Raw genomic sequence first — 57,228 nt, 5'->3', positions numbered from 1 at the left:
TCATCATGGGCCTGATCACGATGGTGGTCGCCTACGTCGTGCAGCTTCGCGGCATGCGCAAGGGAGCGTGACCCGATGACCACCCCTGTCACCACCCCCGCCCCCACCGCCGCGGCCCCCGCCGGCGTGAGCAGCCCCCCGCGTCTGCGGCGCGTCGAGGAGCACCGCCCGGGCCGGCCCCGTCGCAGCAAGCTGCTGACCGTGCTCACCTCGCTGGTCGTCCTGTACACCGTGGTCCCGCTGATCTGGCTGGTGATCAACGCGACGAAGACGCAGGCTGGGCTGGGCAGCTCCAACGGCCTGTGGTTCGCGGACGACTTCGCGCTCTGGGAGAACATCCGGGACACGTTCACCTACGGCGACGGCATCTTCACCCGCTGGCTGCTCAACACCCTGCTGTACGTGGTGCTGGGCGCGGGCGGCGCCACCCTGCTGGCGGTGCTCGGCGGGTACGCGCTGGCGAAGTTCGACTTCCCCGGCAAGCGCGGCGTGTTCGCCACGGTGATCGGCGCGGTGGCGGTGCCGGGCACCGCGCTCGCCGTCCCCACCTTCCTGATGTTCAGCAAGATGGGGCTCACGGACACCCCGTGGGCGGTGATCCTGCCGTCGCTGGTGTCGCCGTTCGGCCTCTATCTGATGTGGGTCTTCGCCAGTGAGGCGATCCCCACGGAGCTGCTGGAGGCCGCCCGGATGGACGGCGCGGGCGAGGCGCGGACGTTCTTCACCGTCGCGCTCCCGCTGCTCGCCCCCGGCATCGTGACCGTGCTGCTGTTCACCACCGTTGCCACCTGGAACAACTACTTCCTGCCGCTGATCATGCTCAAGGACCCCGACTGGTACCCCCTGACCCTGGGCCTGAGCGCGTGGAACTCCCAGGCGGAGACCGTCGGCGGCGAGGTCATCTTCAACCTGGTGATCACCGGTTCCCTCCTCACGATCCTGCCGCTCGTCGTCGCGTTCCTGTTCCTGCAGAAGTACTGGCAGTCGGGTCTCGCCGCCGGAAGCGTCAAGGAGTGATCCGGCGGCCCCGGCCGCCCTCACGACCCCGCACCTTCTCTCCCCACGTTCTGTATCCCCCACCCCTGCCCTGTCCCACCACGAAGAAGTGGATCCACACTCATGCGCAGAAGGACCAGCCGCCTGCTGGGCGGCATCGCCCTCGTGACCTCCCTCGCTCTGGGCGCCACCGCCTGCGGCGGCTCGGACGACGGCGCCGGCACCGAGTCGGTCTCCGCCGAGGACATCCAGGCGGCCCTGGACAAGGGCGGCACGGTCACCGTCTGGTCGTGGGAGCCCACGCTGAAGACGGTCGCCGCCGACTTCCAGAAGAAGTACCCCAAGGTCAAGATCAACCTGGTGAGCGAGCGCTCCGGCGACAAGCACTACACGGCGCTGTCGAACGCCATATCGGCGGGCAAGGGCGTCCCGGACGTCGCGCAGCTCGAGTACTTCTCGGTCGGCCAGTACTCCCTCACCAAGGGCCTCACCGACCTGTCCGGCTTCGGCGCGGGCAAGCTGGCCTCCAAGTACACGGCGGGCCCGTGGAACGCCGTCACCGAGGGCGACCAGGTGTACGGCCTGCCGATGGACTCCGGTCCGATGGCGCTGTTCTACAACAAGAAGGTCTTCGACAAGTACAAGATCGCCGTCCCGACCACGTGGGACGAGTACCTGGACGCGGCCCGCAAGCTGCACAAGGCCGACCCCAAGGCGTACATCGCCAACGACACCGGTGACGCCGGCTTCACCACCAGCCTGCTGTGGCAGGCCGGTTCGCGGCCCTACAAGGTCGACGGCACCAGCGTGAAGATCGACTTCAGTGACGCCAGCGCCAAGAAGTTCACGACCGTCTGGCAGAAGCTGATCGACGAGAAGCTGCTCGCGCCCGTCACCAGCTGGACCGACGACTGGTACAAGGGCCTCGGCGACGGCTCCATCGCCACCCTGTCCACCGGCGCCTGGATGCCCGCCAACTTCGAGTCCGGCGTGCCGAACGCCTCCGGCCAGTGGCGCGTGGCCCCGCTGCCCGCGTGGACCAAGGGCGACAAGGCGAGCGCGGAGAACGGCGGCAGCGCGCTGACCGTCCCGGCGCTCGCCAGGAACAAGGAACTGGCCTACGCCTTCGTGGAGTACGCCAACTCCGGTGAGGGCGTCGCCTCCCGTGTCTCCGAGGGCGCCTTCCCCGCCACGCAGGCGGAGCTGAAGTCCGCCGAGTTCCTCGGCAAGGAGTTCCCGTACTTCGGCGGCCAGAAGGCCAACGAGATCTTCGCCGACTCCGCCGCGAACGTCGCCGACGACTGGTCGTACCTGCCCTTCCAGGCGTACGCCAACTCGATCTTCAACGACACCGTCGGCAAGGCCTACATCTCCGGCACGCGCCTCGAGGACGGTCTGAAGGCCTGGCAGGACGCCTCGGTGAAGTACGGCGAGGAGCAGGGCTTCACCGTCGAGAAGTAGCCAACACGCACGACCCGCGGGGCGGCGCGCACCATGCCGCGCGCCGCCCCCGACGCGCCCACCGGAAGGACCACCATGATCTCCAACCTCCTGTCCCGCAGCGGCGGGCCGGACGGTGACACCGCCCCCCGTCTCCTCTTCGGCGCCGACTACAACCCGGAGCAGTGGCCCCGCTCCGTGTGGGAGGAGGACGTCCGGCTGATGCGGGAGGCCGGCGTCAACGTCGTGTCCGTCGGGATCTTCTCCTGGGCCCGGCTCCAGCCCACGGCGGACACCTGGGACTTCGGCTGGCTGGACGACGTGCTCGACCTGCTGCACGAGGGCGGCGTCGGCGTCGACCTGGCCACCGCGACCGCCTCCCCGCCGCCGTGGCTGACCACCGCCCACCCGGAGGTCCTCCCGGTCACCGCGACCGGCGAGACCCTGTGGCCGGGCGCCCGCCAGCACTGGCGGCCCACCTCCCCCGTCTTCCGTGAGCACGCGCTGCGCCTGGTGCGGAAGCTCGCCGAGCGCTACCGCGACCACCCCGCGCTCGTCGCCTGGCACGTCAGCAACGAGCTGGGCTGCCACAACGTGTACGACTACTCCGACGACGCGGCCCGCGCCTTCCGGGAGTGGCTGCGCGCCCGGTACCGCACGCTGGACGCGCTCAACGACGCCTGGGGCACGGCGTTCTGGTCGCAGCGCTACTCGGCGTGGGAGCAGGTCCTGCCGCCGCGTCTGGCCGCCTCGCACCCCAACCCGACGCAGCAGCTGGACTTCAAGCGGTTCTCGTCGGACGCGCTGAAGGACCATCTGCGCGCCGAGCGGGACCTGCTGCGCGAGATCACCCCGGACGTTCCGGTCACCACCAACTTCATGGTGATGGGCAACACCAAGGGCATGGACTACGCGGACTGGGCGGAGGAGGTCGACTTCGTCTCCAACGACCACTACGTGCACCCCGGCCCGCAGGACCGCGACGAGCTGTCCTTCTCCGCCAACCTCACCAGCGGCATCTCCGGCGGCCGGCCGTGGTTCCTGATGGAGCACTCCACCAGCGCCGTCAACTGGCAGGCGGTGAACGTGGCCAAGCGCCCGGGCGAGCTGGCCCGTGACTCCCTGCTGCACGTGGCGCACGGAGCGGACGCGGTGTGCTTCTTCCAGTGGCGGCAGTCGGCGGCGGGCGCCGAGAAGTACCACTCGGCGATGGTGCCGCACGCCGGCGCGGACAGCGACCTGTTCCGCGCGGTCGCCGAGCTCGGCGCCACGCTGAAGAAGCTGGCCCCGGTGGCCGGCAGCGAGCGGGAGCCCGCCAAGGTCGGCATCGTGTACGACTGGGACTCCTGGTGGGCGAGCGAGCAGGACTCGCACCCCACGGCCCTGCTCCAGTACCGGCAGGAGGCCCTCGACTGGTACTCGGCATTGCTGCGTCTCGGCATCCGCGCCGACCTCGTCACCACCGGCTCGGACCTCCAGCGCCACCAGGTGCTGATCGCGCCCGTGCTGCACGTGGTGCCCGCCGACCTGGCCAAGACGCTCACCCGCTACACCGAGCAGGGCGGCCATCTGATCACGACGTACTTCTCCGGGGTCGTCGACGAGCACGACCATGTGTGGCTCGGCGGCTACCCGGGCGCCCTGCGGGACCTGCTGGGCATCCGGGTCGAGGAGTTCGCGCCGCTGCTCGCGGGCGACAGCGTGGAGCTGGACGACGCCACGACCGGCACGCTGTGGACCGACCGGATCACGGTGACCGCCGACGACACGGACGTCCTGGTCCGCTACCGCACCGGCGAGCAGGCAGGACGGCCCGCCGTCACCCGGCGCCCGTCGGGCCGCGGCACCGCCGCCTACGTCTCCACACGGCTCGGCGTCGACGGGCTGGCGTCGCTGCTGCCGCGTCTGCTGGAACCGGCCGGCGTGGAGAGCGAACTGCCCGCCGAGGCACGGGGATCGGTCGAGCTCGTGGTCCGCCGGGGTCCTGAGGGTCGGTTCGTGTTCCTGGTGAACCGCACCGACGAGACCGTCCCGGTGCCGGGGCTCGACGGCGAGGTGCTGCTCGGCGGGACAGGCGCCGACGGCTCCCTCACCCTCGGACCGCGTGCCGTCGCCGTCCTGCGGCAGCCCGCCTCCTGACGGGCGGCCGCCGCACCTCCCCCGGAACGGCCTGTGCCGTTCCGGGGGCGTTCCCTCCCGGCCGTGCCCGCGGCCGGGCGTACCACCAGAGCGCGACCCACACACCCCACTGTTGGGAGCACACCGATGGCACGCACCCGCACCAGACGGATTCTCACGGCCACCGGACTGACCGCGGTCCTGGTCACCGGGGCCGCCCTGGTCCCCGGACCGACGTCCGCCGCCCAGGCCGCCGGCCTGCCGTCCGTCACCGTACGGCCCGACCCCTCCTACCGGCAGCAGCCCTTCGAGGGCTGGGGCACCAGCCTCGTCTGGTTCGCCAATGCCACCGGCGACTACCCGCCGCAGGTCCGCGAGAAGCTGGCCCGGCTCGTCTTCGGTGACGACGGACTGGCCCTGAACATCGCCCGCTACAACATCGGCGGCGGCAACGCCCCCGACGTGAAGGACTACCTGCGGCCCGGCGGGGCCGTCGAGGGCTGGTGGAAGGCGCCCGCCGGCACCACCCGCGAGGACACCGGCTGGTGGGACGCGGACGATCCCGCCGACTGGAACGACCGCGCCGACGCCACCCAGCGCTGGTGGGTCGACCGGATCAAGAAGGACATCACCCACTGGGAGACCTTCAGCAACTCCCCGCCCTGGTTCATGACGGTCAGCGGCTACGTCTCCGGCGGCTTCGACGCGACCCGGGACCAGCTGAAGAACGAGTCGGTCGACGACTTCGCCGCGTACGTGGCGGGCGTGACCCGGCGCCTCGAGAAGGCGCACGGCATCAAGGTCGCCACCGTCGATCCCTTCAACGAGCCGAACACCGACTACTGGAGCACCCGTCTCGGCCCCGACGGCGAACCGGCCGGCGGCCGTCAGGAGGGCGCCCACATCGGCCCCGAGCTCCAGGAGAAGGTGATCCACGCGCTCGCCCCGGCGTTGCGCGAGGCGGGCGCCAAGGCGCGGATCGCGGCGATGGACGAGACCAACCCGTCGACCTTCGCCCGCAACTGGTCCGTCTACGGTCCCGAAGCACGGTCCCTGGTCGGTCAGTTGAACGTCCACACCTACGGCACCGGACAGCGCACCACCGTCCGCGACATCGCCAAGGCCGAGAACAAACGGCTGTGGATGAGCGAGGTCGAGGGCGACTGGGGCGACGGGCAGAGCTTCACCGACATGCGCCCCGGCCTCGGCCTCGCCACGCGCATCGTCGACGACCTGCGCGAACTTGAGCCCCGCGCCTGGGTGTTCTGGCAGCCCGTCGAGGACTACGACAACATGAAGCCGGGCGGCGAGTCCGCCAAGGGCGGCAACTGGGGCGAGATCCAGATCCCGTTCAGCTGCACCGCCGAGGACACCCTGGAGACGTGCCCCATCTACACGAACACGAAGTTCGACACCGCCCGGAACTTCACCCACTTCATCCGGCCGGGCGACCGGCTGATCAGGGTGGACGACACCTCCAGCGTGGCGGCGGTGACCCGGGACGGCAAGGGCGCGTCGGTCGTGCACGTCAACGACAGCGCGACGGCGCGCGAGGTCACGGTGGACCTCTCCACCTTCCGCCGCATCAGCCCCAAGGCGACCGTCACTCCCGTGGTGACCAGTTCCGACGGCAAGCTGGTGCGGCACCGGGCGGTGCCGGTGACCGGCGGGTCGGCCACGTTCACCGTGCCGGCGCGGTCGGTCACGTCGTTCGCGGTCGACGGCGTCTCCGGGGTCGCCGAGGACGCCCCGCTGCTGCGCAAGGGCCGCACGTACACGCTGACCGGCGTGCAGAGCGGCAAGGCGGTCACCGTGGCGGGCAACGGGACCGGTCTCGTCATCTCCGGTGGCGACGGGTCGGCCGCCCAGCAGTGGCGGCTGAGCGCCGTACACCCGGACGACGGGACGCGCCGGCGCTACGAGTTCACCAGCGGCGACCGGCGCCTGACCGTACGGGACGACGTGCCGGTGGCCGAGCCTCGCGACAGCCGGCCGGACCCTGCCGCGCAGTGGATCGCGTCGACGACCGGTGACGGCACCTGGACGCTGGTCAACGCGGCCACCGGGCGGCTGCTGGAGGTCGGCGGTCAGGCCACGCACGAGGGCGCGGCGGTGACCACGTGGCCGCCCGACTCGGGCGCGAACCAGCGGTGGAGGATCACGGACGTGACGGGCTGATCCCCGCCCCCCTGTGATGAGCGGCCCGGCGGGTTGACCCGCCGGGACGCCGTCCGCGCGCGTCGCCGATGGGGACCACGCGTGCCCACTCGGGCGGGGTGTCCGGCACGTACTCGGGGTTCTCCTCGTCGGTCCTGCGGGGCGGGCGCGGGAACAGGCCGACCGCCGTGCGGCACGGGGCAGTGACGAGGGGCAGCGGGTCCGGCCGTCGGTGAGGACGACGAGCACGTCGGGCCGTAGCAGGCCGTCAGAGCGGGCCTCGGCTTGCCAGCGCAACAGATCTGGCGCCAAGTACCGAAATTCCGCACGTACTTGGGTCGCGAGACCGGCGCCGTGGGTGCGGGTGGCATCCCGCAACCGCACATCGGCGTCGACGCGCGCGGCCGCGCACGCCCCCACCCGGTCGCCACGGCTGCGGCGGGCGGTCGCGGTCTCGATCATGGCGGGCGGCACGGCGTACTCGCGTACGCGCCGCCAGAGGGAAAGACGGGAGTCCTCGTCCATGGGAAGTGGGTGCATCAGCACTCACCTTGCGTGGACGGGACCTCCCCTCTGTGAAGGAAGGAGGTCGTCATCGCGGTCAGGTTGGTCCGGCGTGGATCATCCTGTCAGGTGGTTTTTCCGGAACCGGGCCACCATGTCGCCCAGTATCTGCGGTAGTTGCGGTGTAAACCGACCGCCCGTACGGGCATCAATTGTCATGAACCTGCGGTCCGGTGGTCGGGCCGCAGTCTCATGGAGGTGTGGGATGCACCGAAGACTCGCCGCCGCACTCGCCACCCCGGCCCTCGCCCTCGTCGGCGTCCTCGGCACGGCCACCGCCGCCGACGCGGCACCCGCCGACAAGCCGCAGGTCCTGGCCAGTTGGACCCAGACCAGCGCATCGAGCCACAACCAGTGGGCCGCCGCCCGCGCCAACCAGGGCGCCTGGGCCGCCTACGGGTTCGACTGGTCCACCGACTACTGCTCCTCCTCCCCCGACAACCCCTTCGGCTTCCCGTTCCAGAACGCCTGCGCGCGCCACGACTTCGGCTACCGCAACTACAAGGCCGCCGGCTCCTTCAGCGCCAACAAGTCCCGGCTCGACAGCGCCTTCTACGAGGACCTCAAGCGCGTGTGCAACGGGTACGGCGGCGCCACCAAGACCGCCTGCGACAGCACCGCGTGGACGTACTACCAGGCCGTCAAGGCCTTCGGCTGACCGTCACCCACCGAGCCGCCGCCGAACAAAGGAAAGACCGCGGGCCTCGCGGCTGGTCAACTGCCGGCCGCGAAGCCCCCGGTGACGTCCCGCGCCCGTCAACGCCGCGCGCGCACCAGTACGTGGAGGAAGTACGGCGTGCCGATCACCGCCGTCATCAGGCCGGCGCCCAGCTGCGCCGGGGCGATGACCGTGCGGCCCAGCAGGTCCGCCGTGCACACCAGGACCGCGCCCAGCAGCACCGCGACCGGCAGCACCCGGGTGTGCCGGCGGCCGACCAGGGCGCGCGCCGCGTGCGGGGCCACCAGGCCGACGAAACCGATGGTGCCCGCGGCGGCCACCGCGGTCGCGGTGAGCAGCACGCTCAGTACGAGGAAGCCGAGCCGGCCCCGCGCGAGGTCCAGGCCGAGGAGCCTCGGCGTGTCCTCGTCCAGGGAGACCAGGTCGAGTTCCCGGCGCCGTACACCCGCCACTGCGACGCCGACGGCCAGCACCACCGCGAGGGGCAGCACGTCGGGCAGGTCGCGGCCGTAGGTGGAGCCGGACAGCCAGGTGAGCGCCTTGGTGGCGTTGAACGGGTCGGTGAGCACGATCAGCAGGCTGATCACGGCGGTCGTCCCGGACGCCACGCCGATCCCGACGAGCACCAGCCGGTTCTGCTGGAAGCCTCCGCGTGCCGCGAGCCCGAAGACGAGGACCGCGGCGAGCGCGGACCCCACGAAAGCGGCGGCGGAGACGCCCCATCCCGCGGCCATCGGGACGGTGGTCACCAGCACCACCGCGCCGAGCGCGCCGCCGCCGGAGACGCCGAGGACGGAGGGTTCCGCGAGGGGGTTGCGGGTGACGGCCTGGACGAGCGTTCCGGCCAGCGCGAGGGCCGCGCCCGCGAGGAGCGCGGCGAGCACCCGGGGGGTGCGGGTGTCCAGGACGAAGGAGACGGTCCGGCCCGCGTTGCCCTGCGCCCAGTTGGCCACGTCGCCCAGCAGCAGTTTGTGGTCGCCGAGGAGCAGGCCCGCGACGGTGACGCCGGCCAGGGCGAGGACCAGCACGACGAGCGTGGCGAGGAACCTCGTGCGGCTGCGGATGCTCAGCTTGTCGGGTGCGGCGGCGCCTCCGGTGTCACGGAGACGGGCCGCCATGACCACCAGGAACGCCGCGCCCACGAAGCTGGTGACCACGCCGGTGGGCACGGCGACGGCGGTGTCGGCGTCGATCAGGGCGCGCAGCAGCACGTCCGCGCCGAGCACCAGCGCGGCGCCGACGAGACCGGTGACCGACGCGCCGACGCGCAGCCGCCGTACGCCGCGGACCCAGCGGCCGAGCGGGCGGGCGAGCGCCGGGGCGCACAGGCCGACGAAGCCGATCGGTCCCGCGAGGGTCACAGCCGCGGCGGACAGGAGCGTCGCCAGCACGACGGCCGTGACGCGGGTGGCCCCCACCGGCACGCCGAGGCCCCGCGCGGTGTCGTCGCCGAGCGCCAGGGCGTCCACCCGGCGCGCGACGAGGAGCAGTCCGGCGAGGCCGATGACGACGACGGGGAGCATCTGCAGCACACCGTCGAAGCCGTTCTGGCCGATGCTGCCCTGATTCCACTGGTAGAGGCCCTCGGTCTCCTCCGGGAACAGCAGGAGCAGCCCCTCGGTGACGGCGGTCAGGCCGAGCGCGAGCGCGGTGCCGGCCAGCACGAGCCGTACGGTGCCGGCGCCGAGCCCGGACAGGCCGAGGACGACGGCCGCCGCGCCCAGACCGCCCGCGAAGGCGATGGCCGAGGAGGCGATCAGCGGCAGGGACAGGCCGGTGACGGCGACGACGCCGAGGGCGAAGTAGGAGCCCGCGTTGACGGCGAGAGTGTCCGGGGACGCCAGGACGTTGCGGCTGACGGCCTGGAGGGCGAGGCCCGCGACGCCCAGGGCGGCGCCCACGAGGAGCCCCGCCGCCATCCGGGGCAGCCGCGAGGCGATGACGACGGACGCGTCGCCCGGGTCGGCCCGGCCGGTGAGGGCCTTGAGGACCTCGGCCGGGCCGACCGCGGCCGTGCCCTGGGTGACGTCGACGACGGCGAGGGCGGCGACCAGGAGCACGAGCGCGGTCGTCACCGCGGCCGCGCCCGCCCGGGACGGAACCGTCTCCGGGCGGACGGTGGGAGGGGTGGCGGTGACGGCCATCGGCTACTTCGTCAGCGCCGCGACGAGGGTGTCGACGTAACGCTCCATCGAGCCGGTGCCGCCGAACATCCAGATGCCGTCGTCCAGGCGGTGCACGTCGCCGGACTTCACGAACGGCAGCGACTTCCACACGGAGTTGTTCTTCAGCTCGTTGCCGAACGGGTCGCTGGCGGCGTCCTGCGCGTTGCCGATGTAGGCGAACTGCACCTCGCCCAGGGCGGTCAGGCCCTCGACGTCGGTGGCGGCGAGGCCGTACGCCTCGTCACCCTTGAGCTTCCAGGCGTTCTTCAGACCGAGCCGCTCGTTGATCCCGCCGACGAGCGAGCCGGAGGTGTAGGGGCGCAGGGAGACCTGGTTGGAGACGACGTAGCCGTCGGCGAAGGCGATCCCGGCGCCCTTCAGGCCGGCGTCCTCGAGGGCCTTGGCGCCCTCGGCGAGCTTGGCGTCGAAGTCCTTCTTCAGGGTGGCGGCCTGCTCGGTGGTGCCGGTGGCCTTCGCGATGAGGTCGAGGTTCTCCAGCATCTGCCCCACCGGGTCGGAGGCGTCGGCGGACTTCACCTCGAGGACCGGGGCGATCTCCCGCAACTGCTTGACGGCGTTCGGCTGGAGGTCGGTGGTGGCGACGATGAGGTCGGGGTTCAGCGCGGCGATGGTGTCCACGCTGGGCTCGCCGCGGGTGCCGATGTCCTTGGCGTCGTTGGTGAGCGGTACGGCGCTGTCCCAGGTCTTGTAGCCCTTGACGTCGGCCACGCCGACGGGCTCCACGCCGAGGGAGAGGAGGTGCTCGACGACGTTCCACTCGGTGCCGACGACCTTCGTGGCGGGGCCGTCGAGTTCCACCTTCGCGCCGGACGCGTCGGTGAGGGTGATGGGCTCGGCCGACGCCTTGGGCGCGTCGTCGGCCGCGGGTTCGGTGGTGCCGCAGGCGGCGAGCAGCAGGGCAGCGGCGGCGGCCAGGGGCGCGGTGCGCAGGAGGCGTCTCATGAGGTGGTGCTGAGCCTTTCGCTTCGGGTGTGGTGACGGCCGAGGGCACGGGTGCGCAGGCGGCCGGTGAGGGGGTCGGTGTCGACCTCGATGCGGATGCCGTAGACGTCGGTCAGCCGCTCGGGGGTGAGGACGTCCTCGGGCGCCCCCTCGGCGACGACGCGTCCGTCCGCGAGGAGCACGATGCGGTCGGCGACGGCGGCCGCCTGGTCGAGGTCGTGCAGCACGACCCCGACGGCGATGCCCTGGTCGTCCGCCAGGTCGCGTACGAGGTCGAGGAGTTCGACCTGGTAGCGCAGGTCGAGGTAGGTGGTGGGCTCGTCGAGGAGCAGCACGCCGGTCTCCTGGGCGAGGCAGCCGGCCAGCCAGACGCGCTGGAGCTGTCCGCCGGAGAGGTGTTCGGCGCCGCGGTCGGCGAGGTCGGTGACGCCGGTGAGGGCGAGCGCGCGGTCGACGGCGGCCCGGCCGCCCGGGTCGGCTCCGCCCCAGCGGCCGCGGTGCGGGTAGCGGCCGAACTCCACGACGTCGCGCACGCTCAGCCCGCTGGGCGTGGGCCGGCTCTGCAGCAGCAGCGCGACGTGGCGGGCGAACTCGCGGGGGCCGAGCGCGAGCGCGTCGGTGTCCGCGTCGAGCGTGAGGGCGGCGTGCCGGGGGCGCTGGAGCCGGGCGACGGTCCGCAGCAGGGTCGACTTGCCGCTGCCGTTGGGCCCGACGAGGGCGGTCACCTCCCCGGGGCGCAGCGTCAGCTCCGCGTCGTGCACGACGTCCGTGCCGTCGTACGCCACGGTCACGCCGCCGGCCGCCAGTTCATGCCCTCGCAGGCCCGAGGACGCGTCTTCACCTGGAATCACGCGGCAAGGTTAGCCTACCCTTAATTCGGGTGACAGGGGGGTGACCTGGGGAGGCGCGGAGGCGTGGGGGCGCGGCCGGGTGTGCGGGGGCTCAGAACGCGTACCGCACGCCCAGCCACGGGGTACGGCGCTCGATGATCTCGCGGAGCTCGGCGAGGGCCTGGCGTTTGACGCCCGCGTGGTAGCGGAGGTTGAGGGCGCCGTTCTGGGAGCGCTTGGTCTCCTGCAGCTCGGGCTGCCACAGGACGTCCTCGCCCCGCGGGTGCCAGCGGAGGTTGACCTCGTGCAGGTCCGCGTTGTGGGTGAGCATGATGACCTCGGCCAGCGCCTGGCGCTTCACCCGTTCGGGCAGCACGTCGTCCATCTGCCGCAGCAGTTCGTCCCACGCGTCGTGCCAGCCGGGGCGGACGACGACCGGCGACAGGTTGAAGTGCACCTCGTAGCCCGCGTCGAGGAAGTCCGCGGAAGCGGCGATCCGCCGGTCCACCGGGCTGGTGCGCAGATCCAGCAGGCGGGAGTCGTCGGCCGGCATCACCGAGAAGCGGATACGGGTCCGGCCGCGCGGGTCCAGCTCCAGCAGGTCCGGGTTGACGAACTTCGTCGCGAACGACGCCTTCGCGGTGGGCCAGTCGCGGAAGGCGTGGATCAGGTCGGCGGTGTTGTCGCAGACGAGGGCGTCGACCGAGCAGTCACCGTTCTCCCCGATGTCGTACACCCACGCCTCGGGGTCGCACTGGTTCGGCTCCGTCTTGGGGCCCCGCGCGGCGACGTGGCGGTCGAGGTGGGCGATGATCGCGTCGATGTTCGTGAACAGGGTGATGGGGTTGGCGAAGCCCTTGCGGCGGGGGACATAGCAGTACACGCAGGACAGGGCGCAGCCGTTGGAGGGGCCGGGAGCGATCCAGTCCGCGGAGCGGCCGTTGGGGCGGGTGGTGAGTTTCTTTCTCACGCCGAGGACGAGGGTCTCGCGCTTGATGCGCATCCAGCGGTCCGCACTGCCCTCGTTGCCGTGCAGGTCGGGGATGCGCCAGTGGGAGGGGACCTCGATGAGGCGGGCCTCGGGGAAGCGGGCGAGGATCTCACGGCCTCGGGGGGAGGCGGCTGCGGCCGGTTCCGCGTGGATCTCTTTCACCGCGAGGAGGCGGTGGGCTTCGCGGGAGTCACGGAAGGGGGTGGTTTTCGGTTCCACCGGCTTCGACTCCGGGTGGGGGAGCTGGTCGATACCGAAGAGGGGATCTTGGGAGGGCATGGGGTGGCTTCCGGGGTGGGGATTCCAGGGTACGGCTGCGGGCCGGTGGGGGGTTGGTCGCGCAGTTCCCCGCGCCCCTGGAGGGGCCGTGCCCGTCCGGTGCGAGTGCGGGCCGGTGGGGCTTGACCGCGCAGTTCCCCGCGCCCCTGGAGGGGCCGTGCCCGTCCGGTGCGAGTGCGGGCCGGTGGGGCTTGACCGCGCAGTTCCCCGCGCCCCTGGAGGGGGCGGGTGGCACCGATGCCGTGCATGTGCGGGTCCGGTGGGGGCTGAGCGCGCAGTTCCCCGCGCCCCTGAGGGTGTGCACTCGCGGTGAGTGCAAGCCACCCGAGGGGCGCGGGGAGCCGCGGGGCCAGTGAGACCCCGGGCGCACCCACGCCCTCAAGGGGCGCGGGGAACTGCGCGACCGGCCACGATGCAGCCGCACCCGCCGATGCGGCCGTCAGTCCCCCGCGCCCTGGGCGGCCCTCACGCCCCCGGCGTGAATCGTTCCCACACTCGGTGGGAACCGAGCAGCGTGCGGATTTCGGTCAGGGCCGACTCGCCGGAGTCCGTCACTACGACACCCGGCGCGTCGACAGGCACGCCCGCAGCCTGCAGCCCCGCCTCACCCCCCGCCCACGCCCCGATCGCCTTCCCATGACGGAACGCCTCCTGGAGCAGCTGTACGACCCGCGGGTCGGCAGCCGCCGCCCCGGCCCCCGGCGCGCCCTTGCCGTCCGTCGCCCCCGGCGCGTCGGGACCCGCGGCCGGCGGCCCGGCGAGCAGCACCGCGTCGAACTCGATCGACCGCGCCGTGACGTGGCTGCGCTGCGCCGTCAGCGCCCGCTCACCCTCGCCGACCGTGCCGCCCGTCGGCGCGACGACCAGAGGGACCATCCCCGCCTCCAGCACGGCGTCCCGCACCGCGTGCACGCCCTCCAGGTCGCCGTCGGGACCGGTGAGGATGCCGATGACGCGCCCATCGACGGGCCAGGTCCCGCCGATCTGCGACAGCGCCGGGCTCGGCTCGACGTCGGCGAGCGGCACCGTCGGCTCCGGCGCGGGCAGCCCGAGGCCGTCGGCCACCCGGGAGCACAGCTCGGGGTCGATGTTGGCCAGCACCTGGAGGGTCCGCACGCGGATGGCCTCCTCGTAGCACTTGCCCAGCTCGAAGATGTACGCGCCGATGATGTGCTCGCGCTCCACCGGGCTCATGGAGAGCCAGAAGCGGCGGGGCTGGCTGAAGTGGTCGGAGAACGACTCCGGCGCCTCGCGCACCTTCCGTCCCTCGGGGACGGTCACCGGCGTCTCGATGTAGGCGCCCATGTCGGCACCCGCGGTGAACGGGCAGCCGCCGTCGAGGGAGTTGGGCTGGTAGGGCGCGACACCCCGGTGCACGGCCGTCTGATGCATGCCGTCGCGCAGCATGTCGTTGACCGGCGCGTGCGGCCGGTTGATGGGCAGCTGCGGGAAGTTGGGACCGCCGAGCCGGGTGATCTGCGTGTCGAGGTAGGAGAACAGCCGGCCGGCGAGCAGCGGGTCGTCGGTGACGTCGATACCGGGCACGAGGTGGCCGACGTGGAAGGCGACCTGCTCGGTCTCCGCGAAGAAGTTCGACGGGTTGCGGTTGAGCGTCATCAGCCCGACCGGCTGCACCGGCGCCAGCTCCTCCGGCACGATGTTCGTCGGGTCCAGCAGGTCGATGCCCTCGAAGGTCTGGTCGGGGGTGTCGGGGAAGGTCTGGATGCCCAGTTCCCACTGCGGGTACGCGCCCGCCTCGATGGCGTCTGCGAGGTCCCGGCGGTGGAAGTCCGGGTCGTTGCCGTTGATGAGCTGCGCCTCGTCCCACAGCAGGGAGTGCACGCCCAGCTTGGGCTTCCAGTGGAACTTCACCAGGGTCGTGCTGCCCTCCGCGTTGACGAGGCGGAAGGTGTGGACGCCGAAGCCCTCCATCATCCGGTACGAGCGCGGGATGCCGCGGTCGCCCATGAAGAAGATGGTGTGGTGGGTGGCCTCGGTGTGCAGCGAGACGAAGTCCCAGAAGGTGTCGTGGGCGCTCTGGGCCTGCGGGATCTCCCTGTCGGGGTGCGGCTTGGCGGCGTGCACGACGTCGGGGAACTTGATGGCGTCCTGGATGAAGAAGACCGGGATGTTGTTGCCGACGAGGTCGAAGACGCCCTCGCTGGTGTAGAACTTCGTCGCGAAGCCGCGGGTGTCGCGCACGGTGTCGGCGGAGCCGCGCGAGCCGACGACCGTGGAGAAGCGCACGAAGACCGGCGTCTCGACGTCCGGGGCGAGGAACCCGGCCTTGGTCACGGAGGCGGCCGTGCCGTAGCTCTGGAAGACGCCGTGCGCTCCGGCGCCGCGGGCGTGGACCACGCGCTCCGGGATGCGCTCGTGGTCGAAGTGCATGATCTTCTCGCGCAGATGGTGGTCCTGGAGCAGGACCGGGCCGCGCGGGCCCGCCTTGAGCGAGTGGTCGGTGTCGTACAGCCGGGTGCCCTGGGCGTTCGTCAGATGGCTGCCGGACTGGGCCATGCGGGCCTGGTCGGCGCCCGTGGGGGAACCGGTGGGCGAGACGGTGGCCGGGCCGCTCTGGTCGGGCTTGGGCGGCAACGGCTCACGGGGTTCCACCGGCCGCTCCACCGTGGGCGGTTCGGGGGCGGGACGGCCGGGGATGCCGTCGGACGGAGCCGAGACGCCGTCCTCCAGGGCCTTGGCGACCTTCTTGACGGCACGACGGACGGGGTTGGCCTCGCTCATGGGTGAATGCTCCTCCGCTTCGGACCGGCCACGACGGGGTGGCCGTGCTGCTTCACTTGCCGGCTGCGGGTGACCTCGGGACGCAAGGTGCGAAAGGGACGTCGACCTTCGTCAACGTCTCATGGCTCGTTGTCCCGCGCAGGAGACGCCCGCCGAAGGAGTGACGTCGGGCCCCCGGCCCCCTCGTCACACCGTCCGGGTCTCCGCGCACCTTCCCTCCCGGTGATCCGACCGCTCCCGCCGCGTACCCCTCACAACCGTTTCAAGGCACACCGATTTCACGCCTCAAGGGGTGAGAGGTGATCGCGGGCCCGAGGAGGGGTCAGAAGAGCTGCCCCTGCTCGGCCTCGGGGCCGGGCCGGCGCGGAGTGGCGCGGCGCGGGGCAGCTCGGCGCTCCGGGACCTCGTCGCCGAAGAGCGGAGCGGTGCCGTACTCGTCCGGTTCGGCGGGGACGACGACGGGGCCGGTGCCCACGTTGAGGCAGAGCGGGGCCTCGCTGTCGAAGTCCCCGGGCGTCATCGCCGTCCAGTCGCGTTCCCGACGCTCGCCCACCCGGCACCCCCGCTCCCCGTCCACGCGGAAAGGTTATCGGCAGGTCCGGTGCCCGCCGGACGCCGCGTCGTACGACGACACGGAGCGATGAGACGTAGGTCACACATCGGGGGCTGTCACACATCGCGGGGCCGTTCCGTCAGTGAAGCGACACCGTAACGACGGACCGACCATGGAGAGCACATGAACGCGCGCATCGACTTCTTCGCCAACCCCGTCGCCGGCAAGGTGCTGCGGCACATCAACTCGGCGGGCAAGGCCGCGGGGGACGCCGGTCTGCCGCACGCCACCCAGGAGCTGGTGAAGATCCGCGCCAGCCAGATCAACGGCTGCGGCTTCTGCACCGACATGCACACCAAGGACGCCGCCGCAGCGGGCGAGACCCAGCTGCGTCTCAACCTGGTCGCCGCCTGGCGCGAGGCCACCGTCTTCACGGAGGCGGAGCGCGCCGCGCTCGAACTGGCCGAGCAGGGCACCCGGATCGCGGACGCGGCCGGCGGGGTCACCGACGAGGCGTGGGCGAACGCGGCGAAGCACTACGACGAGGACCAGCTCGCCGCGCTGATCTCGCTGATAGCGATCATCAACGCCTACAACCGGATCAACGTCATCAACCAGCAGCCCGCGGGTGACTACCGGCCCGGCATGTTCGGCTGAACCCCGGGAAAGGTGGCCCCTCTCCGCGGAGAGGGGCCCCTTGCGTCACACCTGGCGGAGCGCGGTGCGCAGGGCCGCCGGGGTGGCCGCCGCCCACGCCTGCGGCGAGCAGGAGTGCGGGTACGGCACCGGGGCGGGGGCGTCCGCGCGGTCGTACCCGGCGAACACCTCGGGCAGCCGGTAGCCGCAGCGGGCGGCGGCCGCGGCGAGCCCGTCGGCGAGGGCGCGCACCTCGTCGCCGAGGCCGTACCGGGCGAGGCCCAGCGCGATCAGGGCGTTGTCGTGCGGCCAGGCGCTGCCGCAGTGGTACGACAGCGGGTGGTAGGGCGCCTGTCCGGTCGCGAGGGTCCGCACGGCCCAGCCGGAGAAGAAGTCCGGCTCCAGCAGCCGCCGCCCGGTGGCGCGGGCCCGTTCCCCGTCGAGGATGCCCGACCACAGCAGATGGCCCGCGTCGGAGCCCAGGGCGTCGGCCTGCCGGCCCTCGCCGTCCAGGGCGAGCGCGGGGAAGCCCGCCTCCGGCATCCAGAAGTCCCGCAGGAAGCGCTCGCGCAGTCCGGCCGCGAGGTCGTCGAGGCGGCGGGCGTAGTCCTCGTCGTCCCAGACGTCCCTGGCCAGCCGGGCGGTGCGCAGCAGCGCGTCGTAGGCGTAGCCCTGCGCCTCGGAGACGGCGAGGGGGCCCTCGGCGACCGTGCCGTCGGCGAAGCAGATGGAGCCCGGGGAGTCCTTCCAGTTCTGGTTGAGCAGGCCGCCGGGGTCCGGGGTGTAGACGAGGTAGCCGCGCTCCTCCAGCCCGCCGTCGGTGAGCATCCAGTCGACGGCGCGGCGGGCGTGCTGCTCCAGGCGGGCGGCGAGCGCGCGGTCGCCGGTGGTCTCGTGGTGGGCGTGCAGCAGGACCAGGAACAAAGGGGTGGCGTCGACGGTGCCGTAGTAGCGCCCGTAGGGGATCTGCTTGAAGTGGGCGAGTTCGCCCTTGCGGACCTCGTGGACGATGCGGCCGGGCTGCTCGCCGCGGAACGCGTCGTAGGTCTGGCCCTGGGTGGCGGCGAGCGCGCTGAGCGTGGCGGCGGCGGTCTCCGGCGCGTAGGGCAGCAGGAAGTGGGAGGTGAGGAGGGAGTCCCGGCCGAACAGGGTGAGGAACCAGGGGCTGCCGGCCGCGGGGACCGCGAGGTCCTCGCCGTCGACGCCGGTGGCGTGGACGGTCAGCAGGTCGAGGTCGGTCATGCCCTGGTCGAAGGCGCGGTCCAGGTCGGACGCGCCGGGCTTCGAGGGCGACGGCACGTGCGCCGTCCTGCGGGGGACGGGCAGGACGGGCGCGTGCGGGCGGGCGTGCGCGAGGAGGCGCAGCTCGGCCCGGCCGTGCGGTGCGAGGGCGAGCTGCCAGCGCAGGGTGCGGGCGGTGCCGCCGTCCGGCGTCTCGCGCACGGAGTCGGGGGCGGGCGCGCACTCCACGACCGTACGGGAGTGCCAGTCGTCCCTGCGGTAGTCGAACCGGACGCCGCCTTGCACCGCCTGGGCGCTGTGCTCGGCGCCGGGCCGCTCGTACGTCCGCCGGTCGGCGCGGAGTTCGAAGAGGTCGGCGAAGTCCGCGTCGGCGGTGAGCTCGAGCTCGGCGGTGACCGGCTCGGGGAGGTTGCTGACGAAGGTCAGGCGCTCGGTGAGGACGCCGCCCGTGACGCTCTGGTCGCGGAACACCGTGTAGGCGGGCGGGGTCTCGCGGGTGCCGGCGGGGGTCAGGACGCTGACGGAGGAGGCGCCGGCCGGGTCCTCCTCGGCGGGCCGCAGCGTGACGGGCGCGGCCCCGGCGACGCGGAGCTGCCAGCGGCTGAGATGGCGCGCGTCGTGGGTGAACAGTCCGTCGGGGGCGGTGCCGCCCACGCCGTCGATGTCGCCGGCCGGGCCCAGTCGGGCGAGCGTGCCGTCGCGCACGAGTTGCACGCGCCCGGTGGTCTCGGTCATCGGGAGAGCTCCTCTTGTTCGGTGTGCGGCAGGGGCGCGTCGTGGGGGGTGGCCGGCACGTCCGGGTCGCGGCCGGTGTGGAGCAGGTCCAGGGCGAGGGCGGCCGTCCAGGAGAACTGGCGGGCGCCGCGGCCCTCGCCGGTCAGCGGGTCGACGTACTCGGCGAAGCCGGTGCGTCCGGCCTCCGCGAGCACTGCCTCGCGCAGGGTGTGGGCCCGTGCGTCCCGGCCGTGGACGCGCAGCCCGCGTTCGACGAGCCAGGCGGTGTTGAACCAGGCGGGGCCGCGCCAGTAGCGGGTGGCGTCGAAGGTCGGCCCGGTCAGGTCGTTGCTGGGGACGAGCCCGCTGGCGGGGGCCCGGAAGTGCGGGCCGTCCAGGGTGTCCGTCAGGGCGCGGACGACGTCGGCGGGCAGTCCGGGGACGACCAGCGGGAGGAGGCCCGCGATGCCGGTGTGGCCGACGAGGGTGTCGTCGACGAGGTCGCGGGCGCGGAAGATCCCGGCGTCGCCGTCCCACAGGCGGTCCACGAGCCGGCGGGTCAGCTCGGCGGCGCGTTCGGTGTGCCGGGCGCCGTCCTGTCCGAGGTGGTCCGCCATACGGGCGAGGGCGAGTTCGCCGGTGACGAGGAGGGCGTTGAAGCCGGGGTCCTCCAGGGCGAACTCGTGGCGGGTGGCCCGGTCGTCGTAGCCGGCCGCGCGGTAGGTGGACGCCAGCCGTACGTAGCGGCCGTAGTCCAGGTCGGTGGGCCGGTCGGCGGGGTCGCCGTGGTCGAGGTCGGCGCGGCGGAAGGTGCCGGCGGCCGGTTCGACGCGGGCGAGGGCGCGGTCCCAGGCGGGGCTGTTGTCCATGCCGGGTTCCCACGGGTGGACGACCGCCGCCAGCCCCCCGCCGCCGAGGTCACGGCGGGTCAGGAGGTAGTCGTGCCAGGCGGTGAGGCGGGGCAGCACCCGGGCCAGGAAGCCGCGCCGGGCGGACTCGGCGGGGTCGGCGCGGTGCACCAGCCAGGCGGCGAGCGCGTGCACCGGGGGCTGGACGATGCCGGAGGTCTCGGGTGCGGCGGGGGCGCCCGCGGCGTGGCCCGCGCGGGAGGACTGCCAGAAGTCGGGGCTCGGGAAGTAGGCGCCGTACGGGACGTCGGGGTTGAAGACGATGTGCGGGAGGCGTCCGTCGGCCCACTGGCCGGCCAGCAGCGACTCGAGTTCCTGCTGGGCGCGGCGCACGGAGAGGTGGCGCAGCCCGATGGCGATGAACGCCGAGTCCCAGCTCCACTGGTGGGGGTAGAGGGTGCGGGAGGGGACGGTGGAGGCGCCGGTCCAGTTGCCGAGGAGGACCCGCGCCGCACCGCGCCGCAGTGTCAGGTGGTCCGCGGGCGCGGTGGGCGCGAGCCGGTCGGGGGGGGTCTGCCGGTCGAGGAGGGTGGTTTTCACGCGCCGGACCTCTTCAGGAAGGCGGGGACGGAGCGGACGGCCTCCACGGGGTCGCCGGTGAGCCGGCATTCCAGGGCGAGGTGGCCGTCGTAGCCGATGGTGTGCAGGGCGGTGAGCCAGGCGCGCCAGTCGAGGTGTCCCGCGCCGGGCTGGAAGCGGTTGGAGTCGGAGACCTGCGCGTGGCCGATGAGGTCGGCGTGGGCGAGGATCGCGGCGGCGGGGTCGGACTCCTCGATGTTCATGTGGTAGCTGTCGATGCCGATCCGTACCGAGTCGAGGCCGGTGGCGCGGATCAGGTCGGCGGCCTGGTCGAGTCGGTTGACCATGTGGTCCTCGTAACGGTTGAGCGGTTCGAGGAAGAGCGTGACACCTTCCCGGCGCGCGTGCTCGCCGAGTTCGGTCAGTCCGGCGAGGAGGATCTCGCGGTCCTCGGCCTCGCTGCGCGGCGGTTCGAAGGGCGGCAGGCGGCGGGAGAACATGCCGTAGGAGGCGGGGGTCTGCGCGCCGGTGCCGCCGATCTCGGCGATGACGGTGAGCTGGGACTTCATCTGGGTGAGGGCGTCGCGGCGCAGGTCCTCGTCGAACGCGCCGAGGAAGTGGAGCATGTCGACGCACACGGTCGGCATGACGACGCCGTCCTTGCGGGCCTGCTTCAGCTCGTCGAGGCGGGAGGCGAAGTGCAGGCCGCCCTTGCCGCGGAGTTCGATCGCGTCGTATCCGGCCTGCTGGGCGAACTCCCACTTGGCCTGGAGGGTGTCTCCGGGCAGGAGTTGCTCCTGTACGGCGGTCTTGAGCATGTGGGGGGCCTTTCGGGCTCTCAGAATTCCAGGACGACCTGAAGGGCCTCGGCGGGCCGCTCGTCCAGCAGGACGTAGGCGTCCGCCGCGTCGGCGGCCGGGACGACATGGCTGACCAGGGAGGTGACGTCGACCTGGCCCTCGGCGACCAGCCGCAGGAAGGTCCGCTGAAGGCGTTCGACGCTCCAGCGTCCGGAGAGCTGGGGCGGTACGCCGCCGATCTGGGAGCAGACGAGCTGGACGCGGTTGTGGTGGAACTCGTCGCCGAGCCGCAGGCCGATCCCGTCGCCCTGGTAGAAGCCGGAGGCGACGACGCGTCCGCCGACGGCGACCGAGCGCAGGGCCTCGTGCAGGGCGGGGTAGGCGCCGCTGATCTCGATGGCGAGGTCGGCGCCGAGTCCGCCGGTGGCCTCGCGGACGCGTTCGGCGACCTGGTCGGTGCGCGCGTTGAGGGTGGTGTGCGCGCCGTGGCGGCGGGCGGTGTCGAGGCGGCCGTCCAGGGCGTCGACGGCGGTGACGCGGGCGCCGCTGAGCTGGGCGAGGCGGGTGGTGAGCAGGCCGATGACGCCCTGCCCGAAGACGGCGACGTCCTCGCCGAGGTGGATGTCGCCGGCCAGGACGGCGTTGTAGGCGATGGCGCCGACCCGGGCGAAGGCGCCGGCCAGCGGCTCGAGTCCGTCCGGGAGGGTGTGACCGATGACACGTTCGGCGGGGACGATTCCTTCACTGCGATGTCCCCATATGCCCCATATGAGGTCACCTATGACGGGAAGTCCAGGGGTGCCGTCCAGCTCCGGGGAGACCTCGACGACCTCGCCGACCTCGGAGTAGCCCCAGCCGGCGACCGGGTACTCGATGCCGGCCGCACCCTCACGGAAGAGGCGCGCCTCAGGATCCCAGGTACGGGTCAGATACGGATTCGTGCCGCGGTACGCGGTGAGTTCGGTGCCCGCGGAGATGCCCGAATAGCGGGTGCGCACCCGCAGGTGACCCGGCGGCAGAGGCTCTCTCTCGTGCTCGGCGATCTCCACGTGACGGGGGCCGGTGAACTGGACGACGCGTTCCACGGATGCTCTCCGGAAGGGTGTGGTGGGCGGGTTGCGACGACGATATCCCGAACTTATGTCTTGTCAACAAGCAAAAGTGATGCTGAGATGCGCTGTCAGCAGACGTAAGTCGACACGAGGACGTGCAATGCGCTTGAGGACCCTGCGGTCGCGGATGACCGCGGTCGGCGTCGCGGCAGCCCTGGGAAGCGGGCTGCTGGCCGGCTGTTCCACCGGCGGCACCGGGCCTGGCGCCCCGGACCGCAAGATCAAGGTGTGGTCCCTGGAGAACCTCCCGGACCGGGCCGCGGCGACCCGGAAGACCGTCGCCGGGTTCGAGAAGAAGACCGGGATCGACGTCCAGCTCGTCACGGTCGACGAGGGCCAGCTGCCCCAGCTGATCATGTCCGCAGCGGCGGCCGGTGAACTGCCCGACGTCATCGGCGCCGTGCCGATGGGACAGGTCTGGCAGATGTACAGCAACGGCCTGCTGAACACGAAGATCCCGAAGCAGGTCATCGACGGGCACGGGCGCGACACGTTCAACGCCAACGCCCTCGAGCTGACCTCGGACGGCGCGACCAGCCTCAGCGTCCCCTCGGACTCCTGGCTCCAGCTGATGGTCTACCGTCAGGACGACTTCGACGAGAAGAGGCTGGCGGCGCCCGACACCTACGAGCGGGCGCTGACCGCCGCCGAGGCCCTCACCACCAAGGGCCACGACGGCGTCTCGGCGGCCACCGACCCCGGCGACGTCTTCACCTCGCAGAGCTTCGAGAGCATCGCGCTCGCCAACGACTGCCAACTGGTCGACGACAGGCACGAGGTGGTCCTCGACTCACCGCAGTGCCGGAACGCGTTCCGGACCTACGACCGGCTGGCCCGGGAGTACGGCGCCCCCGGCACGCAGACCGTGGACTCCACCCGCGCCACGTACTTCTCGGGCCGGTCCTCGATGATCGTCTGGTCGTCGTTCCTGCTGGACGAGCTGGCCGGGCTGCGCAAGGACGCGCTGCCCAGCTGCGCCGAGTGCCGCAAGGACCCGAGCTACCTGGCGGACCACAGCGGCATCGTGACCTCCATGAAGGGCCCGGACGCCGCCGAGCCCGCGCAGTTCGGCGAGATCACCTCCTGGGTGACGACGAAGACCGCCGAGACGGCCGCCTCCCGCGAGTTCATCCAGTACATGACCAGCGACGGCTACGAGTCGTGGTTCGGCATGGCGCCCGAGGGCAAGATCCCGGTCCGGCGCGGCACGCAGGAGGACCCCGACCGCTATCTCGACGCCTGGCGCAACAGCGAGATCGGCGTCGACACCAAGAAGCCGTTCGACGAGGTCTACCCGTCCGAGCTGCTCGACCAGCTCGCCGAGGGCATCACCAACCTGCGCCGCTGGGGCATCACCCAGGGCGACGGCGCCCTGGTCGGCGCGACCAACGGCGAACTGCCCGTCCCCAAGGCCGTGGGCGCGATGACCAGCGGACAGTCCTCGCCCGAGGAGACGGCACGCGAGGCCGACGAAGAGATCTCCGAACTGCAGCAGTCCCTCCAGTAACAGCCGCCCGCCCGCACGCCACAAAGGTCCTTCCATGACAACTGCCCCCGCCGGCGCGCAGCAGCGCCGGACCCCTTCGCCCCGGCCCACGGGCGGCCCCGGCCGGCCGGGCCGCCGCCCCGCGACCGCCCGCAGCCGCGCCAACCGCGCGGGCCTGGCCTTCGTCTCCCCCACCTTCCTGGTCGTCCTGGTGGTGGTCGTCCTGCCCATCGCCTGGACGGTGCTGCTGGCCTTCCAGGACGCCAAGCTCGTCGACATCCAGGGCATGGGCCTGTTCGGCAACTGGTCGCTGGACAACTTCTCCGACGTGTTCGCCTCGGCCGGCTTCTGGTCGAGCCTGAAGACCACCCTGATCTACACCGCGGGCAGCACCGCCGGCTCGGTGCTGCTGGGGCTGGTCGCCGCGCTCGCGCTGCGCAGGCCGTTCCGCGGGCGCGGTCTGCTGCGGGCCGCGATGCTGCTGCCGTACGTGGCGCCCGTGGTGGCCGTCGCGTTCGTGTGGGAGGTCGCGCTCAGCCCGCAGTACGGCATCGTCAACGACTGGGGCAGCCGCCTGTTCGGCTGGGACGACCCCATCGCCTTCCTCTCCACCCGCGCGTACGAAGTGAGCTTCCTCGGGGCACACTTCGACATCCCGCTCGCGCTGCTCACCGTCATCGCGTTCGAGTGCTGGCGGTACTTCCCCTTCGCGTTCCTGTTCATCCTCGCCCGGCTCCAGGCCGTGCCCTCCGTGCTGGAGGAGGCCGCGACCGTCGACGGCGCGACGCCGCTCCAGCGCTTCCGGCACATCCTGCTCCCGCAGTTGATGCCGGTGATCGCGCTGCTGTGCGTGCTGCGGTTCATCATGACGTTCAACAAGTTCGACGACGTCTACCTGCTGACCGGCGGCGGCGCCGGCACCGATGTCGCGGCCGTCCGGGTCTACGACTTCCTCACCGCCCGCTACGACGTCGGCGCCGCCGCGGCCCAGGCCCTCGTGCTGGCCGCCTCGCTGATGATCCTGCTGGGCTTCTACTTCAAGTTCTTCGGCAACAAGGTCCAGGAGGAAGCGTGACCGGCAAGACCGCCCTGTCCCGGGCCCAGGTCGAGGACCGCGTCCTCGGCGTCCTGAAGTGGCTGGTGATCGCGTTCCTCGCGGCGATCACCCTGCTGCCCTTCTACTACATGCTCCTGCTGTCCCTGAAGCCCATCGACGCGCTGCTGCTGGACCCCGGGTCCCTGTGGCTGTCGGCCAAGGACTTCACGGTGTCCACCTACCAGGACGTCCTGCGCTCCACCGACGCCGGCGGGCAGGGCTTCATGCGGTTCCTGCTCAACTCGGCGCTGGTGTCGCTCGGTACGGTGCTGCTGACGCTGGCGGCGGCGGTGCCCGGCGCCTACGCGGTGAGCCGGCTGAAGTTCTTCGGGCACCGGCAGGTCAGCGCCCTGTTCCTGGCCGTCTACCTGTTCCCCGCGACGCTGCTCGCCGTCCCGCTGTTCGTGATCTTCGCCAGGATGGGGCTGTCCTCCAGCCTGGTGGGCCTCGCCGTGGTCTATGTGGCACAGACGGTGCCGGTGTCGGTGTACATGCTGAAGAACTACCTGGTCACCATCCCGTACTCGATCGAGGAGGCGGCTGCGCTGGACGGGTGCAGCAGGCTGCAGACCGTGCGGAAGGTGATCCTGCCGCTGGCGCTGCCCTCGCTGATGGCGACCGGCCTGTACGTCTTCATGATCGCGTGGAACGAGTTCCTGTTCGCCCTGCTGTTCCTGGCCGCCGACCCCGGCTCGTGGACGGTGTCGCTGGGTCTCGCGCAGCTGTCCAACGGCGTCGAGGTGCCGAAGACGGTTCTGATGGCCGGTTCGGTGGTGCTGACGATCCCCGTGGTATTCCTGTTCTTCGCCGCCGAACGGCTGCTCACCGAAGGCCTCACCAGCGGCGCCGACAAGAGCTGACGCCATGGGGGAACGTGTGACGACGCCGCAGCCGGTCAGCGCGGGCGGACTGCTGGACCTGATCCGCAGCGGCCGTGCCAACACCCGGGCCGCCCTGCAACGCGCCACCGGGCTGTCCCGGTCCACCGTGGGGCAGCGCCTCGACCTGCTGAACCGGGCCGGCTGGCTGCGGCACACCACGGGCGCCTCCACCGGGGGCCGCCCGTCGGAGCGGATCGTCTTCGACCCCACGCACGCCTCGGTGGTGGCCGTGGACCTGGAGACCCGGCACGCCCGGGCGGCGGTGCTGGACCTGACCGGCACGATCCTCGCCGAGCACACCGGGCCGCTGGACATCACCGAGGGCCCGGACCACGTCCTGGACCACGTCACCCGGTGGTTCCCGGACCTGATCGCCGCGGCGGGCGCCGATCCGTCCCGCGTCTGCGGGGTGGGCCTGTCGGTGCCCGGCCCGGTCGACTGGGAGGTCGGCCAGGTCGTGGAGCCGCCCATCATGCCCGGCTGGGACCGCTACCCGATCCGCGAGCGCCTCCAGGACGCGTACGCGGGGCACGTGGGCGCGAGCCTGGAGGGCGGCCCGGTGCCGGTGCTGGTGGACAACGACGCCAACCTGATGGCGCTGGCCGAACAGCAGGCCAACCACCGGGACTGCGGCGCGTTCGTGCTGGTGAAGGTCTCCACCGGCATCGGCGCCGGCGTGGTCGTCGACGGGCACGTCTACCGGGGCATCGACGGCGGCGCCGGCGACATCGGGCACATCCGGGTGCACGACCGCACCGACGCGCTGTGCATGTGCGGCTCGTACGGCTGTCTGGCGGCCGTGGCGAGCGGCCGGGCCCTGGCGAAGGAGCTGTCCGGTGCGGACGGCAACGCCGCGTCCGGCTCGGACGTCAGGCGGCTGCTCGCCGAGGGGCATCCGGACGCGATCCGCCTCGCGCGTGAGGCGGGCCGCCGGGTCGGCGAGGTGCTCGTCACCGTCGTCACGCTGCTCAACCCCGGCGTGCTGATGCTCGCCGGGGACCTGTCCGGGGTGCCGTTCATGACCGGCGTGCGCGAACTGTTGTACCAACGGGCGATGCCCCGCACCACGGCCAACCTCCAGATCGTCACCTCCCGCCTCGGCGACCACGCCGGCCTCATAGGGGCCGCGACCACGGTCGTCGAGCACCTCTACTCCCCCGCGCGTGCGGACGCCCGGCTCGCCGGGATCCTCGCGCCGAAGTCAGGACGACCGTGACCTCCTCCCCCTGGACCCGCCGGCCCGTCGAGGTCGGCCTGGTCGGCGCGGGCCCCTGGGCCCGCGCCATGCACGCCCGGATCCTCGCGGCAGGACCCGAGACCCGGCTCACCGCCGTCTGGGCCCGCCGCGCCGAAGCCGCTCACGAGACGGCGGTCCCGTACGGGGCCGAAGTGGCCGCCTCCTTCGAGGAGTTGCTCGACCGGTGCGAGGCGGTGGCGTTCGCCGTGCCGCCCGCCGTGCAGGCCGGGCTGGCGCCCCTGGCCGCCAGGCACGGCAAGGCGCTGCTGCTGGAGAAGCCGCTCGGCCCCGATCTGGACGCTGCCCGCCGTGTGGCGGACGCGGTGGCCGAGGCGGGCGTGGTCTCGCAGCTCGTGCTGACCAAGCGGTACCACCCGGTGACCCGGGCGTTCCTCGCCGCCGCCCGGCACACCGAGGTGTCCGGCGCCCGCTCCTGCTATCTCCACGGCGCCTTTCTGGGCGGGGAGTTCGCGACGGGCTGGCGGCTGGAGCAGGGCGCGCTGCTGGACCTCGGCCCGCATCTGCTGGACCTGCTGGACGCGGCGGTGGGCCCGATCAAGACGATCCGCGGCACCGGTGACTCCCGCACGTGGCTGGAACTGACCTGCGAGCACGAGAACGGCGCGGTCAGCCAGGCGTCGCTGTCCGGCGCGGTGAACGTGCCACGGGCGGTCACCCGCGTCGAACTGTTCGGCGCCGGGGAGCCGTTGGTGTACGACACGGCGGAGATCGACCACGAGGAGTGCTGGCCGGTGCTGCGCCGGGAGTTCGCGACGGCGGTGCGCACCGGCGTCACGACCGCTCCGGACGCGGCACGCGGGCTGTACCTGCAGGAGCTGATCTCACGCGTGGCGTGACGTCACGTCACGTCCGCCTGCGACAAGGGGCGCGCCCGCCGAAGCGGGCGCGCCCCTTGTCGTGTCGGGCCGTCGGCTCAGGACGCCGCGCGCCTGGGCAGGCGCCAGTTGGGCCGCGGGAAGTGGCAGGTGTAGCCGTCCGGGTAGCGCTGGAGGTAGTCCTGGTGCTCCGGCTCGGCCTCCCAGAAGTCACCGGCCGGGGTCACCTCGGTGACCACCTTGCCCGGCCACAGTCCGGACGCGTCGACGTCGGCGATGGTCTCCTCGGCGACGCGCTTCTGCTCGTCGTCGTAGTAGAAGATCGCGGAGCGGTAGCTCATGCCGATGTCGTTGCCCTGGCGGTTCTTCGTCGTCGGGTCGTGGATCTGGAAGAAGTACTCCAGGATCGTCCGGTAGTCGGTGACCGTCGGGTCGTAGGTGATCTCGATGGACTCGGCGTGGGTGCCGTGGTTGCGGTAGGTCGCGTTGGGGACGTCGCCGCCGCTGTACCCCACCCGGGTGCTCAGCACGCCCGGCAGCGTGCGGATCAGCTCCTGCATGCCCCAGAAGCAGCCGCCCGCGAGCAGCGCCTTCTCCTCGGTCCTTGTCATCGTGTGTCGCCCTTCTCCCAGGTGTGCTGCGACGTTCCTCAGTGAGAACCGTGCCGGGACCTGCATTGTTCCGCCCGCGCCCGGTGCGCCGGACACCGGGTCGCCCGGTCCTCCCCGGGGGCGCCGGGCGGGGTCAGCGCCTGGGCCCCTTGGCGCACTCCAGGTCCTTCAGGCGGACCTCGTCGGCCATCGCCCGCATGCCCTCGTCGGTGAAGTGGAGGTGGTCGCCGTTGTCGTACTCGGGCCGGATGGACTCGGGGTCGTCGGGGCTGCGCACGGCCCGGTCGAAGTCGGCCACGGCGTCGAACGGCCCGCCGGAGCGGATGAACGCGTTGACCTCCTGGCGGACCGCCTCGGCCTCCGCGTCCCACTCGGACCAGCCCTTGAACGGCGCGATCGTGGCGGCGACCACACAGTGCCCGGCCGCGTGGACGCGGTCGGTGAGCTGCCGGTAGCCGTCGATCAGGTCCTGGGCCGTGACGCCGGTGTGCGCCTTGAGGTCGTTGACGCCCTCGAACAGCAGGACCGTGCGCACGCCCGGGTGGGACAGCACGTCGCGGTCGAGGCGGTTCAGGGCGCTGGGCGAGTAGGTGTCGGCGAGCACCTTGTTGGCGGAGATGCCCGCGTTGGCCACGCCGCGGACGGTGGTGGCGAGGGAGTGCTGGAGGCGGCGGGAGAGGTGGTCGGGCCAGCGGCGGTTGAGGTCCGTGGTGGACTCCCAGCCGTCGGTGATGGAGTCGCCGAGCGCGACGACCGCGCCGGTGCGGGCGGGGGTGCGGACGGTGACGGCGTCCAGGTAGAACCAGGACGTGACGGTCCGTGTCCAGGGGGCGGCGCTCTCGTCGGCCGTGTGGTCGCCCTGGGTGAGGTACGAGGTCTGCATGGCCAGCCGGTGTCCGGTGGCGGGGCCGCCCGCGTCGGGGCTGTGCAGGCTGACGACCAGGTTGGTGCGGGCGTGGACCCAGCCGGGGAGCGGGTCGCTGAGGACGAGGCCACCGGGCGGGATCGTCACGCTCGTGCTGCCGTCGAAGGTGACCCGGCGGTTGCTGCCGGGGACCAGGGCGGCGCCCTCCGCCTGACGTCCCGCGTACACGCTGTCGAAGGTCAGCGGCCGGTCGCCGAAGGCGTTGGAGAGCCGTACGCGCATCCGGTCGCCGCCGACGCTGGTGTGCACCACCAGCCGGTAGGCGCGGTCGGGCACGCCCGTACCCAGTCGGAAGGCACTGGTCGCCCAGGTGACCACGTCGTGGCGGGGCGGCGTGCCGGCGGCCGCCGAGGGGGCGGGGCCGAGGAGGGCGGCGAGCAGGGCGAGGACGAACAGCCCGCGCAGCCGGGTCCCCCGCGGGGGAAGTCTTCGAGGGTGGAGCGTCGTGGTGTTCATCGTCGCCTCCCACGTGTCCCGTGATGAAGAAGTGACCCGTAGGGAGACTAGCGGCACCCGACCGGCCCGGCACCGGCTGCATCAGGCCGTCATCGGCCGTTCATCTCCCGGTCCCCGGCGGGCGTCAGCGGCCGGCGAAGGACTGGATGGCCGTGGCGGCGGCTCCCCTGGCCCACTCCTCGAACGGCAGCGGGCGGGTGCGGACCTCGCAGCGGGCGGCGGAGCCGAAGGCGGCCGCGGCGAAGGCGTCACGGACCTGCCCGGCGAACAGGTCGTACGCGGCGAGACCCTCACCGGAGATGATCACGCGTGCGGGGCCGAGCAGGTTGGCGACGGTGGCGATCCCCCGGCCGATGGCCTCTCCCGCCCGGGCGTAGACGGCGCGCGCCCCCGCGTCCCCCGCGCGGGCCAGGGCGACGGCCTCCGCGGCGTCGGCGACCGGGACGCCGGTCACCTCGCGGACCCGGGCGGTGATCGCCGCGTCGGAGGCGACGGCCTCCAGGCAGCCGCGGTCGCCGCAGTGACAGGGCGGGCCGTCCGGGACGACGGGGACATGGCCGATCTCCCCCGCGACGCCGTGCGCGCCGGAGACGACCCGCCCGTGCACCACGAGCCCGCAGCCGATACCCGCGCCCACGGTGACGACGGCGAAGTCGGACAGGCCCACGCCGTCCCCGAACCACTGCTCGGCCACGGTCAGCGCGCGGACGTCGTTGTCGACGGTGACCGGCAGCCCGCTCGCCTCCTCGGCGAGCGCGGCGAGGGGGACGTCGTGCCAGTCCAGGAAGGGCGAGAAGCGCACGGTGCCCGCGGCGCGGTCCACGTCACCCGCGACGGCGATGCCGAGCCCCAGGACCTGGACGCCGAACCCCTCGGCCTCGGTGAGCAGTTCCCGTACGAGGTCGGCGGCGACCGGGAGCACCTCGCGCGGCGTGCGGCCGGTCAGGGGGACGCGCCGGGCGACGCGGATATGGCAGCACAGGTCGGTGAGCACGCCGATGATCTCGTCGCCGGTCGCCTTCAGCCCGATGAACAGCGCCCGTCCGCCGTCGACCCGCACCGGGTTGGCCGGGCGGCCGAGCCCCGGGCGGACCTCCGCGCCCGCGTCCTCCACCAGGAAGCCGGCCTCGATCAGCGGCCGTACGGCCTTGGTGACGGCCGCCGGGGACAGGCCCGTCCGCCGGGCCGCCTCCTGCCGGGTGAGCGGGCCGTGCGTGAGGACGGTGGTGAAGATCTGGGAGGCCGCCGGGGTGTGCGCCGGGAACGTCTCGGCGGGCGAGGTCGAGGGCATGACCGGGAACCTAGGCCCCTTATTTTCCGCTGTCAATTAAAGAGGTAGTCCTTCTTTCGAAGGTCATGGAGGGTGCCTTTCCACCTTGTAAACGTAAGACGCAGGCCGCTCTTGACGTGTGATCGAAAGACGCGCTTGGGTGTGCGGTGCAATCCCCTGACGCCGATCGTGAGGCACCATGCCGCTCATCACCCGCTCCCCGGACACCGGGGTCTGGCTGCTGACCACCCCGCGCACGTCGTACGCGCTGCGGATCGACGAGACCGGCGCGCCCTGTCATGTGGCGTGGGGCCCGCGCCTCACGCCCGAGGAGGCGGACACGCTCGCGGCGCCGTTCACGGAGCCGTCGAACAGCTTCGAGGGGCGGCCGGCCGTGGGTGAGGAGCTGCCGGTGGACGGCGGCACCCGCTACGGGCCGCCCTCGCTCCAGGTGCGGTACGCGGACGGCTCCCGCGCCTTCGAGTGGGAGCCGGTCGGCCACCGGGTGGACGACGCGGCGCCGGGCCGTGAGGAGCTGGTCCTGGAGTTCCGCGACCGGGTCGTGCCGCTGTCGGTCGCGCTGCACTACCGGGTGCGCGCCGACACGGACGTGATCGAGCGCTGGACCGTGCTGCGCAACGACGGCGACGAGCGGGTGGACCTGCTGCGCGCCGACTCCGCCGCGTGGACGCTGCCGCCCCTGTCCGACTACCGGCTGAGCCATGTCACCGGCCAGTGGTCGGCGGAGACGCGGCTGCACCGGGAACGGCTGCCGCACGGGGAGACCGTGCTGACCAGCCGGCGCGGCATCACCAGCCATCACGCCAACCCCTGGACCATGCTCGACGACGGCACCGCGGACGAGGAGCAGGGGCGTGTGTGGAGCACGGCCCTGGCGTGGAGCGGCAGTTGGCGGATCACCGTGCAGCGCACGCCGGACGGGCGGGCGGGGCTGACCGGCGGCGTGGGCCACGAGGGGACGCGCGTGCCGCTCGCACCGGGCGAGGAGTTCACCACGCCGGTGTCGGCCGGGCTGTTCAGCGACGGCGGTTTCGGTGCGGCGAGCCGGGCGTGGCACGCGTACGTCCGGACGCATGTGCTGCGGCACGCGGACGAGACGGCGCCGGTGCTCTACAACTCCTGGGAGGCCACCGGCTTCGACGTGGACGAGGCGAGCCAACTGGCGCTCGCCGAGCGGGCGGCCCGGCTCGGGGTGGAGCTGTACGTGGTGGACGACGGCTGGTTCGGCGCCCGTCGCAGCGACCGGGCGGGCCTCGGCGACTGGACGCCGACGCCGGACCGCTTCCCGGACGGTCTGCGGCCGCTGTCCGACGCCGTGCGCCGGCTCGGCATGCGGTTCGGCGTGTGGGTGGAGCCGGAGATGGTCAACCCGGACAGCGACCTGTACCGGGCGCACCCCGACTGGGTGCTGCACCTGCCGGGCCGGCCGCGCAGCGAGCTGCGCAACCAGCTCGTGCTGAACTTCGCCCGGCGGGACGTCGCCGACTGGGCGTTCGACTGGCTCACCCGGCTGGTCGCCGAGCACCGCGTGGACTTCCTCAAGTGGGACATGAACCGCGTCTTCGGCGAGTCCGGCTGGCCGGGCCGGGAGGACGGCAACGACCGGCTGTGGACGCGCTACGTGCACCACCTGTACGGCGTGCTGGACCGGCTGCGCGAGGCGCACCCGGAGCTGCGGATCGAGACGTGCAGCGGTGGCGGCGGCCGGATCGACCTGGGCATCCTGGCCCGCACGGACCAGGCGTGGACGTCCGACAACACCGACGCCGTGGACCGGCTGGGCATCCAGCGGGGCTTCAGCCAGGTGTACCCGGCGCGGCTGATGTCCGCGTGGGTGACGGATGTGCCCAACCAGCTCACCCGGCTGTCCGTGCCGCTGAGTTTTCGGTTCCACGTGGCCATGGCCGGGCTGCTCGGTGTCGGCGGGGACCTCACCCGCTGGAGCGAGGAGGAGCTGTCGGAGGCCGCCGAACTGGTGGCCCGCTACAAGGAGATCCGGCATCTGGTGCAGCACGGCGACCAGTACCGGATCGGCGACCCGTACGGCGACGGCACGTCGGCCGTGCAGTACACGGCCCCGGACGGGAGCGAGGCGGTGGTGCTGGCCTTCCGCGCCAGCCCGCGGCACGGTTCGCCGCGGGTGCCGCTCAGGCTGCGCGGGCTGCGGCCGGGCGCCCGCTTCCGGGACACGGCGACGGGCGCGGTGCACCACGCGACGGTGCTGACGGAGTACGGGCTGGACGTCGGTCTGCCGAGCGGCGACTGGGCGAGCGCCCTGATCCACCTGGAGCGGGTGCCGGACGAGGGCTCGGCGAAGAGCTGAGAAGGGGAGGAAGCGGTCAGGCGGAGAGGGCGATGCGCGCGGTGATGCTCTTGCCCTCCGCCTCCTGACGGACGTCGAGGGCCTCGGCGACGGCCATGACGATCTCCAGGCCGTGCTGTCCCACCCGGCCGGGGTCGGCGTCCCGGGGCCGCGGCACCTCCGGGTTGCCGTCGTGGACGACCACCTCGACGGCGCCGCCGAAGACCCGCAGGTCCAGTTCGACGGGGCCCGGCGCGTACTTCCGGGCGTTGGTCACCAGTTCGCTGACCACGAGCTGGGTGATCTCCACCACCCGCTCCGGCACCGGCAGGCCGTCCTGCGTCCGCGCCCGGTCGAGGAACTCGGCCGCGAGGTGCCGTGCCTGCGCTATCCACGCGCCCTCGGCGTTCAGGGCGTACGAAGCCCGCAGCCGGGGTGCGCCTGGCACCGTTTCCCCCTCGTCGACAGGAACTGAATCCATCCGGTCCGCCTTTTACTCGATCACACCGCGCGACTACCCGCATCGCTCCCCCGCACGCCCATGAAGTGTGACAGGTACGTCGGAGACGTCAGCCCGCCAGGTGCCGCTCGAGCCACTCACCTGCGGTGCGCCGGAACAGGCGGCGGTTGTCGGCGCGCCGGAAATCGTGACCTTCGTCACGCAGCAGGAGCAGCTCCGCCTCAAGACCCCTTTCCCGCGCGGCCCTGATGAACTGTTCGGACTCGCCGGGCGGCACGTTGGTGTCGTGCTCGCCGTGCACGGCGAGGACCGGGACGCGCAGGGAGTCGATCCTGCTCATCGGCGACAGGGCGCGCAGCAGGTCCCGGTCGCGTTCCGGATGGCCGTACTTGTGCGCGGCGGACTGCGCGATCCACGGCTCGGTCCCTTCGAAGAAAGTGGTCAGGTCGGACATGCCGCACACGGCGACGCCGGTGCGGAAGAGGTCGGGGTGCCACACCAGGGACGCCATGGTGAGGTAGCCGCCGTAGGAGCGGCCCATGACGGCCATGCGCCGGGGGTCGGCGAGGCCCTCCACCATCACGTGGGCCGCGCAGTCCGCGACGTCGTTGATCGCGGAGAAGCGTCCGGCGCCCAGGTCGGCGTCGGTGAAGCTGCGGCCGTGGCCGGAGGAGCCGCGCACGTCGGGGGCGAACACGTCCAGGCCCCGGTTGAGCAGCTCCAGGTAGAGGGGGTCGAGGACGGGGCGTTCCTGTTCCTCCGGTCCGCCGTGCAGATGGAGGACGCAGGGCGCCGGTTCTCCGGGCGAGCGGCCGGGGGCGCGGTAGTACCAGCCGCCGAGCTGGAGGCCGTCCCGGGCGACGGGCCGCATGGGGGTGGGGCTCACCGGGGTGAAACCGGGCGGGAAGGCGTCCTCGTCGCGGGAGGACCACGGGGTGCGCAGGGGCGCGCCGTGCGGTAGCCACCACACGCCGGGGTGGCGCCGTGAGCCGGACAGGGCGACGACGGGCGCGTCGGGGTCGGCGGTGGGCGCGACGCGGGTGACGACCTCGTGGGGCAGGTCGACGCGGCGTGCGTCGCCGGCCGAGGGCGGTGGGGCTGCGCCCGCCTCGGTGCCGTACGGCGGCGCGGACTTGAGTACGAGCAGTTCGAGGTCGCTGACCCCGTGCCGGTTCCAGGCCAGCACGGCGCGGCGGCCGTCGTGGCCGAGGGCGAGGAGTTCCAGGCCGCAGTCCTCGCGTTCGGCGACGACGCGTGTGGTGTGCAGTTCGCCGCGCGGGTCGAGGTGGGCGGCGAGCAGGGCCGCGTACTCGCGTCCGGCGTCGCTGCGCAGCCAGAGCGTGCCCGCGGACGGGGAGAAGCCGCCCACCCAGGGGTCACCGTCGGCGACCGGGAAGGCGCAGGTCACGGCGGAGTCCTCGGTGCGCACGACCAGCGCCTCGCGGCGTCCGCGGGGGCCCCGGTAGACGAGGGCGAGGCGGCCGTCGCGGCTGAGGTCGCACACCCGCTGGTTGGCGGCGCCGCGTTCGCTGAACAGCAGGACGGGCGCGGCGGTGCCCTCCGGGTCGACGAGGTAGGCGGACAGGGTCCGCTCCTCCAGCTCCCGGTCGGAGGCCGGCCGTACGCCGCCGTCGGCCGCCCCGAGCCGTCCTCCGGCCGGGTCGAGCAGGACGGCCCGGCCGTCTCGGCCCGCCCACTGCGGGGCGTGCTCGGTGCCGGGCGGTGCGGGCGCCTCCGCGTGGTAGCGGTCGGCGTGGCCCGGCGGGGCGGACTCGGTGACGGTCACCGCGATCGCGGAGCCGTCGTGCTGCCAGGAGCCGAGCCGCGCGGACGTGCCGGACTCGCCGCCGGCCAGCAGGTGCCGGCCGGTGCCGTCGGGGCGTACGCACAGCACCCGGGTCAGCTCGCCGCCGCCGGGCGCCGTGGTGTAGGCGATCCACCGGCCGTCCGGCGACCAGGACACCTCCGTGACGGGGTGCGGGTCGGCGTCGAGCCGGCGCACCTCCGGGCCGTCGACGGGGCCGGTCCACAGCTGCGGCACCCCGGCCCGGTCGCAGATGAACGCGACATGCCGCCCGCTCGGGTCGGCGGAGGGGTACCAGCAGCCGTGCACCGCCGGGGGCGGCAGGTCGTACGGCGCCGCGGTGTCGGCCAGGGGGGCGGACTCCGGGGCGTACAGCGCGCTGCCGGGGTTCCGGGTCGCCGTCATCGGATCCCGTGGGTCTGGAGCCAGGTCTCCAGCAGGGCGATCTGCCAGAGGGCGTTGGCCCCGCGCCGGGTGCGGTGGGCGTCGGGCTCGGCGAGCAGCCGCTCCACGTACTCCTCGCGGAAGACGCCGCGGTTCCGGGCCTCGGGGGCGGTCATGGTGTCGCGGACCCGCTGGAGGACGGGCCCGGCCATGTGCCGGATCGCGGGGACCGGGAAGTAGCCCTTGGGCCGGTCGACGACCTCGCGCGGCAGCACACGGCGGCCCGCGGCCTTCAGGACGCCCTTGCCGCCGTCGGCGAGCTTCAGCTCGGGCGGGCAGGCGGCGGCGAGCTCCACCAGTTCGTGGTCGAGGAACGGCACCCGGGCCTCCAGGCCCCAGTCCATGGTCATGTTGTCGACCCGCTTGACCGGGTCGTCGACCATCATCACCAGTGTGTCCAGGCGCAGTTGGGCGTCGAGGGCGGTGTCGGCGCCGTCCTGCGCCATGTGCTGGTGGACGAACTCGGCGGAGGTGTCCCGGTCGGGCAGCATCTCGGGCCGCAGCACGTGCGCCATGTCGGCGTGGGAGCGGTCGGCGTAGGCGTCGATGTACGCCTGGGCGGCCCGCTCGCGGGGCGCGCCCGCCATCGCCGGGTACCAGTCGTAGCCGGCGAACACCTCGTCGGCGCCCTGCCCGCTCTGCACGACCTTGACCTCCTTGGCGACCTGCTCGGACAGCAGGTGGAAGGCGACCACGTCGTGGCTCATCATGGGTTCGCTCATGGCGCGGACGGCTCCGTCGAGGGCGCCGGCGACCCGGTCGGAGGGCACCATCAGCTGGTGGTGGCGGGTGTCGAAGTGCCGGGCCACCAGGTCCGAGTAGTGGAACTCGTCGCCGTCCTCGTCGCCCTCGGACTCGAAGCCGACGCTGAAGGTGGCCAGGTCCCGCTGCCCCTCGTCGGCGAGCAGCGCGACGATCAGGCTGGAGTCCAGGCCGCCGGAGAGCAGCACGCCCACGGGCACGTCGGCGACCATGCGGCGGCGCACGGCCGTGCGCAGGGCGTCCAGGACGGCGTCGGTCCAGTCGTCCGCGGTGAGGTCCGCGTACGCGGGGCGCCGGGTGTGCAGGGGGTGCCAGTAGCGGCGGTCGTGCTGGGTGCCGTCGGGCTCGACGACGCGCACGGTGGCCGGGGGCAGCTTGCGCACGCCGTTGAGGACGGTGCGGGGCGCGACCACGGTGGCGTGCCAGCTCAGGTACTGGTGCAGGGCGACCGGGTCGAGGGAGGTGTCGACGCCTCCGGCCGCGAGCAGGGCGGGCAGCGAGGAGGCGAACCGCAGGCGCTCCGAGGTGGCCGACAGGTAGAGCGGCTTGATGCCGAGCCGGTCGCGGGCGAGGACGACGCGTCCGGTGTCCTGCTCGACGATCACGAAGGCGAACATGCCGTGGAACCGGTCGACGCAGCCGGCGCCCCACTGCTGGTACGCCTTGAGCACGACCTCGGTGTCGGAGTGCGAGAAGAAGCGGTGCCCGAGGGCGTGCAGTTCGTCGCGCAGCTCACGGTAGTTGTAGACGCAGCCGTTGAAGACGCCGGTGAGGCGGGCGCCCGGGTCGGTCATGGGCTGGGCGCCGCACTCCGACAGATCGATGATCTTCAGCCGGCGGTGTCCGAGGGCGACCGGGCCCTGGGACCACAGGCCGCGTCCGTCCGGGCCGCGCGGTGCGAGCCGGTCGGTCATGCGCTCCACCGCCGCGATGTCGGGCCGTCCGCCGTCGAGCCGGATCTCCCCGCTGAGGCCGCACATCAGTGGTTCCTCCCTTCCCTCGGTTCCCGGTCCCTGGGGGCGGTGTCCTGCTGGGTGACGGCGTGGCTGGTCCTGGACATGGGAAGTTGATCACTCTCCTGGTTCGGGATCGGGTGGCGGGCCCGTCGCCGGACGCGGCGCGGGCCGGTGCGCCGGATCAGCCCGGCGTGCCCGGGGCGGTGACCGGGTGGAGGCGCGAGCGGCCGTTGACGTGGTGGGTGGTGGCGACCTGGGGGCGCGGGCGGCGGACCCCGGCGCGGGCCGGGAAGCGGTCGCCGCGCGTCTCGGTGACGAGCAGGTCGATGCCGGTCGGCAGGTCGGCCTCGCGGACCGTGCGGCGCAGCCGGTCGGCCGCGCTGCCGGCGGCGAGCGCCTCGTCGAGCAGGTCGCGCACGTTGACGAAGTCGCCGGACGCCTCCAGGGCGGGGCGCAGCCGGTGCAGCATGCGGCGCAGCACCAGGTGGGCCGGGGCGGCGCGGCGGGTCCACGGGTCGACCAGCGGGCCTTCCAGGCCGGAGCGCGCGGCACGCCAGCCGGCGGCGCGCAGCCACTCGTGGTGGCCGTCGCAGCGCGGGTCGGCGCCTCGCTCCAGGCGGTGGCAGGCGTCGCGCACCAGCGCCCGGAACAGTCCGGCGATCAGCACGACCGTCTCGGCGCGCGGGCAGGCGTCGCCGATCCGCAGCTCCAGCGTGCGCTGGTGGGCGGAGGGGCGGACGTCCTGGTACAGCATGCCGCTGTCGCTGATGACGCCGGAGCCGATCAGTTCCGCGACGGCGGCGTCGTACTCGGCGGCGTTCCGGTAGCAGCCGGCCGGGCCCGCGGTGGGCCAGCGCTGCCAGAGCATGGTGCGCCAGGAGGCGTAGCCGGTGTCGGAGCCCAGCCAGTACGGAGAGCTGGCGGACAGCGCGAGCAGCGGCGGCAGCCAGGGCGACACCAGGCACATGGCGCGGACCGCGGTGTCGCGGTCGGGCACGTCGGCGTGCACCTGGGCGCTGCAGATGAGCTGTTCGTCGGCGACCCGCCGGTACTCGTCCGCCATCCGCCTGAAGCGGGCGTTGGCGGTGACGTCCCGCGGGGTCACCCGGGCCAGCGGCACGGTGCCGGCCGCGACGACGGCCAGGCCCTCCTCGGCGGCCGCGGCGGCCAGGCGGCGCCGGGTGCCGGACAGGTCGGCGTAGAGCCCGTCGAGGGTGTCGTGGACCTCACTGTTGCTCTCCACCGCGGACTGTTGCAGCTCGCTGCTGAAACCGGTGGTGCCGAGTCTTTCCAACAGCAGTCCGGCCCGTGGCACGAGTCGCCCGCTCTCCGCGTCCAGGACGTGGAATTCTTCCTCTGCTCCGATACGCACCGTCACCGCCGGTTTCCCCTCGCGCTAGTCCTGTGCCGGCCCCGCGACGGCTCAGGAGCCACCGGCGGCGCTTTCGGCACACCCCGAGTGCCCCGGATGGCGCAAGAACAATCGAACGGCCCTCGTCAACGGTGTACGGACCGGGACGAGGGGGTGCGTGGACCCGGGCAAGGGCAGGCGCGTGACCCGGCGAGGACCGGCGCGTCCCCCGGCGGGGACGGGCGCGTGACCCGGCAGGGGCGGGCGGTCAGTTCGTCTGGAGGCGGTGGCTGTCGCGCAGGTCGAAGACCTGGTCGAGGCCGGTGAGGTGCAGCAGCCGGCGCAGTGCCTCGGGCACGGCCACGAGGATCAGTCCGGCGCCCGCCGCGACCACGTGGTTGCGGACGGCGATCAGCGCGGTGATGCCGCTGGAGTCGCAGAAGCCCAGCTCGCCCAGGTCCATCACGAGCATCAGCCCGGAGGACACGACCGCGCCGACGGCGGCCTTGCGCAGTTGGTGCGCGTTGCTGTGGTCGAGGTCGCCGGCCACCTCGAGGAGGGGGCCGGCGGGCGTGCGGGACGAGACGATCGTCAGGGGTTTCATGGGGGTCGCTCTGTTCGTTCCGTGAAACTGGTGCTGGAAACGGGTGGTCAGGGGGTGGCGGGGACGCCGATCGCGAGGAGCGCGGTGTCGTCGTCGAGGCCGTCGCCGAAGTCGCGCAGCAGCGCGGTGAGGGCGTCGACGAGGGCGCGGCTGCCCGCGGGGGCGCGCGCGGCGGCGAACGAGCGCAGCGCGTCGTAGCCGTAGAGGTCCCGGCCGGGGCCGACGCGGGCCTCGGTGAGGCCGTCGGTGTAGAGCAGCAGCGTGTCGCCGGGCCGCAGCACGGTGCGCACCTCGACGAACTGCGCCGTGGCGAGCACGCCGACGAGCATGCCGCCGCGGGTGCTCAGGTACTCGGCCGTGCCGTCGGTGCGCAGGACGAGCGCGGGCGGATGGCCGCCGGAGGCGAGCCGGACGGTCAAGGTGTCCCCCACCCGTTCGAACACGCCGGCCACGGCGGTGCAGTAGCGGGGGTCGTCGTCGGTGTAGCGCTCCATGAGGGCCCGGTTGAGGATGCGCAGGTCGTCCACCGGGTCGGCGTCCTGGATCATGGCGGCGCGCAGGGTGTAGCGGGTGAGCGAGGTCAGGGCCGCGGCCTGGGGGCCCTTGCCGCAGACGTCGCCGAGGAAGAAGGCGGTCCGGGTGTCGTCGAGCGGGAACAGGTCGTAGAAGTCGCCGCCGAGCTCCATCGCGGAGGCCGTGTGGTAGTAGCCGGCCGTCTCCACGCCGGGGAGGTCGGGGAGGGTGTCGGGCAGCAGGCTGCGCTGGAGCACGGCCAGGGCCTCGCGCAGCTGGGCGCGGTCGGCCTCGGCCTGTTCGCGGGCATCGTCGGCGGCCCGGCGGGCCCGCAGCAGTTCCTGCTCGTAGGAGCGCCGGTCGGTGGCGTCGAAGACGGTGGTGCGGATCAGCAGCGGTTCGCCGTCGGGGCCGCGCTTGAGGGTGGAGGTGACCAGGACCGGCAGCCGGGGTCCGGCGGCGGTGCGCATCTCCAGCGCGACGCCGCCGAGGTGGCCCTGCATGCGCAGCAGCGGGGCGAAGTGCGTCTCGTGGTAGAGCCGGCCGCCGACCGTGAGGAGGTCGCTGAACCGCTTGCGGCCGACGACGTCCTCACGGGACAGGCCGAGCCATCCCAGCAGGGTGGCGTTGATCTTGGCGATGGTGCCGTCCATCAGGGTGGACAGGTAGCCGCACGGCGCCGACTCGTACAGGTCCTCCGCCGAGTCCTCCAGCAGGGAGCTGAACGCGGGTCGGGCGCCGGGCGTCTTCGCGCCGGGGTCGTCCGCGGCGCCCGGGTTCAACGGACCCCTGAGGACAGGAACGCGCGGATCGCCGAGGCGGTGGCCTCGGGGGCGCTGAGCTGCGGGCAGTGGCCGACGGCGTCGAGGGTGACCAGTTCGCTGCCCCGCACCGCGGCGTGGACGTACGCGCCGACCTCGCGGGGCGCGATGACGTCCTGTTCGCACTCCAGGATGAGGGTGGGGACGGTCACGGTCTCGAGGTCCTTGCGGCTGTCGGAGAGGAACGTCGTGCGGGCGAAGACCCGGGCGATGTCCGGGTCGGTCGCGCAGAAACTGTTGGTCAGTTCCTCGCCGAGCTCCGGCCGGTCCGGGTTTCCCATGATGACCGGGGCCATGGCCGCGGACCAGCCGAGGTAGTTCGACTCCAGGGACTCCAGCAGCTCGTCGATGTCCTCGGCGGAGAACCCGCCGCGGTAGCCGTCCTCGTCGATGTAGCGGGGCGAGGGGCACACCATCACGAGGGCGCCTATGCGCCCGGGGGCGGCGGCCGCGGCCAGCACGCCGGTCATGGAACTCACCGAGTGGCCGACGACGACCGCGTCGCGCAGGTCCAGCTCCTCGCAGACCTCGACCAGGTCGCGGGCGTAGCCGTCGAGGGAGGAGTAACGATCCTCCTGCCAGGCGGACAGGTCGGAACGCCCGGCCCCGACGTAGTCGAAGAGCACCAGCGGGTGGTCCTCGGCGAGAAGCGGCTCGACCAGACGCCACATGTTCTGGTCACAGCCGAACCCGTGCACGAGGACGACAGGACGCCCGGTGGTGGCCCCGGTCACACGGACGTTGTTCCTGCGGAGGATGCTCATCCGCCCATGCTCGCACGCTGGGCGGTGCGGGCGTCGCCGGACTCAGGCGGGCCCGCCGCCGGGGCCCGCGAGGGGGGCGGGAGCCGCGTCGGTGCGGGCTTCCAGGGCGCGCAGCACGGCCACCATGTCCTCGCCGCCGTGCCCGCCCGCCACGGTCTCCTCGAAGAGGGCGTGGCACACGTCGAGCAGCGGTGAGGCGACCCCCGCCGCCCGGGCGGCCTCGGCGATCAGGCGGTTGTTCTTCAGTACGTCGGTGGCGGCGGCCTGGACGGCGAAGTCGCGGGCGAGCAGTTTGGGCGCCTTCATCCGGGACACGGAGCTGGCCATGGGGCCCGCGTCCAGCACGTCGAGGAAGCGGGCGCGGTCGAGGCCGTGCCGGTCGGCGAAGTGGAACGCCTCGGTGAACCCGGTGACCTGGGTGATCAGGAAGAGGTTGACGGCGAGCTTCATCAGCAGGGCGCCCGGCACCGGCCCGCAGGCGAAGATCTCCCGGCACATCGGGGCGAGCAGCGGGCGCGTGTCCGCGAGGACGGAGTCCTCGCCCGCCAGCATCGCGACGAGTCCGCCCTGCTCGGCGGGGACGCGGGAGCCGGAGACGGGCGCCTCGGCGTAGGCGCCTCCGGCGGCGCGTACGTCCTTCTCCAGCACGGCGGAGTACTCGGCGGACGTGGTGCCCATGTGGACGACGGTGCGTCCGGCGACGCGCCCGGCGAAGGCGGGGGTGCCGCGGCCGAGCACGGTGTCGACGGCCGCCTCGTCGGCCAGCATCAGCAGCACCGTGTCCGCCCGCTCGAACACCTCGGCGGGGCCGGCGGCCACCTCGGCGCCGGCGTCACGCAGGGGCGCGCACCGCTCCGGAGTGCGGTTCCACACCACGAGCGGGGTCCCGGCGCGCGCGAGGTTGAGCGCCATGGGCCGCCCCATGACCCCGAGTCCGACGAAGCCCATCCGCATGCCGCACCACCGCCCTCGCTGCTATGACCGCTGTCATAGTAGCCGCGTTTATGACGACGGTCATAGGCTGGATCCGCAGGGAGCTGACGAGATGCGGGAGGCCGGATGGCAGGCGCCGAGCGGGGGCCGCGGGAGCGGATGGTGTTCAGCGCCGCCCAGCTGATCCGCCGCGAAGGGGTCGGCGCGACGGGCATGCGCGAGGTGGCCGCCCACGCGCGAGCGCCACGCGGCTCGCTCCAGCACTACTTCCCCGACGGCAAGGAGCAGCTCGTCAACGAGGCCGTCGGCTGGGCCGGCCGCTACGCCGGGAACCGGGTGGCGCGGTTCCTCGCCGCGCTGCCGGAGCCGACGCCGTCCGGGCTGTTCGCCGAGATGGTCCGCCAGTGGACCGACGAGTACGAGAGCGAGGGGTTCGACGGCGGCTGCCCGGTCGCGGCGGCCACGGTGGACTGCGCCCGTACGGCCGACTCCACGCGGCAGGCCGTCGAGGCGGCCTTCACCCGGTGGACGGGCGCGGTGGCCGGCGCCCTGGCGGACATGGGCGTGCCCGAGGAGCGCAGCCGGCCGCTCGCCACGCTGATGATCAGCTCCCTCGAAGGGGCCATCCTGATCGCCCGGGCCGAGCGCAGCGTCCGCGCCCTGACGACGGCGGCCCGCGAACTCGGCCCCCTGCTGGACGCGGCGGTGACCCGGCCCGCCAAGGGCGGCGGATCAGGCGGAAGCGTGGGGAGCTGACGCCGCGTTGACTACAGTGATCGCGCCAGTATCCGGCGTTTCATGGACCAGTGAGGTAATCGCGAACCATGTCGACCGAAACGTTTGAGTTCCAGGTAGAGGCTCGTCAGCTGCTCCAGCTGATGATCCACTCGGTCTACTCGAACAAGGACGTCTTCCTCCGTGAGCTCGTCTCCAACGCCTCGGACGCGCTCGACAAGCTGCGGCTCGCCAAGCTGCGCGACGACACGCTCGACGCCGACGTCTCCGACCTCCACATCGAGCTGGAGACCGACCAGGACGCCCGGACGCTCACCGTGCGGGACAACGGCATCGGCATGTCGTACGACGAGGTCGGCGAGCTGATCGGCACCATCGCCAACTCCGGCACGGCGCAGTTCCTGAAGGAGCTGAAGGAGGCGCAGGACGGGGCCGGGGCGGAGGGGCTCATCGGGCAGTTCGGCGTGGGCTTCTACTCCGGGTTCATGGTCGCCGACGAGGTGACCCTGGTGACCCGGAAGGCCGGCGAGAAGCAGGGCACCCGCTGGTCCTCGCGCGGCGAGGGCACGTACACGCTGGAGCGGGTCGACGACGCGCCGCAGGGCACCTCCGTGACCCTGCGCCTGAAGCCGGCCGACCCGGACAACCAGCTGCACGACTACACGTCGGTGTGGAAGATCAAGGAGATCGTCAAGCGCTACTCGGACTTCATCACCTGGCCGATCCGGCTGGTCGGTGAGAAGAACGGGAAGGGCGACGACGGCGAGGGCGCCGGGCCCGAGACGCTGAACTCGATGAAGGCGCTGTGGGCGCGCCCGCGCGACGAGGTGTCCGAGGACGAGTACCACGAGCTGTACAAGCACATCGGCCACGACTGGCGCGAGCCGCTGGAGACGATCCAGCTGCACGCGGAGGGCACCTTCGAGTACCAGGCCCTGCTGTTCGTCCCGTCGCACGCCCCGCACGACCTGTTCCGGCAGAACATGCGGCACGGTCTCCAGCTGTACGTGAAGCGCGTGTTCATCATGGACGACTGCGAGGCGCTGCTCCCGGCGTACCTGCGGTTCGTCAGGGGCGTGGTGGACGCGCAGGACCTGTCGCTCAACGTGTCCCGCGAGATCCTCCAGCAGGACCGGCACATCCGGATGATGCAGCGCCGGCTCACCAAGAAGGTGCTGTCCTCGGTGAAGAGCATGATGACCGGGAACCCGGACAGGTACGCCACGTTCTGGCGGGAGTTCGGCGCGGTGCTGAAGGAGGGTCTGGTCACCGACCCCGACAACCGGGAGGCGCTGCTCGCGGTGGCGTCGTTCGCCTCCACGCACGAGGACGGCGAGGCGGTCACGCTCGAGCAGTACGTGGAGCGGATGCCGGAGGGCCAGGACGACATCTACTACATCACCGGCGAGTCCCGCGAGACGATCGACAACTCGCCGCACATGGAGGCGTTCCGGGAGCGCGGCATCGAGGTGCTGCTGCTCACCGACCCGGTCGACGAGGTGTGGGTGGACGCCGTCGGCGAGTTCGAGGGCAAGCGGCTGCGGTCGGTCGCCAAGGGCGAGATCGACCTGGACGCGCGTGAGGACGACAGGAGCGAGGACGAGCAGAAGCAGCAGGCGGAGGCGTACGCGGGGCTGCTCGGCTGGATGCGCGAGCGGCTGGACGACGACGTCAAGGAGGTGCGCCTGTCGACGCGGCTCACCCGCTCCCCGGCCTGCCTCGTCGCCGACGCGAACGACCTCACTCCGGCGCTGGAGAACATGTACCGGGCCATGGGCCAGGAGGTGCCGCACACCAAGCGCATCCTCGAGCTCAACCCGGACCACGCCCTGGTGAAGGGGCTGAACGAGGCGTACACGGAGCGGGAGGACCGCTCGGAGCTCACCGACGCCGCCGAGCTGCTGTACACCCTCGCCGTGGTGGCGGAGGGCGGCCGGCCCAAGGACCCGGCGCGGTTCGTGCGGCTGATGGCGGACCGGCTGGAGCGCACGCTGTGAGGTGACGCGGCTCTCGTGCGCCGCGGCCCGCCCGTCAGACGCGGGCGGGCTCGGCGGGCGTCTCCTTACGGGCCGCCTGCCGCAGCCGCCTGCCGCGGCGGGTGAGCCCCCAGGGCTTGAGGACCGAGATCACCGTCATGAAGACGTAGGCGGACAGGGACACCACCGGCCCGAAGAGGACGTCGCCGCCGCCGGGCAGAGGGCCTCCGGCGGACACGGCCGCCACCGCCTCGTTCACCCCCGGCCGCAGCGCGAAGGCGGTCGCGGTGGTGGTGGCGAGGGTCAGCCAGAACTTGGTCCACACCCAGCGGTGCCGGGCAAGCCCCCAGGGCGTACCGAGGGCCAGGACCAGTCCGCTGACGAGGGTCAGCAGGGCGACCGGCAGCAGGAGCCAGTCGGCGAACAGCCGCATGGACCGCACGGCCGCCTCCAGCGTGGCGGCCGAGCCGGTGGTGTTCGCGGCCAGACCGAGGGCGAGCAGCCCGGCGGAGAGCCCCAGCCAGCCGGCGGAGGCGACGACATGGACGGCGAGGAAGGCCCGGCGTGCGGGACGGTCGAGTTTCACGCCGTCCACGGTGCCGGGCCCGGCCGCCGCGGACATCCCACGGCGGGAGTAACCCCGCGTACCGACGTGGGCGTACGTCACGGCAGGCGGGGGCACAAGTGAGCGGTGACCACAGCAGACTTCCTCTTCGCCCTCCTCGGCGCGGTCGCCCTGGGCGCGGCCGTGCTCCCGCGGCTGCTGGCCCGCAGGCCGCTGTCGCTGCCCCTGGTGTTCCTGGCGCTCGGCGCCGCCGTCCAGGTGCTGCCGCTCCCGCTGCCCGAGATCGATCCGGTGGCGGACGGGGTGTGGGTGGAGCACCTCGCGGAGATCTGCGTGGTTCTCTCGCTCATGGGCGCGGGTCTCGCCCTCAACCGGCCCTTCGGCCGCGAGAGCTGGCAGGGCGTGTGGCGTCAGCTGGGCATCACGATGCCGCTGACCATAGCCGCCGTGGCCGCCCTCTCCTGGGGTCTGCTGGACTGGCCGGTGGCCGCCGCGCTGCTGCTGGCGGGGGTGCTCGCGCCGACCGACCCGGTGCTCGCCTCCGAGGTGCGCGTCGGTGAGCCGACGGACGCGGAGCACGACGAGGACGAGGTCCGCTTCACCCTGACCGGAGAGGCGGGGCTGAACGACGGGCTCGCCTTCCCGTTCGTGGCCGCCGCGACGGCCCTGGCCGCCGCGGGCGGGACTCTCACCGGCGGCGGTGTCGGCCACTGGCTGCTGGTGGACGTGCTCTACAAGTGCACGGCGGGCGTGGCCGCGGGCCTCGCCGTCGGGGCGCTGCTGGGCCGGCTGTTCTTCCGGGCCCGGTGGCAGACGATGCGGTTGTCGGAGCACAGCGAGGGGTTCGTCGCCCTCGCCGCGACCTTCCTCGCGTACGGGGTGACGGAGCTGGTGCACGGGTACGGCTTCCTGGCGGTGTTCGTCACCGCCTGCCGGATCCGCGCGGCGGAGCGCACCCACGGTTACCACGGGGTGCTGCACGACTTCGTGGAGCAGCTCGAGCGGCTGCTGACGGCGGTGCTGCTGTTCCTGGTGGGCGCGTTCGTCGCCCAGGGCGGGCTCGGCCCGCTGAGCTGGCAGGGCGCGGCGGTGGCGGTGCTGCTGCTGCTCGTCGTCCGCCCGCTGACCGGGTGGGTCGCCCAGTTCGGCGTGGCGGCGGGCCCCCGCGAGCGGGTGGTCACCGCCTTCTTCGGCATCCGCGGCATCGGCTCCCTGTTCTATCTGGCGTACGCGCTGGCCTCGCACGACTTCGGGGTACCGCCCGAGGTGCTGTGGGCGGTGGTGACGTTCACGGTGATCGCCTCGGTGGTGCTGCACGGGGTGAGCGCCACGCCCGTCATCTCCCGACTGGACCGGCTGCGGCTGCACCGCGCCAAGGCGAACGGCGGCGGGCCGGATCCCGACGACCACGAGGTGGCGGGCGAGCGCCTGTGAACGCCCTGGCCACGAGCGTCCGACGGGCGGTCCGTCCCGATGTGCGGGGGCGCCGGGTTCGGTGTTGTGTGGGGATCATGCGGCGCGAGGACGGGCGGCCCGGCCCCGAGGACGACGTCGAGGCGGTCCTCGACGAGCTGTACTCGCTGCCGCCGTCGGAGTTCGTCGCCCGGCGGGAGGAGCGCGCGGCGCGGGCCCGGACGCGGCGCCGCGCCCAGGACGCCCGCCGTATCCACGCCGCCCGCCGTCCCACCCTCGCCGGGTGGGCCGCGAACCTGCTGCGGCGGTCGCGGCCCGACGAGGCGGAGCGGTTCCTGGAGCTGGGGCGGGCGCTGCGGGAGGCGTACGCCACGCTCGACCCGAGCGGTCTGAAGGAGCTGTCGGCGCAGCGCCGTCGCATCGTCTCCGAGATGTCACGGCAGGCGGCGGCGCTGGCGCGGGAGGCGGGGCATCCGCTGTCGGACGCGGTGCAGCGGGACGTCGAGACGACGCTGCGCGCCGTGCTCGCCGACCCGGAGGCCGCCGCGGTGTGGGAGGCGGGCCGGGTGGAAGGTGTGCTCACCCCTCCCTCGGAGTTCGGCGCGGACGCGGTCGCCGCCGCGCCTCCCCGCCGCGAGCCCGCGCGCGCCCGGAAGCCGCGTACGGACCCGACGGCGGCGCCGAAGAAGGACGAGGAGGCCGAGCGGCGGCGCGCCGAACGGGAGGAGCGCGCGGCCCGGGCCCGGGAGGAGGCGCGGGCTGCCGAGGAGCGGCTGCGCGGGCGGCGCGCGGCACGCCAGGAGGCCGCGGGGGCGCTGGAAGAGGCGGAGGAGCGGGAGCGGGAGGCCGGGGAACGGGTGGCCGCCCTGGAGGAGCAGCTCGCCGAGGCCCGTACGGAACGGGAGCGGGCGGGGGCGGAACTCGGCGAGGCGCGGGAGCGCGACCGGGCCGCGGCGGAGGAGCTGAAGGGGGCCGAGCGCGAGGCGGCCGCCGCCGCGCGCCGGGCCGGACGGGCGGAGGGGCACGACGCGTGACAGGGCAGCACGGGAGACGGCGGAGCGGGGAGAGACAGGCGCGGTACTCCGGGTACCCGGGGGCCGCACCCGCCCGCGGGGACGCCCGGGCGGAGGCGCCCGGACGGAGCGGAGCACGGGAGGTGCGTCACGTGACGGAGCGGGGACGGGCCGCCCGTCGGACGGGGGCCACGGGATGACGTCCGACGGCACACCGGACGCGGCGGACAGCTCGGCCCGGGCCGTCCCGGCGTCACTGAGCTCGCTGCTGGCGTCCCTCGACACCGGCGCGTACGTGGTGGACGCGACGGGCACGGTCGTGGCGGTGAACGCGCGGGCCGGGAAGCTGCTGAGGCGGCCGGCCGGGGAGTTCCTGGGCCGGGACGCGCACGAGCTGCTGCACCGCAGCCGGTACGGCGGCACCCTGCCGCGCGCCCGGTGCGGAATGCGGCAGGCCTACATGGCGGGCCGGACCGTGCAGTCGGAGGAGGAGTGGTTCGAGCGCGGGGACGGCTCCCTCCTGCGGGTGTCCTGGCTGGTCACCCCGTGCCGCACCGACGACGGGACGGTCCGCACGCTGGTGCTGTTCCATACGCCGCACGACCCGGTTGAGACGCGCACCCCGGGCGACCGGTTCAGCAGCCCGCTGCCCGAGCTGGAGCGGCTGGCGCTGCTGGCGGAGACCACCACCCAGCTGACCGCCACCCTGGACGTCGAGCAGGCGCTGCGCAGGCTGGTGCGGCTGGTCGTGCCGCAGCTCGCCGACTGGGCGGTCGTCGACCTGGCCGCCGAGCGCGGCCGGGTGCGCCGGTCGACCGTGGTCCACGCCGAGGGCGACGACCTGGTGCGGCGCGACGACCTCGAAGGCCCCCTCTCCCCCGTCCCGGAGGACTCGCCGCTGCCGCTGGCGCGGGCCCTGCGCGGGGTCTCCCCCGCGCTGGACGCGCCCTCCCCGCGGCTCGCGGCGGACTCCCCCCTCGGGGCCGAACAGGCCCGCCTGTTCGCCGAGTCGGGCATCCACTCGGCGGCCGTCGCGCCGATCCGGGGTGTGCGGGAGGTGCTGGGCGCGCTGACCCTGGGGCGGGCCGGGCGGCCGGAGGCGTTCACCGCGGACGACCTGCCGCTGCTGGAGGACATCTGCCGCCGTGCGGGGCTGGCGCTGGACAACGCCCGGCTGTACGAACGGCAGCGCACGGTCGCCGAGACCATGCAGCGCCATCTGCTGCCGCAGCTCCCGCACGTGCCCGGCCTGGAGATGTACGCGCGGTACCTGGCCGCCCCGGACGCCTCGCAGGTGGGCGGTGACTGGTACGACGCGTTCGTGCTGCCGGACGGGGCGACCGCGCTGGCCGTCGGGGACGTCGTCGGGCACGACCTGGACGCGGCGGCGGGCATGGCGCAGCTGCGCAACGTGCTGCGGGCGTACGCGTGGAGCCAGGAGGAGCCGCCCAGTGTCATCGTGTCGCGGCTCGACCGGGCGGCCGTGCACATCACCGACGTCACCATGGCGACCCTGGTGTTCGCCCGTCTGTCCCAGGAGGACGACGGGCGGTGGACGCTGGAGTGGACCAACGCGGGGCATCCTCCGCCTCTGCTGGTCACGCGGGACGGCGAGGCGCGTTTCCTCGACGGCGGGCACGGCATGCTGCTCGGCACCGCCCTGGAGCGGCCGCGTCCCGACGGCGTGACCGAAGTGCCGCCCGGGGCCACGCTGTTGTTCTACACGGACGGTCTGATCGAGGAACCGAGCCGGTCCCTGGACGAGGGCCTGGAACTGCTGCGTACGCACGCGGCGGCGCTGGCGGAGCACCCGCCGGCCCGGTTCACCGACCTGGTGCTGGAGCGCGCCCGCCCGGCCGGGAACGACGACGACGTCGCCCTCCTCACCGTGCGCGTGCCCGTGGAGTAGGGCCCTGGAGCGGGCTTTCGGCCGGACGGCCGGAAACTTGGCATAGACCTGCCATGATCAAGTCGCTAGGCTTCGCCCCGACTCGTTAGAGAGCGCTCTCAGACGTGTGTGTTCCACCCCCACCTCTGCTGGAACGACGAAGGGCGACCTTCCATGAGACGACGCACCGGACTCACGCACGCGGCCGTGGCCGCGGCGCTGCTGATCGGCAGCTGGGCGGCGGCCGGCACCCTCCCCGCCTCGGCGCAGGAGGCCCCCGCCCCCGCCTCCGCCGCGGCCGACGCCTCCGCACCCGCCTCCCCCGCACTGCTCGACGCCATGCGGCGCGACCTCGGCCTGACCCGCGCCGAGGCGGAGGCCCGGCTGGCCGCCGAGCAGCGGGCCACCGCGCTGCTCCCCACGGCGCGCAGGACCGCCGGATCCGCCTACGGGGGTTCCTGGTTCGACCCCCGCAGCGGCAAACTGACCGTCGCCGTCACGCCGGACGCCGGTGCCACGACCGTCCGCACCCTGCGCGAGTCCGGTGCCGCCGTCCGCACCGTCGAGCACACCGAACAGCAGCTCGACACGGCCAAGTCCAGCCTCGACCGCCTCGACGCCCCTGCGGGCGTGGCCAGTTGGGCCGTGGACCCGGCCGCCAACACGGTCGTGGTGACCGTGGTCGAGGACGCGCGGACCGACAACGATGTCCGCGCCTTCGTGAGGAAGGCGCGCGCGGCCGGTCCGGTGACCGTGCGGACGGTGGCGGACGCACCGTCCACGTTCGCCGCCGGCACGGTCGGCGGCGACCCGTACTACACGGGCAACGTCCGCTGTTCCATCGGCTTCTCGGTGCACGGCGGCTTCGTCACCGCCGGGCACTGCGGGGGCGTCGGCCAGCAGGTGCGCGGCTGGGACGGCTCGTACATCGGGAACTTCCAGGGCTCCTCGTTCCCCGACAACGACTACGCCTGGGTGAACGTGGGCAGCGGCTGGTGGACCGTGCCGGTGGTGCTCGGCTGGGGCACCGTCTCCGACCAGCTGGTGCGCGGCTCGGCCGAGGCCCCGGTCGGCGCCTCGATCTGCCGCTCGGGTTCGACGACCCACTGGCACTGCGGCGCCGTGCTGGCGAAGAACGAGACCGTGAACTACGCCCAGGGCGCGGTGCACCAGATGACGAAGACCAGCGTGTGCGCCGAGGGCGGCGACTCGGGCGGCTCCTTCATCAGCGGTGACCAGGCGCAGGGCGTCACCTCCGGCGGCTGGGGCAACTGCTCCAGCGGGGGCGAGACCTGGTTCCAGCCGGTCAACGAGATCCTCAACCGATACGGGCTGACGCTGCACACGGCCTGACAACTCCCCTTCCGCACCCAGCGGCCCCGCCGAACTCCTCGGCGGGGCCCGCTTCTTGTGCCGTCCGGACGCCGGGCCGGTCCGTCGTTCACAGTGTTACCGGTCCGTAACTTACTCGTGGGTTACCGGCGGTAAGTGAACGCTGTTAGTTTTCGGATTCATCTTCTGCAGCCGCAGCAAGGAGAGAGCCGTGAGCCGTATCAGCAGCGTGCTGACCACCGTCGTCGCGACGACGGCCTGTGTGTGCGCGTCCGCGTCGCCCGCCACGGCGGCCGACCCCGTCGTGTCGCGGGGCGTCACCATCCCCGCCTTCTACACCCCGCCCGCCGAACTCCCGTCGGGCAACGGCAAGCTGATCCGCCATGAGCCCCTGCGCCTCGGGCTGAGCCTGCCCGGTCTGAACGGCCGGCGCCTGCCGGGCACGGCCACCCGCCTGATGTACACCTCCACGGACACCAACGGGCAGCCGGTGGCCGTCACCGGCGCCTACATCGAGCCGTCCGCCGCCTGGAAGGGTTCCGGACCGCGCCCCCTGGTCGTCGTCGGCTCCGGCACCATGGGTCAGGGCGACCAGTGCGCGCCCTCCCTCGCCCTGGAGAACCCGCTGACCCTCAACGGGCAGACGGTGTCCTTCGGTTACGAGACCCTCGCCGTCCACCGGCTGCTCGCCACCGGCGCGGCGGTCGTCGTCACCGACTACGTCGGCCTCGGCGCCACCGACCGGCTGCACACCTACGTCAACCGCGTCGACGAGGGCCACGCCATGCTGGACGCGGCCCGCGTGGCGCGCTCCGTGCCGGGCGCGTCCGTCACCGCCGCCTCCCGGGTGGGGATGTACGGCTACAGCCAGGGCGGCGGTGCCAGCGCCGCCGCGGCCGAGCTCCACAGCACGTACGCGCCCGAGGTCCCGCTGGTCGGCACCTACAGCGGCGCGCCGCCCGCCGATCTGACAGAAGTGACGAAGGGCATCGACGGCAGCGCGCTGGCCGGCGCCCTCGGCTGGTCCATCAACGGGTTCGCGCAGGCCGCGCCGGCGCTGCGGGACGTCGTCGAGGCGAACCTGAACGACGCCGGACGCAAGGCGCTGAAGGACATCTCCACGACCTGTGTGGGCGACGCGATCCTCGGCTACGGCTTCACCAAGAGCACCAAGTGGACCAAGAGCGGGAAGTCCGTCGGCGAGATCATCGCCGGTGAGCCCGCTGCCCAGGCCGTCCTGGACGACCAGCGTCTCGGCCGGCTGAAGCCCACCGGGCCGGTCCGGCTGGCGACGGGCACGAAGGACGACATCGTGCCGCACGCGCAGGCGCGGCAACTGGCCCTGGACTGGTGCGAGAAGGGCGCCGACGTCACCTACAAGGCGGTCAGACTGCCGAACCTGGGCGACAAGCTGCTCACCAACCACCTGGTGCCGCTGCTGACCGACCAGGGCGACGCGGTGGAGTGGCTGACCGACCGGCTCAAGGGCAAGACGACGAGCTCCAACTGCGGAACCATGCCCGCGCAGCCGTGAGCGCGCGGGAATGACATGAGCCCCGTACCGCGAGTGCGGGACGGGGCTCATGAGCGGAGCGCCGGGCAGGCCTTGCACCTGCATCTCCCCACAGGAAGTGGGGCGTCTTTCCTTGGACCACCAACGCACAGTCGGGCGGCGGGGTTTCGTCCTCGCCGTGACCTGAGAAAACCATAGCGGAGATCGGCTCACTCGTCACATCGGTCACATGAACAGCCCGGCCGGGGCCCGTTCGAACTTCTCTTCGACCTCCGCCCGCTCGGCCGGGTCGGGCAGCGCGGACCTGCAGGACGGCCCGGCACTGGCGCCGGACATCAGTTCGGAGCACGGGCCGGGCTTACGGTCCGGCAGACCCAGCACATGACCCAGTTCGTGGGCGGCTATACGGACGGTGGAGTGACCCTCCGCCACCGCCTCCCGGCCGAAGTACACGGTGCCGCTGCCCAGACCCCCGGGCACGGTGCGCGGCCAGCCGTCGACCACGACGATGCGGATGTCCGCGGTTTCGCCGGCCGCCGCGGGCCGCAGTTCCACGGCGTCGAGGCTGTTGTTCCAGATCGCCGCTCCCCGGTCCACCGCGGACGCGAACTCCCCCGCACGTCCGGTGTCGTAGGTCAGCACCTGGGTCTCCCCCGAAGGCGACGCCGTGCCGGCCGTCCTGACGGCCACGGCCTGTCCGCCCACCACCGGGCTGGACAGGACGAACACGGCGGCCACGGCGCCGGCGAGCGTACGGATCCGCATGGTCGACCTCCTGTGGGGGGACAGCGGCGGTCGAAGTGCCGCTTTCGTGCGGCTTCCCGCCGCCCGGCCGGTCAATCACCGGACCCCGGCGATTCAGAAGTCCCGCTGCTCAATCCCATGCGACGTACCGGTTGGACTTCCGGATCACTCGGGGGCACTGTGGGCCCAGGATCAACACCGTCCCACGGGACACCCCGTTCGCACCACCGGAGACCGCACCGATGAACCACCTCGCCGCCCCCGACCGCTACGACGGCACCATGCGCTACCGGCGCACCGGGCGCTCGGGGCTCGACCTGCCCCTGCTGTCGCTCGGCTACTGGCACAACTTCGGCGACGACCGGTCCTTCGAGAGCCAGCGGGCCATCGCGCTGCGCGCCTTCGACCTGGGCATCACCCACCACGACCTGGCCAACAACTACGGCCCGCCCTACGGCTCCGCCGAGATCAACTTCGGCCGGCTGATGAAGCAGGACCTGGCGCCGTACCGGGACGAGATGGTGATCTCCACCAAGGCCGGCTGGGACATGTGGCCCGGCCCCTACGGCCAGGGCGGCGGCTCCCGGAAGTACCTGCTGGCCTCCCTCGACCAGTCCCTCAAGCGGATGGGTCTGGAGTACGTGGACATCTTCTACTCGCACCGGCTGGACGCCACCACGCCGCTCGAGGAGACCATGGGCGCCCTGGACACCGCGGTCCGCCAGGGCAAGGCGCTCTACGTCGGCATCTCCTCGTACGACGCCGAGCGCAGCCGTCAGGCCGCGGAGATCCTGCGCGACCTGGGCACCCCGCTGCTGATCCACCAGCCGTCGTACAACATGCTGAACCGCTGGATCGAGTCGGACGGGCTGCTGGACGTGGCCGACGAGGAGGGCTTCGGCGTCATCGGGTTCACCGCCCTGGCGCAGGGGCTGCTCACCGGGCGCTACCTGAACGGCGTGCCCGAGGACTCGCGGGCCGCGGCGGGCACCTCGTTCGACGCGGGCTGGCTGACGGACGACATGCTGCGCAGGCTGCGGGCGCTGAACGACATCGCGGCCCGGCGCGGGCAGACGCTGGCGCAGATGGCGCTGGCCTGGGCGCTGCGCGACCCGCGGGTGACGTCGCTGGTCATCGGCGCCTCGCGCACGGAGCAGCTGGAGCAGAACGTGGCCGCGCTGGAGAACCTCGACTTCACCGCCGAGGAGCTGGCCGAGATCGACTCGTACGCCACGGACGGCGGCGTGGACCTGTGGCGGGACGCCCGCCTCGGCGCGCTGGGCTGACCCCCGGCGCCGGGCGGGCGAGGTGTGTCCCGCCCGGTTCTGGGAACTGAGGTGCTGCAGACCGCTCGACCCGCTTGGTCCCCCACCTCCCCGGACGGCCCCCGTGCAGACCTTCCTCCCCTACCCCGACTTCTGCGGATCCGCGCTGGTCCTGGACCGGAAGCGGCTCGGCAAGCAGCGGGTGGAGGCGCTCCAGGTGCTGCGCGGGCTGATCGTGCCGGGCTACGGCTGGCGCCGTCACCCCGCCGTGCGCATGTGGAGGGGGTACGAGGAGGCGCTGGTCCGCTACGGCCTGGACGTCTGCCGGGTGTGGCGCGAGCGGGGCCACCAGGACAGCTGCGCGGCCACCCTGGTCGCCGACCTGGCGACGGTGCGGCCCGGGGAGCCGGTGCGGAGCCAGGAGGAGCTGGCTCAGGCCGGTGAGCTGCCGCCGTGGCTCGGCGACGAGGCCGTGCACCGCAGCCATCGCTCGGCGCTGGTGCGCAAGGACCCGGAGGTGTACCGGGAGCTGTTCCCCGACGAGCCGGACGACCTGCCGTACTTCTGGCCGTCCTCCGACCGCGACCCGGAGGCGGCGGCCGGCTGAGCCCCGGCGCTCCCCTCACGGGGCGCGCCGGGGCTTCACCTGTGCCTCAGTGTGTGCCTCAGCGGGAGGACAGGTACTCCTCGACGCCGGGTGCGGTGTGCGCGTCCTCGGCGTTCACGACCCCGCCCACGGCCTTCGCGTCCGGCTTGAGCACGTAGGTCTCGGTGCTCGCGGGACGGTTCACGTCGGAGAAGTTCTGCGGCGTGCCGAGCCCGGTGTCGGCGTTGGACTGCGAGCGGTGCGCCTTGACGACGTCCTCCCTGGTCAGTCCGCCTGCCTCACAGGCCTTGGCGAGGTCCTCGCCGATGAGCTCGGCCGCGTTGTAGCCGGACAGCACGCCGGAGTCGACGGGCGAGTCCGGGTACTTCTTCTTGTACGACGTCACCATGGTCTTCACCCCGGGCAGGTCGGAGCTGACGGCGGGCGCCGCGCTGACCACGTTGAGCATGGCCGCGAGGGCGGGCGCGGCGGGCGTCTCCATCAGCTGGGGCGCGAAGCCGGGTGCGCTGCTGACCACGGGAACCTTCAGGCCACGCGAGGCGGCGACGCCCACCAGGGAGGCCGTCTGCGCCGGTCCCGCGCTGATCAGGACGGCCTTGACGCCCTGCTTGCGCAGCGCCGACACCTGCGCCGACAGATCAGTGTCGGTGGCCTGGATCTTCTGCCCGGCCACCTTCATCCCGGCCCGTTCCGCCGCCCAGGTGGATCCCTCCAGGGCGTTGGCGCCGTAGTCGCCCTCGAAGTAGACGTGGCCGATGGTGTCGCCCTTCTTCAGGCCCTTGGTGCGGGTGAGGAAGTCGACGGCGGCGATCATGTCGACGTCGTAGGTGGTGCCGAGCACCTGGACGGCGTCCTTGCCGAGCAGGGAGGCGGCCCAGGCCTGCGGGAAGGTGAGCATCTTGTCCCGCTCGATGTCGTCGAGCAGGGCGGCCACCACCGGGGAGCCGATGACCTGCGGCAGCGCCACCACGTCGGGGGCGATGTCGGCGTAGGCGGTGACGGCCTTCTGCACGTCGTAGCCGTGGTCCTTGACGACGATCTCGACCTTGCGGTCGCAGATGCCGCCCTTGGAGTTGACCTCGTCGGCCCACATCTGCTGGGCCTGCACGATGCTCTTGCCGAGCGTGGCGTAGGGGCCGGTCAGGTCGGTGAGGGCGCCGAGCCGGATGGTGTCGTCGTCGACGCCGGGTCCGGTGCGGACGCCGTCGGCGGAGTCGCCCTTGCCGTCGCCCGACG

General features: G+C 72.9%; 46 protein-coding genes (2 of these 46 running past the window's edge). 22 read left to right on the top strand and 24 right to left on the bottom strand.

All coding sequences use genetic code 11. The features are described from left to right. The 6 genes from ACQY0Z_RS29965 to ACQY0Z_RS29940 form a co-directional block, all read left to right on the top strand. Positions 1-71, top strand: the 3' portion of a protein-coding gene (locus tag ACQY0Z_RS29965; protein ID WP_189900619.1) for a carbohydrate ABC transporter permease. It extends 856 nt beyond the left edge of the window; only the last 71 of its 927 coding nucleotides appear in the window; the start codon falls outside the window, past its left edge; it ends in the stop codon at positions 69-71. 4 nt (positions 72-75) lie between these two features. Further along, positions 76-1,017: a carbohydrate ABC transporter permease gene (locus ACQY0Z_RS29960; protein ID WP_381727456.1), complete on the top strand. Its 942-nt coding sequence runs from the start codon at positions 76-78 to the stop codon at positions 1,015-1,017. 102 nt (positions 1,018-1,119) lie between these two features. Then, positions 1,120-2,457, top strand: a complete 1,338-nt coding sequence (locus ACQY0Z_RS29955) for an ABC transporter substrate-binding protein (protein WP_189900616.1) — start codon at positions 1,120-1,122, stop codon at positions 2,455-2,457. 75 nt (positions 2,458-2,532) lie between these two features. Continuing rightward, positions 2,533-4,575: a beta-galactosidase gene (locus tag ACQY0Z_RS29950; protein ID WP_347226679.1), complete on the top strand. Its 2,043-nt coding sequence runs from the start codon at positions 2,533-2,535 to the stop codon at positions 4,573-4,575. A 126-nt stretch (positions 4,576-4,701) separates the two neighbouring features. Next, on the top strand, positions 4,702-6,732 hold the full coding sequence (locus ACQY0Z_RS29945) for an RICIN domain-containing protein (protein ID WP_347226680.1): 2,031 nt from the start codon (positions 4,702-4,704) through the stop codon (positions 6,730-6,732). Between the two features lie 748 nt (positions 6,733-7,480). Next, on the top strand, positions 7,481-7,933 hold the full coding sequence (locus ACQY0Z_RS29940; RefSeq protein WP_189900610.1) for a phospholipase: 453 nt from the start codon (positions 7,481-7,483) through the stop codon (positions 7,931-7,933). Between the two features lie 98 nt (positions 7,934-8,031). On the opposite strand, the gene ACQY0Z_RS29935 is transcribed toward ACQY0Z_RS29940, so the two are convergent. The 6 genes from ACQY0Z_RS29935 to ACQY0Z_RS29910 all read right to left on the bottom strand — a co-directional run bounded on the left by ACQY0Z_RS29935 (position 8,032) and on the right by ACQY0Z_RS29910 (position 16,477). Continuing rightward, positions 8,032-10,098, bottom strand: a complete 2,067-nt coding sequence (locus ACQY0Z_RS29935) for an iron ABC transporter permease (RefSeq protein ID WP_439813119.1) — start codon at positions 10,096-10,098, stop codon at positions 8,032-8,034. 3 nt (positions 10,099-10,101) lie between these two features. Next, a complete protein-coding gene (locus ACQY0Z_RS29930; RefSeq protein WP_189900606.1) occupies positions 10,102-11,082 on the bottom strand; it encodes an ABC transporter substrate-binding protein in 981 nt (326 codons plus the stop codon). Continuing rightward, complete coding sequence (locus tag ACQY0Z_RS29925) at positions 11,079-11,933, bottom strand: ATP-binding cassette domain-containing protein (protein WP_189900604.1); 855 nt, start codon at positions 11,931-11,933, stop codon at positions 11,079-11,081. The genes ACQY0Z_RS29930 and ACQY0Z_RS29925 overlap by 4 nt, the downstream gene beginning before the upstream one ends. A 91-nt stretch (positions 11,934-12,024) precedes the next feature. Next, entirely contained in the window at positions 12,025-13,182 is a 1,158-nt protein-coding gene (locus tag ACQY0Z_RS29920) for a spore photoproduct lyase family protein (RefSeq protein ID WP_347226681.1), read from the bottom strand. 465 nt (positions 13,183-13,647) lie between these two features. Next, positions 13,648-15,924, bottom strand: coding sequence for a catalase (locus tag ACQY0Z_RS29915; protein WP_347226682.1), 2,277 nt, complete (start codon positions 15,922-15,924; stop codon positions 13,648-13,650). Between the two features lie 322 nt (positions 15,925-16,246). Further along, on the bottom strand, positions 16,247-16,477 hold the full coding sequence (locus tag ACQY0Z_RS29910; protein ID WP_189900854.1) for a hypothetical protein: 231 nt from the start codon (positions 16,475-16,477) through the stop codon (positions 16,247-16,249). Positions 16,478-16,660: 183 nt separating this feature from the next. Between ACQY0Z_RS29910 and ACQY0Z_RS29905 the strand changes: the two genes are divergently transcribed. Next, entirely contained in the window at positions 16,661-17,134 is a 474-nt protein-coding gene (locus ACQY0Z_RS29905) for a carboxymuconolactone decarboxylase family protein (RefSeq protein ID WP_254586714.1), read from the top strand. Positions 17,135-17,179: 45 nt separating this feature from the next. On the opposite strand, the gene ACQY0Z_RS29900 is transcribed toward ACQY0Z_RS29905, so the two are convergent. Genes ACQY0Z_RS29900 through ACQY0Z_RS29885 form a run of 4 tightly spaced genes read right to left on the bottom strand, consistent with a single transcriptional unit; the run spans position 17,180 to position 22,381 of the window. After that, positions 17,180-19,090: an amylo-alpha-1,6-glucosidase gene (locus ACQY0Z_RS29900; RefSeq protein WP_347226683.1), complete on the bottom strand. Its 1,911-nt coding sequence runs from the start codon at positions 19,088-19,090 to the stop codon at positions 17,180-17,182. Then, positions 19,087-20,517, bottom strand: a complete 1,431-nt coding sequence (locus tag ACQY0Z_RS29895) for an MGH1-like glycoside hydrolase domain-containing protein (RefSeq protein ID WP_347226684.1) — start codon at positions 20,515-20,517, stop codon at positions 19,087-19,089. Before ACQY0Z_RS29895 ends, ACQY0Z_RS29900 begins: the two co-directional genes overlap by 4 nt. Beyond that, on the bottom strand, positions 20,514-21,314 hold the full coding sequence (locus ACQY0Z_RS29890; protein ID WP_189900593.1) for a sugar phosphate isomerase/epimerase family protein: 801 nt from the start codon (positions 21,312-21,314) through the stop codon (positions 20,514-20,516). The genes ACQY0Z_RS29895 and ACQY0Z_RS29890 overlap by 4 nt, the downstream gene beginning before the upstream one ends. A gap of 20 nt (positions 21,315-21,334) precedes the next feature. Continuing rightward, on the bottom strand, positions 21,335-22,381 hold the full coding sequence (locus ACQY0Z_RS29885) for a zinc-dependent alcohol dehydrogenase (RefSeq protein WP_347226685.1): 1,047 nt from the start codon (positions 22,379-22,381) through the stop codon (positions 21,335-21,337). A 127-nt stretch (positions 22,382-22,508) separates the two neighbouring features. Here ACQY0Z_RS29885 and ACQY0Z_RS29880 point away from each other — a divergent pair, with 127 nt between their 5' ends. Genes ACQY0Z_RS29880 through ACQY0Z_RS29860 form a run of 5 tightly spaced genes read left to right on the top strand, consistent with a single transcriptional unit; the run spans position 22,509 to position 27,965 of the window. After that, a complete protein-coding gene (locus ACQY0Z_RS29880) occupies positions 22,509-23,915 on the top strand; it encodes an ABC transporter substrate-binding protein (RefSeq protein ID WP_347226686.1) in 1,407 nt (468 codons plus the stop codon). A gap of 34 nt (positions 23,916-23,949) precedes the next feature. Beyond that, positions 23,950-24,969, top strand: coding sequence for a carbohydrate ABC transporter permease (locus ACQY0Z_RS29875; protein ID WP_189900587.1), 1,020 nt, complete (start codon positions 23,950-23,952; stop codon positions 24,967-24,969). Then, positions 24,966-25,850, top strand: a complete 885-nt coding sequence (locus ACQY0Z_RS29870) for a carbohydrate ABC transporter permease (RefSeq protein ID WP_189900585.1) — start codon at positions 24,966-24,968, stop codon at positions 25,848-25,850. Before ACQY0Z_RS29875 ends, ACQY0Z_RS29870 begins: the two co-directional genes overlap by 4 nt. 4 nt (positions 25,851-25,854) lie before the next feature. Next, the gene (locus tag ACQY0Z_RS29865; protein WP_347226688.1) at positions 25,855-27,087 is read left to right on the top strand and encodes an ROK family transcriptional regulator; all 1,233 of its coding nucleotides are present in this window, start codon (positions 25,855-25,857) and stop codon (positions 27,085-27,087) included. Next, positions 27,084-27,965, top strand: a complete 882-nt coding sequence (locus ACQY0Z_RS29860; RefSeq protein WP_189900582.1) for a Gfo/Idh/MocA family protein — start codon at positions 27,084-27,086, stop codon at positions 27,963-27,965. Before ACQY0Z_RS29865 ends, ACQY0Z_RS29860 begins: the two co-directional genes overlap by 4 nt. Positions 27,966-28,042: 77 nt before the next feature. Here ACQY0Z_RS29860 and msrA read toward each other — a convergent pair whose 3' ends face one another. From msrA to ACQY0Z_RS29845, 3 genes are all read right to left on the bottom strand, one after another. Further along, complete coding sequence (gene msrA / locus ACQY0Z_RS29855; RefSeq protein ID WP_189900580.1) at positions 28,043-28,555, bottom strand: peptide-methionine (S)-S-oxide reductase MsrA; 513 nt, start codon at positions 28,553-28,555, stop codon at positions 28,043-28,045. A 133-nt stretch (positions 28,556-28,688) separates the two neighbouring features. Beyond that, the gene (locus tag ACQY0Z_RS29850; RefSeq protein ID WP_439813391.1) at positions 28,689-29,798 is read right to left on the bottom strand and encodes an SGNH/GDSL hydrolase family protein; all 1,110 of its coding nucleotides are present in this window, start codon (positions 29,796-29,798) and stop codon (positions 28,689-28,691) included. A gap of 262 nt (positions 29,799-30,060) precedes the next feature. Then, positions 30,061-31,227, bottom strand: coding sequence for an ROK family protein (locus tag ACQY0Z_RS29845; RefSeq protein ID WP_439813118.1), 1,167 nt, complete (start codon positions 31,225-31,227; stop codon positions 30,061-30,063). Positions 31,228-31,405: 178 nt separating this feature from the next. Between ACQY0Z_RS29845 and ACQY0Z_RS29840 the strand changes: the two genes are divergently transcribed. Continuing rightward, positions 31,406-33,550, top strand: a complete 2,145-nt coding sequence (locus ACQY0Z_RS29840; protein ID WP_439813117.1) for an alpha-galactosidase — start codon at positions 31,406-31,408, stop codon at positions 33,548-33,550. Positions 33,551-33,566: 16 nt separating this feature from the next. Here ACQY0Z_RS29840 and ACQY0Z_RS29835 read toward each other — a convergent pair whose 3' ends face one another. The 8 genes from ACQY0Z_RS29835 to ACQY0Z_RS29800 form a co-directional block, all read right to left on the bottom strand. Next, on the bottom strand, positions 33,567-34,010 hold the full coding sequence (locus tag ACQY0Z_RS29835) for an ATP-binding protein (protein WP_439813116.1): 444 nt from the start codon (positions 34,008-34,010) through the stop codon (positions 33,567-33,569). Positions 34,011-34,098: 88 nt separating this feature from the next. Continuing rightward, positions 34,099-36,198 carry a S9 family peptidase gene (locus ACQY0Z_RS29830; RefSeq protein WP_254586720.1) on the bottom strand — a complete coding sequence of 700 codons (2,100 nt, stop codon included), beginning with the start codon at positions 36,196-36,198 and terminating at the stop codon, positions 34,099-34,101. Beyond that, complete coding sequence (locus ACQY0Z_RS29825) at positions 36,195-37,979, bottom strand: N-acetylglutaminylglutamine amidotransferase (protein WP_189900574.1); 1,785 nt, start codon at positions 37,977-37,979, stop codon at positions 36,195-36,197. Before ACQY0Z_RS29825 ends, ACQY0Z_RS29830 begins: the two co-directional genes overlap by 4 nt. Before the next feature lie 157 nt (positions 37,980-38,136). Next, entirely contained in the window at positions 38,137-39,333 is a 1,197-nt protein-coding gene (locus ACQY0Z_RS29820) for a carboxylate-amine ligase (protein WP_439813115.1), read from the bottom strand. 241 nt (positions 39,334-39,574) lie between these two features. Continuing rightward, on the bottom strand, positions 39,575-39,910 hold the full coding sequence (locus ACQY0Z_RS29815) for an STAS domain-containing protein (protein ID WP_254586721.1): 336 nt from the start codon (positions 39,908-39,910) through the stop codon (positions 39,575-39,577). A 47-nt stretch (positions 39,911-39,957) separates the two neighbouring features. Beyond that, a complete protein-coding gene (locus tag ACQY0Z_RS29810; protein WP_189900571.1) occupies positions 39,958-41,205 on the bottom strand; it encodes a PP2C family protein-serine/threonine phosphatase in 1,248 nt (415 codons plus the stop codon). Continuing rightward, positions 41,202-42,008 (bottom strand): alpha/beta fold hydrolase, encoded by an 807-nt coding sequence (locus ACQY0Z_RS29805; protein WP_189900569.1) that lies wholly within the window; start codon positions 42,006-42,008, stop codon positions 41,202-41,204. The genes ACQY0Z_RS29810 and ACQY0Z_RS29805 overlap by 4 nt, the downstream gene beginning before the upstream one ends. Positions 42,009-42,050: 42 nt before the next feature. Continuing rightward, positions 42,051-42,962, bottom strand: a complete 912-nt coding sequence (locus ACQY0Z_RS29800) for an NAD(P)-dependent oxidoreductase (RefSeq protein ID WP_189900567.1) — start codon at positions 42,960-42,962, stop codon at positions 42,051-42,053. Between the two features lie 105 nt (positions 42,963-43,067). On the opposite strand from ACQY0Z_RS29800, the gene ACQY0Z_RS29795 reads away from it, so the two are divergent. After that, a complete protein-coding gene (locus ACQY0Z_RS29795; RefSeq protein WP_189900565.1) occupies positions 43,068-43,697 on the top strand; it encodes a TetR/AcrR family transcriptional regulator in 630 nt (209 codons plus the stop codon). A gap of 68 nt (positions 43,698-43,765) precedes the next feature. Continuing rightward, positions 43,766-45,673 carry a molecular chaperone HtpG gene (gene htpG / locus ACQY0Z_RS29790; protein ID WP_439813114.1) on the top strand — a complete coding sequence of 636 codons (1,908 nt, stop codon included), beginning with the start codon at positions 43,766-43,768 and terminating at the stop codon, positions 45,671-45,673. 34 nt (positions 45,674-45,707) lie between these two features. Here htpG and ACQY0Z_RS29785 read toward each other — a convergent pair whose 3' ends face one another. Then, the gene (locus ACQY0Z_RS29785) at positions 45,708-46,274 is read right to left on the bottom strand and encodes a DUF2269 family protein (protein WP_347226637.1); all 567 of its coding nucleotides are present in this window, start codon (positions 46,272-46,274) and stop codon (positions 45,708-45,710) included. A 69-nt stretch (positions 46,275-46,343) separates the two neighbouring features. Here ACQY0Z_RS29785 and ACQY0Z_RS29780 point away from each other — a divergent pair, with 69 nt between their 5' ends. From ACQY0Z_RS29780 to ACQY0Z_RS29760, 5 genes are all read left to right on the top strand, one after another. Beyond that, on the top strand, positions 46,344-47,651 hold the full coding sequence (locus ACQY0Z_RS29780; protein ID WP_254586724.1) for a cation:proton antiporter: 1,308 nt from the start codon (positions 46,344-46,346) through the stop codon (positions 47,649-47,651). A 77-nt stretch (positions 47,652-47,728) separates the two neighbouring features. Beyond that, entirely contained in the window at positions 47,729-48,664 is a 936-nt protein-coding gene (locus ACQY0Z_RS29775) for a hypothetical protein (protein ID WP_439813113.1), read from the top strand. A gap of 175 nt (positions 48,665-48,839) precedes the next feature. Further along, a complete protein-coding gene (locus ACQY0Z_RS29770) occupies positions 48,840-50,552 on the top strand; it encodes a SpoIIE family protein phosphatase (RefSeq protein WP_439813112.1) in 1,713 nt (570 codons plus the stop codon). A 153-nt stretch (positions 50,553-50,705) separates the two neighbouring features. Then, the gene (locus ACQY0Z_RS29765; RefSeq protein ID WP_189900554.1) at positions 50,706-51,884 is read left to right on the top strand and encodes a S1 family peptidase; all 1,179 of its coding nucleotides are present in this window, start codon (positions 50,706-50,708) and stop codon (positions 51,882-51,884) included. A 190-nt stretch (positions 51,885-52,074) separates the two neighbouring features. Then, positions 52,075-53,397 carry a lipase family protein gene (locus tag ACQY0Z_RS29760; protein WP_439813111.1) on the top strand — a complete coding sequence of 441 codons (1,323 nt, stop codon included), beginning with the start codon at positions 52,075-52,077 and terminating at the stop codon, positions 53,395-53,397. A gap of 204 nt (positions 53,398-53,601) precedes the next feature. Here the strand turns inward: ACQY0Z_RS29760 and ACQY0Z_RS29755 are convergent, their stop codons facing one another. Next, positions 53,602-54,141, bottom strand: a complete 540-nt coding sequence (locus ACQY0Z_RS29755) for a snapalysin family zinc-dependent metalloprotease (protein WP_381727879.1) — start codon at positions 54,139-54,141, stop codon at positions 53,602-53,604. 221 nt (positions 54,142-54,362) lie between these two features. Here ACQY0Z_RS29755 and mgrA point away from each other — a divergent pair, with 221 nt between their 5' ends. Together mgrA and ACQY0Z_RS29745 are read left to right on the top strand one after the other, a co-directional pair. Continuing rightward, on the top strand, positions 54,363-55,406 hold the full coding sequence (gene mgrA / locus ACQY0Z_RS29750) for an L-glyceraldehyde 3-phosphate reductase (protein WP_189900548.1): 1,044 nt from the start codon (positions 54,363-54,365) through the stop codon (positions 55,404-55,406). A 103-nt stretch (positions 55,407-55,509) separates the two neighbouring features. Next, positions 55,510-55,992 (top strand): MSMEG_6728 family protein, encoded by a 483-nt coding sequence (locus tag ACQY0Z_RS29745; RefSeq protein ID WP_254588351.1) that lies wholly within the window; start codon positions 55,510-55,512, stop codon positions 55,990-55,992. Between the two features lie 58 nt (positions 55,993-56,050). Here the strand turns inward: ACQY0Z_RS29745 and ACQY0Z_RS29740 are convergent, their stop codons facing one another. Next, positions 56,051-57,228, bottom strand: partial view of an ABC transporter substrate-binding protein gene (locus ACQY0Z_RS29740; RefSeq protein ID WP_381728784.1) — the 3' portion only. It continues 103 nt past the right edge of the window; only the last 1,178 of its 1,281 coding nucleotides appear in the window; its start codon lies beyond the right edge, outside the window — the gene reads right to left on this strand; its stop codon occupies positions 56,051-56,053.

It is taken from the genome of Streptomyces sp. P9-2 (assembly GCF_051903975.1).
Classification (GTDB): Bacteria; Actinomycetota; Actinomycetes; order Streptomycetales; family Streptomycetaceae; genus Streptomyces; species Streptomyces cellulosae.
Note: the sequence above shows the minus strand (reverse complement) of the source record. Positions and strands in the feature narration are given on the sequence as shown.

What these genes read in the sequence shown, in the direction of transcription:
- ACQY0Z_RS29830 (WP_254586720.1), bottom strand. Translation starts at nt 36,198, where the DNA reads ATGACGGCGACCCGGAACCCCGGCAGCGCGCTGTACGCCCCGGAGTCC.
- ACQY0Z_RS29940 (WP_189900610.1), top strand. Translation starts at nt 7,481, where the DNA reads ATGCACCGAAGACTCGCCGCCGCACTCGCCACCCCGGCCCTCGCCCTC.
- ACQY0Z_RS29775 (WP_439813113.1), top strand. Translation starts at nt 47,729, where the DNA reads ATGCGGCGCGAGGACGGGCGGCCCGGCCCCGAGGACGACGTCGAGGCG.
- ACQY0Z_RS29765 (WP_189900554.1), top strand. Translation starts at nt 50,706, where the DNA reads ATGAGACGACGCACCGGACTCACGCACGCGGCCGTGGCCGCGGCGCTG.
- ACQY0Z_RS29915 (WP_347226682.1), bottom strand. Translation starts at nt 15,924, where the DNA reads ATGAGCGAGGCCAACCCCGTCCGTCGTGCCGTCAAGAAGGTCGCCAAG.
- ACQY0Z_RS29800 (WP_189900567.1), bottom strand. Translation starts at nt 42,962, where the DNA reads ATGCGGATGGGCTTCGTCGGACTCGGGGTCATGGGGCGGCCCATGGCG.
- ACQY0Z_RS29920 (WP_347226681.1), bottom strand. Translation starts at nt 13,182, where the DNA reads ATGCCCTCCCAAGATCCCCTCTTCGGTATCGACCAGCTCCCCCACCCG.
- ACQY0Z_RS29795 (WP_189900565.1), top strand. Translation starts at nt 43,068, where the DNA reads ATGGCAGGCGCCGAGCGGGGGCCGCGGGAGCGGATGGTGTTCAGCGCC.
- ACQY0Z_RS29815 (WP_254586721.1), bottom strand. Translation starts at nt 39,910, where the DNA reads ATGAAACCCCTGACGATCGTCTCGTCCCGCACGCCCGCCGGCCCCCTC.
- ACQY0Z_RS29755 (WP_381727879.1), bottom strand. Translation starts at nt 54,141, where the DNA reads ATGCGGATCCGTACGCTCGCCGGCGCCGTGGCCGCCGTGTTCGTCCTG.
- ACQY0Z_RS29955 (WP_189900616.1), top strand. Translation starts at nt 1,120, where the DNA reads ATGCGCAGAAGGACCAGCCGCCTGCTGGGCGGCATCGCCCTCGTGACC.
- ACQY0Z_RS29930 (WP_189900606.1), bottom strand. Translation starts at nt 11,082, where the DNA reads ATGAGACGCCTCCTGCGCACCGCGCCCCTGGCCGCCGCCGCTGCCCTG.
- msrA (WP_189900580.1), bottom strand. Translation starts at nt 28,555, where the DNA reads ATGACAAGGACCGAGGAGAAGGCGCTGCTCGCGGGCGGCTGCTTCTGG.
- ACQY0Z_RS29835 (WP_439813116.1), bottom strand. Translation starts at nt 34,010, where the DNA reads ATGGATTCAGTTCCTGTCGACGAGGGGGAAACGGTGCCAGGCGCACCC.
- ACQY0Z_RS29900 (WP_347226683.1), bottom strand. Translation starts at nt 19,090, where the DNA reads ATGACCGAGACCACCGGGCGCGTGCAACTCGTGCGCGACGGCACGCTC.
- ACQY0Z_RS29905 (WP_254586714.1), top strand. Translation starts at nt 16,661, where the DNA reads ATGAACGCGCGCATCGACTTCTTCGCCAACCCCGTCGCCGGCAAGGTG.
- ACQY0Z_RS29845 (WP_439813118.1), bottom strand. Translation starts at nt 31,227, where the DNA reads ATGCCCTCGACCTCGCCCGCCGAGACGTTCCCGGCGCACACCCCGGCG.
- mgrA (WP_189900548.1), top strand. Translation starts at nt 54,363, where the DNA reads ATGAACCACCTCGCCGCCCCCGACCGCTACGACGGCACCATGCGCTAC.
- ACQY0Z_RS29825 (WP_189900574.1), bottom strand. Translation starts at nt 37,979, where the DNA reads ATGTGCGGCCTCAGCGGGGAGATCCGGCTCGACGGCGGACGGCCCGAC.
- ACQY0Z_RS29770 (WP_439813112.1), top strand. Translation starts at nt 48,840, where the DNA reads ATGACGTCCGACGGCACACCGGACGCGGCGGACAGCTCGGCCCGGGCC.
- ACQY0Z_RS29840 (WP_439813117.1), top strand. Translation starts at nt 31,406, where the DNA reads ATGCCGCTCATCACCCGCTCCCCGGACACCGGGGTCTGGCTGCTGACC.
- ACQY0Z_RS29935 (WP_439813119.1), bottom strand. Translation starts at nt 10,098, where the DNA reads ATGGCCGTCACCGCCACCCCTCCCACCGTCCGCCCGGAGACGGTTCCG.
- ACQY0Z_RS29880 (WP_347226686.1), top strand. Translation starts at nt 22,509, where the DNA reads ATGCGCTTGAGGACCCTGCGGTCGCGGATGACCGCGGTCGGCGTCGCG.
- ACQY0Z_RS29960 (WP_381727456.1), top strand. Translation starts at nt 76, where the DNA reads ATGACCACCCCTGTCACCACCCCCGCCCCCACCGCCGCGGCCCCCGCC.
- ACQY0Z_RS29865 (WP_347226688.1), top strand. Translation starts at nt 25,855, where the DNA reads ATGGGGGAACGTGTGACGACGCCGCAGCCGGTCAGCGCGGGCGGACTG.
- ACQY0Z_RS29890 (WP_189900593.1), bottom strand. Translation starts at nt 21,314, where the DNA reads ATGCTCAAGACCGCCGTACAGGAGCAACTCCTGCCCGGAGACACCCTC.
- ACQY0Z_RS29950 (WP_347226679.1), top strand. Translation starts at nt 2,533, where the DNA reads ATGATCTCCAACCTCCTGTCCCGCAGCGGCGGGCCGGACGGTGACACC.
- htpG (WP_439813114.1), top strand. Translation starts at nt 43,766, where the DNA reads ATGTCGACCGAAACGTTTGAGTTCCAGGTAGAGGCTCGTCAGCTGCTC.
- ACQY0Z_RS29945 (WP_347226680.1), top strand. Translation starts at nt 4,702, where the DNA reads ATGGCACGCACCCGCACCAGACGGATTCTCACGGCCACCGGACTGACC.
- ACQY0Z_RS29805 (WP_189900569.1), bottom strand. Translation starts at nt 42,008, where the DNA reads ATGAGCATCCTCCGCAGGAACAACGTCCGTGTGACCGGGGCCACCACC.
- ACQY0Z_RS29875 (WP_189900587.1), top strand. Translation starts at nt 23,950, where the DNA reads ATGACAACTGCCCCCGCCGGCGCGCAGCAGCGCCGGACCCCTTCGCCC.
- ACQY0Z_RS29785 (WP_347226637.1), bottom strand. Translation starts at nt 46,274, where the DNA reads ATGTCCGCGGCGGCCGGGCCCGGCACCGTGGACGGCGTGAAACTCGAC.